43 protein-coding genes and 1 riboswitch (1 of these 44 running past the window's edge) are annotated in these 57,671 nt (G+C 43.0%); of the genes, 29 read left to right on the top strand and 14 right to left on the bottom strand.

Annotated features, from left to right (window positions below; genetic code table 11):
* Positions 1-512 carry the start of an energy-dependent translational throttle protein EttA gene (gene ettA / locus F8N35_RS00210; RefSeq protein WP_293049348.1) on the bottom strand. Its footprint begins 1,156 nt before the window's first position, so only the first 512 of its 1,668 coding nucleotides appear in the window; it begins with the start codon at positions 510-512; the stop codon falls past the left edge of the window.
* 238 nt (positions 513-750) lie between these two features.
* Between ettA and F8N35_RS00205 the strand changes: the two genes are divergently transcribed.
* Together F8N35_RS00205 and F8N35_RS00200 are read left to right on the top strand one after the other, a co-directional pair.
* Complete coding sequence (locus F8N35_RS00205; RefSeq protein WP_293049858.1) at positions 751-1,359, top strand: polysaccharide deacetylase family protein; 609 nt, start codon at positions 751-753, stop codon at positions 1,357-1,359.
* Positions 1,360-1,372: 13 nt separating this feature from the next.
* A complete protein-coding gene (locus F8N35_RS00200) occupies positions 1,373-1,975 on the top strand; it encodes a hypothetical protein (protein ID WP_068701775.1) in 603 nt (200 codons plus the stop codon).
* Here the strand turns inward: F8N35_RS00200 and F8N35_RS00195 are convergent.
* The 6 genes from F8N35_RS00195 to ileS all read right to left on the bottom strand — a co-directional run bounded on the left by F8N35_RS00195 (position 1,972) and on the right by ileS (position 8,649).
* Entirely contained in the window at positions 1,972-2,673 is a 702-nt protein-coding gene (locus F8N35_RS00195) for a 16S rRNA (uracil(1498)-N(3))-methyltransferase (RefSeq protein ID WP_293049347.1), read from the bottom strand. The genes F8N35_RS00200 and F8N35_RS00195 overlap by 4 nt on opposite strands.
* An 18-nt stretch (positions 2,674-2,691) precedes the next feature.
* Positions 2,692-2,916, bottom strand: coding sequence for a DUF5522 domain-containing protein (locus F8N35_RS00190; RefSeq protein ID WP_293049346.1), 225 nt, complete (start codon positions 2,914-2,916; stop codon positions 2,692-2,694).
* Between the two features lie 39 nt (positions 2,917-2,955).
* A complete protein-coding gene (gene hisF, locus F8N35_RS00185) occupies positions 2,956-3,714 on the bottom strand; it encodes an imidazole glycerol phosphate synthase subunit HisF (protein WP_293049345.1) in 759 nt (252 codons plus the stop codon).
* A 12-nt stretch (positions 3,715-3,726) separates the two neighbouring features.
* Positions 3,727-4,749 carry a PDDEXK nuclease domain-containing protein gene (locus F8N35_RS00180; protein ID WP_293049344.1) on the bottom strand — a complete coding sequence of 341 codons (1,023 nt, stop codon included), beginning with the start codon at positions 4,747-4,749 and terminating at the stop codon, positions 3,727-3,729.
* An 82-nt stretch (positions 4,750-4,831) separates the two neighbouring features.
* A complete protein-coding gene (locus F8N35_RS00175) occupies positions 4,832-5,206 on the bottom strand; it encodes a TraR/DksA C4-type zinc finger protein (RefSeq protein ID WP_293049343.1) in 375 nt (124 codons plus the stop codon).
* Positions 5,207-5,292: 86 nt separating this feature from the next.
* Complete coding sequence (ileS, locus tag F8N35_RS00170; protein ID WP_293049342.1) at positions 5,293-8,649, bottom strand: isoleucine--tRNA ligase; 3,357 nt, start codon at positions 8,647-8,649, stop codon at positions 5,293-5,295.
* Between the two features lie 213 nt (positions 8,650-8,862).
* Here ileS and crcB point away from each other — a divergent pair, with 213 nt between their 5' ends.
* The 16 genes from crcB to F8N35_RS00090 all read left to right on the top strand — a co-directional run bounded on the left by crcB (position 8,863) and on the right by F8N35_RS00090 (position 32,734).
* Positions 8,863-9,240 carry a fluoride efflux transporter CrcB gene (gene crcB, locus F8N35_RS00165; protein ID WP_293049341.1) on the top strand — a complete coding sequence of 126 codons (378 nt, stop codon included), beginning with the start codon at positions 8,863-8,865 and terminating at the stop codon, positions 9,238-9,240.
* Between the two features lie 2 nt (positions 9,241-9,242).
* Positions 9,243-9,587 (top strand): DUF190 domain-containing protein, encoded by a 345-nt coding sequence (locus F8N35_RS00160; RefSeq protein ID WP_293049340.1) that lies wholly within the window; start codon positions 9,243-9,245, stop codon positions 9,585-9,587.
* Positions 9,588-9,725: 138 nt separating this feature from the next.
* On the top strand, positions 9,726-10,307 hold the full coding sequence (locus tag F8N35_RS00155; RefSeq protein WP_293049339.1) for a hypothetical protein: 582 nt from the start codon (positions 9,726-9,728) through the stop codon (positions 10,305-10,307).
* A gap of 389 nt (positions 10,308-10,696) precedes the next feature.
* Positions 10,697-13,516: a DEAD/DEAH box helicase gene (locus tag F8N35_RS00150; protein WP_293049338.1), complete on the top strand. Its 2,820-nt coding sequence runs from the start codon at positions 10,697-10,699 to the stop codon at positions 13,514-13,516.
* Positions 13,517-13,611: 95 nt separating this feature from the next.
* Positions 13,612-13,705, top strand: a riboswitch (TPP riboswitch).
* A 53-nt stretch (positions 13,706-13,758) separates the two neighbouring features.
* Positions 13,759-16,200, top strand: coding sequence for a TonB-dependent receptor (locus F8N35_RS00145; RefSeq protein WP_293049337.1), 2,442 nt, complete (start codon positions 13,759-13,761; stop codon positions 16,198-16,200).
* Positions 16,201-16,954: 754 nt separating this feature from the next.
* Positions 16,955-20,170 carry a TonB-dependent receptor gene (locus F8N35_RS00140; RefSeq protein ID WP_293049336.1) on the top strand — a complete coding sequence of 1,072 codons (3,216 nt, stop codon included), beginning with the start codon at positions 16,955-16,957 and terminating at the stop codon, positions 20,168-20,170.
* A gap of 23 nt (positions 20,171-20,193) precedes the next feature.
* Positions 20,194-22,455 (top strand): RagB/SusD family nutrient uptake outer membrane protein, encoded by a 2,262-nt coding sequence (locus F8N35_RS00135; RefSeq protein ID WP_293049335.1) that lies wholly within the window; start codon positions 20,194-20,196, stop codon positions 22,453-22,455.
* Positions 22,456-22,576: 121 nt separating this feature from the next.
* A complete protein-coding gene (locus F8N35_RS00130) occupies positions 22,577-23,257 on the top strand; it encodes a LamG domain-containing protein (RefSeq protein WP_293049334.1) in 681 nt (226 codons plus the stop codon).
* 61 nt (positions 23,258-23,318) lie between these two features.
* Positions 23,319-24,950 carry a pectate lyase gene (locus F8N35_RS00125; RefSeq protein ID WP_293049333.1) on the top strand — a complete coding sequence of 544 codons (1,632 nt, stop codon included), beginning with the start codon at positions 23,319-23,321 and terminating at the stop codon, positions 24,948-24,950.
* A gap of 57 nt (positions 24,951-25,007) precedes the next feature.
* Positions 25,008-25,139: a hypothetical protein gene (locus F8N35_RS00120; RefSeq protein ID WP_293049332.1), complete on the top strand. Its 132-nt coding sequence runs from the start codon at positions 25,008-25,010 to the stop codon at positions 25,137-25,139.
* Positions 25,140-25,150: 11 nt separating this feature from the next.
* Positions 25,151-26,680: a family 43 glycosylhydrolase gene (locus F8N35_RS00115; protein ID WP_293049331.1), complete on the top strand. Its 1,530-nt coding sequence runs from the start codon at positions 25,151-25,153 to the stop codon at positions 26,678-26,680.
* 26 nt (positions 26,681-26,706) lie between these two features.
* Complete coding sequence (gene pelA / locus F8N35_RS00110) at positions 26,707-27,849, top strand: pectate lyase (protein ID WP_293049330.1); 1,143 nt, start codon at positions 26,707-26,709, stop codon at positions 27,847-27,849.
* 8 nt (positions 27,850-27,857) lie between these two features.
* Positions 27,858-28,883, top strand: coding sequence for a pectinesterase family protein (locus F8N35_RS00105; protein WP_293049329.1), 1,026 nt, complete (start codon positions 27,858-27,860; stop codon positions 28,881-28,883).
* Between the two features lie 13 nt (positions 28,884-28,896).
* Entirely contained in the window at positions 28,897-30,111 is a 1,215-nt protein-coding gene (locus F8N35_RS00100) for a glycoside hydrolase family 88 protein (RefSeq protein ID WP_293049328.1), read from the top strand.
* A 284-nt stretch (positions 30,112-30,395) separates the two neighbouring features.
* Positions 30,396-31,007, top strand: coding sequence for a GH25 family lysozyme (locus F8N35_RS00095; RefSeq protein ID WP_293049327.1), 612 nt, complete (start codon positions 30,396-30,398; stop codon positions 31,005-31,007).
* Positions 31,008-31,474: 467 nt separating this feature from the next.
* A complete protein-coding gene (locus F8N35_RS00090) occupies positions 31,475-32,734 on the top strand; it encodes a tetratricopeptide repeat protein (RefSeq protein WP_293049326.1) in 1,260 nt (419 codons plus the stop codon).
* A gap of 76 nt (positions 32,735-32,810) precedes the next feature.
* On the opposite strand, the gene F8N35_RS00085 is transcribed toward F8N35_RS00090, so the two are convergent.
* Complete coding sequence (locus tag F8N35_RS00085; protein WP_293049325.1) at positions 32,811-33,149, bottom strand: helix-turn-helix domain-containing protein; 339 nt, start codon at positions 33,147-33,149, stop codon at positions 32,811-32,813.
* A 377-nt stretch (positions 33,150-33,526) separates the two neighbouring features.
* Between F8N35_RS00085 and F8N35_RS00080 the strand changes: the two genes are divergently transcribed.
* Together F8N35_RS00080 and F8N35_RS00075 are read left to right on the top strand one after the other, a co-directional pair.
* Positions 33,527-33,967 (top strand): cupin domain-containing protein, encoded by a 441-nt coding sequence (locus F8N35_RS00080; RefSeq protein WP_293049324.1) that lies wholly within the window; start codon positions 33,527-33,529, stop codon positions 33,965-33,967.
* A gap of 27 nt (positions 33,968-33,994) precedes the next feature.
* Positions 33,995-34,849 (top strand): SDR family oxidoreductase, encoded by an 855-nt coding sequence (locus F8N35_RS00075; RefSeq protein ID WP_293049323.1) that lies wholly within the window; start codon positions 33,995-33,997, stop codon positions 34,847-34,849.
* A 72-nt stretch (positions 34,850-34,921) separates the two neighbouring features.
* Here the strand turns inward: F8N35_RS00075 and F8N35_RS00070 are convergent, their stop codons facing one another.
* A complete protein-coding gene (locus F8N35_RS00070; RefSeq protein ID WP_293049322.1) occupies positions 34,922-36,298 on the bottom strand; it encodes an MFS transporter in 1,377 nt (458 codons plus the stop codon).
* 140 nt (positions 36,299-36,438) lie between these two features.
* Positions 36,439-37,719: an O-acetylhomoserine aminocarboxypropyltransferase/cysteine synthase family protein gene (locus tag F8N35_RS00065; RefSeq protein ID WP_293049321.1), complete on the bottom strand. Its 1,281-nt coding sequence runs from the start codon at positions 37,717-37,719 to the stop codon at positions 36,439-36,441.
* A 552-nt stretch (positions 37,720-38,271) separates the two neighbouring features.
* Here F8N35_RS00065 and F8N35_RS00060 point away from each other — a divergent pair.
* The 8 genes from F8N35_RS00060 to F8N35_RS00025 all read left to right on the top strand — a co-directional run bounded on the left by F8N35_RS00060 (position 38,272) and on the right by F8N35_RS00025 (position 51,804).
* Positions 38,272-38,676, top strand: a complete 405-nt coding sequence (locus F8N35_RS00060; RefSeq protein WP_293049320.1) for a hypothetical protein — start codon at positions 38,272-38,274, stop codon at positions 38,674-38,676.
* 219 nt (positions 38,677-38,895) lie between these two features.
* Positions 38,896-39,843 (top strand): DUF535 family protein, encoded by a 948-nt coding sequence (locus tag F8N35_RS00055; protein ID WP_293049319.1) that lies wholly within the window; start codon positions 38,896-38,898, stop codon positions 39,841-39,843.
* Between the two features lie 302 nt (positions 39,844-40,145).
* Positions 40,146-40,478, top strand: a complete 333-nt coding sequence (locus F8N35_RS00050) for a hypothetical protein (protein WP_293049318.1) — start codon at positions 40,146-40,148, stop codon at positions 40,476-40,478.
* Positions 40,479-40,560: 82 nt separating this feature from the next.
* Positions 40,561-41,139 (top strand): GTP cyclohydrolase I FolE, encoded by a 579-nt coding sequence (folE, locus tag F8N35_RS00045; RefSeq protein ID WP_293049317.1) that lies wholly within the window; start codon positions 40,561-40,563, stop codon positions 41,137-41,139.
* Between the two features lie 110 nt (positions 41,140-41,249).
* Positions 41,250-42,515 (top strand): phosphoglycerate kinase, encoded by a 1,266-nt coding sequence (locus tag F8N35_RS00040; RefSeq protein ID WP_293049316.1) that lies wholly within the window; start codon positions 41,250-41,252, stop codon positions 42,513-42,515.
* Positions 42,516-43,189: 674 nt separating this feature from the next.
* Positions 43,190-45,391 carry a TlpA disulfide reductase family protein gene (locus F8N35_RS00035; RefSeq protein ID WP_293049315.1) on the top strand — a complete coding sequence of 734 codons (2,202 nt, stop codon included), beginning with the start codon at positions 43,190-43,192 and terminating at the stop codon, positions 45,389-45,391.
* Positions 45,392-47,041: 1,650 nt separating this feature from the next.
* On the top strand, positions 47,042-50,098 hold the full coding sequence (locus F8N35_RS00030) for a TonB-dependent receptor (RefSeq protein ID WP_293049314.1): 3,057 nt from the start codon (positions 47,042-47,044) through the stop codon (positions 50,096-50,098).
* A 17-nt stretch (positions 50,099-50,115) separates the two neighbouring features.
* The gene (locus F8N35_RS00025) at positions 50,116-51,804 is read left to right on the top strand and encodes a RagB/SusD family nutrient uptake outer membrane protein (RefSeq protein WP_293049313.1); all 1,689 of its coding nucleotides are present in this window, start codon (positions 50,116-50,118) and stop codon (positions 51,802-51,804) included.
* A gap of 278 nt (positions 51,805-52,082) precedes the next feature.
* Here the strand turns inward: F8N35_RS00025 and F8N35_RS00020 are convergent, their stop codons facing one another.
* The 3 genes from F8N35_RS00020 to F8N35_RS00010 all read right to left on the bottom strand — a co-directional run bounded on the left by F8N35_RS00020 (position 52,083) and on the right by F8N35_RS00010 (position 55,820).
* The gene (locus F8N35_RS00020; RefSeq protein WP_293049312.1) at positions 52,083-52,691 is read right to left on the bottom strand and encodes a hypothetical protein; all 609 of its coding nucleotides are present in this window, start codon (positions 52,689-52,691) and stop codon (positions 52,083-52,085) included.
* Positions 52,692-52,726: 35 nt separating this feature from the next.
* Positions 52,727-53,698, bottom strand: a complete 972-nt coding sequence (locus F8N35_RS00015) for a pectinesterase family protein (RefSeq protein WP_293049311.1) — start codon at positions 53,696-53,698, stop codon at positions 52,727-52,729.
* A gap of 151 nt (positions 53,699-53,849) precedes the next feature.
* Positions 53,850-55,820: an alpha-L-arabinofuranosidase C-terminal domain-containing protein gene (locus F8N35_RS00010; protein ID WP_293049310.1), complete on the bottom strand. Its 1,971-nt coding sequence runs from the start codon at positions 55,818-55,820 to the stop codon at positions 53,850-53,852.
* Between the two features lie 217 nt (positions 55,821-56,037).
* Between F8N35_RS00010 and F8N35_RS00005 the strand changes: the two genes are divergently transcribed.
* The gene (locus tag F8N35_RS00005) at positions 56,038-57,501 is read left to right on the top strand and encodes a sialate O-acetylesterase (protein WP_293049309.1); all 1,464 of its coding nucleotides are present in this window, start codon (positions 56,038-56,040) and stop codon (positions 57,499-57,501) included.
* 80 nt (positions 57,502-57,581) lie between these two features.
* On the opposite strand, the gene F8N35_RS14545 is transcribed toward F8N35_RS00005, so the two are convergent.
* The gene (locus F8N35_RS14545; protein ID WP_363928360.1) at positions 57,582-57,668 is read right to left on the bottom strand and encodes an IS3 family transposase; all 87 of its coding nucleotides are present in this window, start codon (positions 57,666-57,668) and stop codon (positions 57,582-57,584) included.
* Positions 57,669-57,671: the final 3 nt, after the last annotated feature.

Genomic DNA, 57,671 nt, shown 5'->3' with positions numbered 1-57,671 from the left:
CGTTCTCCTCCGGAGAGGTTTTTCACCGGTGCATCTTCGGGCGGGCAACGGAGTGCATCCATCGCACGTTCCAGTTTGTTGTCTATATTCCAGGCATCCAGATGATCGAGTTTTTCCTGCAGCTCGCCCTGACGGGCAATCAGTGCATCGAAATCGGCATCGGGATCAGCAAATTTTTCGTTGATCTCTTCAAATTCTTTGAGCAGATCCATCACTTCCTGTACACCTTCCTGAACCACTTCCTTCACGGTTTTGTTGTCGTCGAGATGCGGTTCCTGTTCGAGGTAACCCACTGAATAACCGGGAGAGAATACCACTTCGCCATTGTAGGAAGTTTCCACTCCGGCAATAATTTTGAGAAGAGTCGATTTACCGGAACCGTTCAAACCGATAATACCGATTTTGGCTCCATAGAAGAAAGAGAGATAGATGTCTTTTAAGACTTGCTTTTGAGGGGTAAACGATTTGCTCACGCCCACCATCGAGAAAATGATTTTTTTGTCGTCGCTCATAGATTTTTTATAGGGTTATTTGTTGATATTTTGATATTTATAATTTTGGAAGGACAAAGATAAGGAAAATTCTCTTTGCTCTTTAATTTCCACACCAACTACAATAAAAGCCGGCCGACAGTTCCGTGCTCTTCATTGCCGGAATATAAATTAAGTGTTATCTTTGCTTCTCATAAAACACTATTCGTGCGATCCCCGGCGGGTGAACGATCGAAATGGAAAAAGATACTATTGCATTATGCTGATAGAACGTCCTTTATGGATTTTGCGCAGACTCTTTCCCAATGCATTGTGGCGGATGGACAAAGCGCAAAAAACGGTTTATCTGACTTTTGATGATGGACCTGTACCGGGCACAACGCCACAAGTACTGGAAATACTGGCAAAAAACGATATAAAGGCAACTTTTTTTTGCGTGGCCGACAATGTAAGAAAGTATCCGGAGGTTTTCAAAATGGTAACGGATGCCGGACACCGTGTTGGAAACCACACTTTCAACCATGTGAGAGGATTTTCGATGCCGGAAAATGAATATCTGGCAAATGTGGAGAAGGCATCAGCGCTGATCGATTCCGATTTGTTGCGACCTCCTCATGGGCAGTTAACCCGGAATCTTTACAAAAAGCTGAAAGCAAAATACCGTATCGTAATGTGGGACTTGATTACCCGCGATTACAACCGTTCGCTGTCGCCCGAAAATATCGTTTCCATCGTCAAAAAATATAGCCGAAACGGCTCTATCATCGTTTTTCACGATTCGGAAAAATCGAACAAAAACGTATTGGCGGCATTGCCCGAATCTATTGAATTTCTGAAACAACAAGGATATCAGTTCAAAACGCTTTAATAATTAACATACCATGCGACTGGCAGCAAAAATCATATCTGTTATTTTCCACCCGTTGTTTATTCCAACCTACGGAATCCTTCTGCTCTTCACAACGGCACGTTTTGCAGCAGTGCCCTTTTTGCCGAAACTGATTGTTGCCACTACGGTTTTATGTTGTACGGCTATTATCCCCGCACTCATTATTTTCCTTTTTCTGAAACTGGGAAAAGTAACATCTCTCAATATCGATAAACGACAGGAACGAACCCGTCCCTATGTTTATTCGTTAGTTTCGTACATGCTTTGCGCTTATTACCTGTGGAATGTGAATATGCCGCGCTGGTTCGTGATGATGGTGGTGGGTAGCGCCGCCGCGTTGCTGGTATTGTTGCTGGTAAATTTGCGTTGGAAAATGAGCGCTCATCTTTCAGCCATGGGAGGCCTGCTGGCAGGTATTTTTGTGGTTGCCATGCACTACGTCATTAATCCTTACATGCTGATAATAGGAGCTTTATTCGCTTCTGCGGCAGTAGGTTCTTCGCGCGTTATTCTGGATGCTCATACCCCCGAACAAACTTTGGCAGGTTTCTTCAACGGGTTTATATTCGTAATGATAGCCGGGATGATCTTCTAAAGCGTCATCAACAGGTTCATCGTGTGACAGGCCACTACACCGGCCGTTTCGGTACGGAGGCGGCTCTCACCAAGCGAAACCGGTTGAAATCCGTTTTGCAGGGCCATTTCCACCTCTTCCGGACTAAAATCTCCTTCGGGGCCGATCATCACCAAAGCCGATTCGTTCTTATTGTAAAGCTGTTGCAACAATCGTTTTTCGCCTTCGTAACAGTGGGCAATAAATTTCTGCGATTCAGTGGCTTGCTTCAACAGTTGCTGCACCGGACATGCCGGATTTAGCTTCGGAAGATAGGCCTTTTGTGACTGCTTCATGGCCGAAACAAGAATCTTTTCAACACGTTCCAGATTGATGTTTTTTCGTTCGGAAAAACGGCAGAAAACAGGCGTAATCTCGTCGATCCCGATCTCGGTCACCTTTTCGGCAAACCATTCCAGACGATCCATGTTTTTCGTTGGTGCAATAGCAATATGAATCCGCGAAGCTCTTCCGGTCTCTGTTACTTGGCGATTGATGATTTCTACCGCTGTGTGCTTAGGATGCGGCACTACAATTTTTGCCCCGAACATTCCGCCTGTACCATCGACAATCAGTACCTCTTCACCGACTTTCATACGCAAGACTTTGGCACAATGGAGCGACTCTTCTTCGGAAAGAACAGAGGTTTCGAGAATATTTGGAGAGTAAAAAATAGTCATGTGTGGTATAATTGCAAACTATAGTCCGTATTTTTCTGCGATGCCAGACCGAAGGTTCCGGTTTCCCTTCACTGCTTTAGGAGAATAGGGGCAGTTGGGGCAACCGTTTGAACAGCAATAACCCCGTTTGGCAAGGTAATATTCTGTCATAATCCGATACCCCTGGGGAGCCATATAATAATCGGCTCCTTCCTGAAGATTGCTGCAAAATTCGGAGCTTGACGAGTCATCGAGTAAGGGCATCTGTAAAAAGGTTAATAGTTTCTTGAAGGCGGAGAATCATTATATTCTAACTTCCACGCCTTTGCTTCTCAAATACCCTTTCAGGTCGGGCAACTCAATTTCACCGTAGTGAAACAGGCTAGCTGCCAAAGCAGCATCGGCTTTCCCCTGTTCAAACACATCCACAAAGTGATCCATGTTTCCTGCACCGCCGCTGGCGATAACCGGTACCGATACGCTTTCCGAAACCATGCGGGTAAGTTCAACGGCAAAACCAGCTTTGGTTCCGTCGTGATCCATCGAAGTGAGCAATATTTCGCCGGCACCAAGGTCAACTGCACGTTTTACCCATTCGTAAGTACGCACTTCTGTCGGAATGCGACCACCGTTGAGAAACACAATCCATTCGCCGTTCACAAACTTAGTATCGACTGCCAGCACCACACATTGCGAACCGAATTGTTTGGCCAAATCATTTATCAGTTGCGGATTACGCACAGCCGCCGAGTTAACCGAAATTTTATCGGCTCCGGCATTAAGCAGTACCGACACGTCATCCACGCTGCTGATGCCACCTCCTACGGTAAACGGAATGTTGATATGGCGGGCAATGCGGGTAACCAGCTCGGCAAAGGTCTTACGCTTTTCGTGCGTAGCCGTAATGTCGAGAAATACCAGTTCGTCGGCACCCATCTGAGCATAGCGACTGCCCAGTTCAACAGGGTCACCAACTGCCTGTATATTCACAAAATTGATTCCTTTTACAGTTTGCCCGTCTTTGATGTCAAGACAGGGAATAATACGTTTTGTAAGTGGCATATTATTGATTTATTATTCGTTATCTGTTTTAGAAAGAAAATTATCCAACTCGCTTTGTAGTTCACGGAGCAGTTGATTTTCTGTGGGTAAATAGAGCTGATATGTGCTGGCCAATAAGGTCTTATTATCCTCTGGCAATGAATATTTGACTACGCTATCATTTTTATCTGCACACAATAGAAGACCAATAGTTTGATTTTCGTGAGGTAGTCGTTCTGTTCGGTCATAATAGTTGACATACATCTGTAATTGCCCCAGATCCTGATGCGTCAGCTTACCTATTTTGAGTTCAATTAGAACAAAACACTGTATGAGTCGGTTATAAAAGACCAAATCGATAAAGAAATCATCGCCGTCTATATGAATGCGTTTTTGTCGGGCAACAAAAGCAAACCCGTTACCAAGTTCCAGAATAAATTCCTGTAGATGATTGATAATAGACTGCTCCAGATCTTTTTCGTAATATGCTGCATTCGGCTTGAGTCCCAAAAATTCAAGAACCATCGGATCTTTGATGATTTCAGCAGGATGTGAAGGTTGTTTTTCTTTTTTGGCTATGGCGAGGATACTCTCCTTGTCATTACTAATCAACAGCCGTTCATACAAACTGCTGTTAATCTGTCTTTCTAACTGGCGCGAGGTCCAATTATTCTTAACAGCTTCGGCAATATAAAATTCCCGTTTATGTTCATCTTCAATTCGTATCAACAGCCTGTACTGAGTCCAGCTCAATTGCGTACGCAGTGCGTTCGCAATTGGGAAAACGCGATAAAACTGACGCATTAATTCTAACTGACGATATCCAAATCCGCTTCCGAATTCGGGCTGCAACTGCTCGGAAAGGTATTTAATAAGATAAGAACCATAGTCGGCACGCTCTTTTCCTTGCTGTTCTTCTTGAAAAATTCGTTTACCAATATGCCAGTACATAAGCGTCCGTTCCCAATTGACGGAACGAATAGCAGTTTCTCTTGCCTTCTGGATGATCTCCTTAACTTCGGATAAGAGAGAATTACCTGAAACAGATGGTAACATATTGATTATATATAGCTTAAAATAAAAAAACGGCAACCGGTACATTTTTCCCGATTGCCGTCGCAAAATGTACGGTTGTAAGTTACTTGCCTCCTTTGGCCTCGATACTCAGTGTGGCATGAGGAACGGCGCGAAGGCGTTCTTTCGGAATGAGCTTGCCGGTTTCGCGGCAAATTCCGTAAGTTTTATTTTCGATGCGAACCAAAGCGGCTTGCAAGTGTTGTATAAACTTCATCTGGCGCTGAGCAAGGCGTCCGGCTTCTTCTTTCGACAAAGTTGAAGCTCCTTCTTCCAACACCTTGAATGTAGGAGAAGTATCGGTGGTGTCATTGCCGTCCATATTGGTCAGACTCAGCTTCAGCAGTTCATAGTCATGTTCTGCTTTTGCAAGTTTTTCCATAATAATGGCACGGAATTCCTCCAGCTCTGCATCCGAATAGCGTGTTTTTTCTGCCATTGCAAATAAATTTTAGGTCGTTTTTAAGAGAGCGCTAAATTATAGATTCTATAAGAGATTACAATACGTTTTTTGTTTTTTTTAGATTACGCCTTGTTAACTCCTATTTTAACAATAAACTCTTCAAAATCCAGGTCTACAGCTTCTTCCACTTTGTCGTGCAAAGTAATCGAGTTTGCCAGTGTTTGAGTTGCAATATAAGCAGAAAAATCTGCAATTGCATCATTAATTTCGGCTTGTTTCTCAATTTTCACTACGATGCGGTCGGTAATTTCGTAACCACTTGACTTACGGACATTTTGAATACGGTTCACAAATTCGCGGGCAATACCTTCTTTGCGCAATTCGTCGGTTATGGTGATGTCGAGCGCCACGGTGAGACTGCCATCATTGGCAACCAACCAGCCCGGAATATCTTCCGAAATAACTTCTACATCAGCCAGTTCAATAGTTGCTTCCTGACCTTCAATGGTGAACGTAAACTTACCGTCCTGTTCCAGCGCGGCAATATCTTCCTGCGACATCGCTGTTGTTGCAACGGCCAGCAATTTCATGATCTTGCCGAATTTCGGACCAAGCTTTTTGAAATCTGGTTTAATACGTTTCACCAGAATGCCAGAGGTATTGTCGACAAAATTGATCTCTTTCACGTTGACTTCGTTCAGAATCAAGGCTTTTACCGCTTCGATATTTTCACGCACCGTCTGGTCTTTCACCGGCAACATGATTTTCGACAACGGCTGACGCACTTTGATATTTTCTTTCTTACGCAATGAAAGTACCATCGACGAAATTTCCTGTGCCAACTGCATCCGTTCTTCCAACGTCTTATCTACCAACTCAGCACGATAGGTGGGGAAGTCAGCTAAGTGAACAGACACTTCATTTCCTGTGCCGGTTACCTTGATCAGGTCATTGTACAGTTTATCCGCATAGAACGGAGAGATCGGTGCCATCAGGCGGGCAACCGTTTCAAGACAGGTATAGAGTGTTTGGTATGCCGAAATTTTGTCGGTATCGTATTCGCCGCCCCAGAAACGTTTACGGTTTAGACGTACGTACCAGTTGCTCAGGTGATCGTTCACAAAGTCGGAGATGGCACGACCGGCACGGGTCGGTTCGTAAGTATTGTAGTATTCGTCCACATCCTTCACCAGCGTGTTGAGCAGCGAAAGAATCCAGCGGTCGATTTCGGGACGCTGATCGGGGGCAACCTCCTCTTCGGTGTACGAAAATCCGTCGACGTTGGCATACAAAGCAAAGAACGAATAGGTGTTGTAAAGCGTTCCGAAGAATTTACGGCGCACCTCTTCGATACCTTCCACGTCAAATTTCAGATTGTCCCAGGGCGAAGCATTGGTCATCATATACCAGCGCAGCGGATCGGAACCATATTTTTCGATCGTCGAGAACGGATCGACAGCATTGCCAAGGCGTTTCGACATTTTATTGCCGTTTTTATCGAGTACCAACCCGGTGGAAACCACATTTTTGAAGGCCACCGAACCTTTCACCATCGTACTGATAGCGTGAAGGGTAAAGAACCATCCACGGGTCTGGTCGACACCTTCGGAGATAAAGTTGGCTGGGTAATTGGATCCCGATTCAACCAGCTCTTTGTTCTCGAACGGATAGTGTAGCTGGGCAAAAGGCATCGCACCCGAATCGAACCAAACGTCGATCAGGTCGCTTTCGCGCTTCATCGGCTTGCCGCTTTCGGAAACTAAGATAATTCCGTCGACATAGGGACGGTGCAAGTCGATATTTTCTACCGCATAGTTTTCGGCCGTGTAAACACCCGGTTTGAAATTCTTATACGGATTTTCGGTCATAAATCCGGCAGCAATCGATTTTTCAATCTCTTCGATCAATTCGGCAACCGAACCGATACATTTTTCTTCCGAACCATCTTCGGTGCGCCAGATCGGCAGCGGAGTTCCCCAGTAACGCGAACGCGAAAGGTTCCAGTCGTTGAGGTTTTCGAGCCATTTTCCGAAACGTCCCGAACCGGTAGAGGCCGGTTTCCAGTTGATCGTGTTGTTGAGTTCGATCATCTTTTCGCGGGCAGCCGTCGAGCGGATAAACCAACTATCGAGCGGATAGTAGAGCACCGGTTTGTCGGTACGCCAGCAGTGCGGATAGTTGTGCACATGCTTTTCTATTTTGAACGCTAGGCCTTGTTGTTTCAACATCACACAAAGGTCGATGTCCAGTGTCGCGTCAGCATCAGTCAGCGTGTCGTCGTACGCGTTTTTCACGTAACGTCCGGCATATTCGCCGTAAGCTTCTGCGTTGACATTTGCTGCCACAAAAGCAGGATCGAGATCTTCGATTTTATAGAATTTTCCGGTAAGGTCTACCATCGGGCGTTGATTGCCGTCTTTATCGATCAGCAACATCGGAGGAATTCCGTTGGCTTTCCCTACGCGGTCGTCATCCGCACCAAAAGTAGGAGCGATATGCACAATACCGGTACCGTCTTCAGTGGTCACGAAATCTCCGGTGATGACACGAAAAGCACCTTCACCCGGATTCATAAACGGAATTAATTGTTCATATTCCATGCCGGCCAAATCGCTGCCTTTCATTTTTGCCAACACTTCGTATTCGTTTTTGCCCATCACCGCACCAAGCAGGCTTTCGGCCAAAATATATTCGCACTCCTGTTTTGAATAAGGATTGGCAGCTTTTACTCTGACGTAATCAATATTCGGACCAACGCAAAGAGCAGTGTTTGAAGGCAGTGTCCACGGAGTAGTTGTCCATGCAAGGAAAAATCCGTTCGCTTCGCCTTTAATTTTGAATTGCGCCACACAGGTGGTATCCTTCACGTCGCGGTAGCAACCCGGTTGGTTCAACTCGTGAGTGCTCAATCCGGTACCGGCGGCAGGAGAATATGGCTGAATGGTGTAGCCTTTATAGAGGTAATTGTTGTTATACAATTCTTTCAGCAACCACCAAAGGGTTTCGATGTAGCGGTTGTCGTAGGTGATGTAAGGGTTGTTCATATCCACCCAGTAGCCCATTTTGCGGGTCAGATCTTCCCACTCTTTGGTGAATTTCATCACATCCTTACGGCAAGCTGCGTTGTATTCGTCGACGGTGATCTTTTTGCCAATATCTTCTTTGGTAATTCCCAGACGTTTTTCCACACCCAGTTCCACGGGAAGTCCGTGTGTATCCCATCCGGCCTTACGGTTCACGAGGAAACCTTTCATCGTTTTGTAGCGACAGAAAATATCCTTGATGGTACGCGCCATCACGTGGTGGATGCCCGGCATTCCGTTGGCAGAAGGAGGTCCTTCATAGAAAATAAAGCTCGGATGGCCTTTGCGGGTTTCGAGACTTTTGTGGAAAATATCCTGTTCATCCCACTTCTTCAGCACCTCTTTGTTGATATCGGAAAGATTAAAAGACGAATATTCGGCAAATTTCTTGCTCATAAACTGCTAATTATATTGCGATTAACGATTGTGATACTTGTTCTGAAAAAACGCCACAAAGTTAGTGATTTTTTGCGAGACTTATAACAGATTTTGATTGCTAATTTGAACTGAAAATCAGCCTCCTTCAATAATCAACGAAGGTCTTTTTCCTCTGATCTTGGTTCTTTATTCTGTTTTTACCGTACATTTGCAGAAAGAATTCAACATAAAATGTTCAAAACAATACTCATAGTCGGTTCGGGAGGTTTTATTGGCAGTGTGGCCCGTTTTTATGTCTCGAAACTGAATCTGCATGTCGATTTTCTCTCAATTCCGGTGGGAACTTTGCTGGTGAACGTACTGGGTTGTTTCATCATCGGTTTTCTGACAGGTATTGCCGATAAAAGTGCCATTCTGACCGTTGAATGGCGGATGTTTCTGATGGTGGGAATTTGCGGAGGATTCACCACTTTTTCGTCGTTTGCCAATGAAAACCTGATGTTGCTCCATAACGGATTGATCCTGTCAATCTTACTCTATACAGGTCTGAGTATATTTCTCGGATTCACTGCGGTCTATCTCGGTTACGTCACCTCAAATCTGCTTTAACTATGGAAAAGTCACACAGCATTCTGAAGTTTTACCTCAGCACTACCGACAAACTTAACAACAAGTTATTGTACGAATACATAGTGCAAGAAGCCCGCAAACAGGGTATTTCGGGGGTAACCGTCTATCGCGGCATTATGGGTTACGGACTGAGCAGTACCATCTACTCTTCCAAGTTTTGGGAACTGACCGAGAAATTGCCGGTAATGATTGAGATGATCGATGAAACCGACAAACTGGAGGCATTTTACGAATACCTCGAACCCGAATTGCTCGAAATGCCCAAAGGCTGCCTCATCACACTCGACCCAATCACCATCAAGCTGCATAAATCGGGGAAACATTAATTAGGCGTTTCTGTGAGAGCTCAACATCGGATTACAAATCCTTTTACTCGATGCCGTCGTCGGATTGCAAATCTGACGGGACAGGAATAAACTTGTTGATTGTCTTAAAAAAAATAAAATAAGAGCAGAATTATAAAAATGGAAATAAAGGACTATATAACAATTGGAATTGCTATTCTTGGTTGGACATGGGCAATTATTCAATTCATTATTTCGAGAAAACATCAAAAGTATGATAAGATTCTTGAAAAACGGTTCGAGGTTTATTCAAACTTCATGAATAAAATGGATGAAATGAATAATAAAATGCGAACTGACCCGAAAATGATTTTTGGAACAAGTTCTGAACTTATGGCAACTCTACTTTCAGGAGAAGAGGAAGATAGGAATAATGCTTTGGTTAAATTCAATACGGAATTAGTTAATATGACCAAGAAATCTGTTGAACCTTTATTGATTGTAAATCAAGAACTGAACAAATTAAAAATGGTTTGTAGCAATGAAATGCTCCCAAAAATTGAGGAATACAAAAAACTGACAACAGATTATAGCGACGAATTTCGAATTGTATTAAATAAGCTCTCATCAAACAAAGACATAGAGATTACAGCTAAGGAACTTGGAAATATTGGACATCAGGACAGAAATGTTCGATTAATGACACTCTGGAAAGAAATTGAAACAATGATGAGAGATGAATTAGGATATTATAGTAAATAATACTCCGTCCAGCCGGATATATAGAAGATAATCGTATCGGCGGATCTGCGCCGTAACGAAGATCATCTGAATAATTAGTGCCATACAAAGCTATCGGTAGAACATTGCCGGATTACAAATCCTTATCCTCGATTCCGTCTTCGGATTGCAAATCCGCCGGGACTGGCCTGCCGCAGGCAAAGAATAAATTAACTTCTGCAAAACACATTAGCATACTAAAATATAGGGGCTTTACATCTGAATAATGTGTTCGATTAATTCGTCCATCCCTTTTCGGAGCAGAAACAATTTCCTATTTTTGTATACTTCAATAATTGTTCGACCGAATGCTCCAACTCATTGTCTGTATCCGAAAGCATGTATTATTTGGTTATATTTTAATGCCTTACATGGCAGAATACAATAAAACCACCGCTCATTTTACGCTTTTCGAACAATTTACTCCCAAACGCGATTACTTCAAAAAATCCCCGAAAGAGATTCAGCAACTGGTCAAAGCCAGCGCCGAGTTGAGCGACCAGAATATCGCACACCAGTTTTTCAAAAACACCGGCAACCTTAAATCTGCCTGGGATGACGCCAATGAGCTGAAACAGAATTTCGTAAGAGAATATGTAGATAAGCGTATCGATCTTATTCTGAATGTGATGCAGGAGGGAAAACTGCCGCTTTTCTTCAAAGATGAAAAATATGCCAACGTCTATACCGACGATCGGATAGAGTTGTTGCCCCAGAAAAGCCGGGCGGTTTTCCATTTTCACCGCATGGAAGAGGAAACACGCTATTTTTTGTCGGTTCGATACAACGGAAAGAGTATCCGTTTGTTCGAGAAGGCGGCTTACGTGTTGCATCAATCGCCCTGCCGCATTATCATCGACAACCGCCTCTACTCGTTTCCCGATATTGATGCAAAAAAGCTATTGCCTTTCATCCTGAAAGAGTATGTTTCAGTGCCCAAAGCCATGGAGGAAAAATACTTCAAGACGTTCGTATTAAATGCAATACGCGATTTTGATGTAGAAGCGGAAGGTTTTACCATTGAAACGTATCGCGGAAATCCTGCGCTTGTGCTTTTGCTTGAGAAAGACCTGCAGGGCAATTATGCGTTCATGCTACAGTTCGATTATCCCGACAAAAGCTGGAAATATTTTGAAGAGCGTAAGGTCTCCGTAAAATTTCAGAATCAGGACGATGAATATTTCTTCCGAAAAACATTCCGCAATGAATTGTTTGAGAAAAAAGCGCTTGAGCGCATAAAAGAGCTGGGACTTGAATTTTGCAACGATCAGTTTGTGAGGGTAAGCGGACGCAATCCGGATCAGCATGCGATGCAACTTGAGGTCATAGAATGGTTGAAAAACAACAGGCAAAAGCTGGAAGATGCCGGCATCGGTTTCAGGCAACATCTCGACAAGATTTTTTCGCTGGAAACACCCGAATTGAAAGAAGAGTTCTCTGCAAAACGCGATTGGTTCGACCTCAACATCTGGGTGCATGTGGGGTCGCAAAAAATTCCATTTCCATCGCTGAAAGAGTACATTTTGTCCAAACAACGGGAAGTTGTACTTCCTAACGGTGAAATCGCGATTCTTCCCGAAGAGTGGCTGGCCCGTTTCGAAGGCGTTTTCCTGATGGCCGAGGGAAAGCACGACAAAATGCGGTTGTCGGTGCAACATGCCAATTTGCTGCGAGCAGATGAAGAACCGGAAGAAGTCTCAACAGAAAAGCAACCGACACTCGGATGGCAGGAAGCACCGGCAGGGTTGAATGCATCGCTTCGTCATTACCAGATGATTGGCTACAACTGGATGCTGGCGTTGCTTCAGCAAAACCGGGGTTTTTGTCTGGCCGACGATATGGGTTTGGGAAAAACCATTCAGGTGATAGCTGTCTTGTTGCACCAATTGCGAACGATTGACAACCAGAAAAATAGTGATATTCAGCCCAGTCTGTTTGAGGAACCGGCAAGAAAGACGTATCAACCTAATTTGATTGTAGTTCCTACCTCACTGATATTCAACTGGCAGCAAGAGATCCGAAAGTTTGCCCCGTCGCTCACGGTGTGGGTGCACCACGGCCCTGCCCGCGATCGCTCGCTGGAAAGGGCTGCAAAACGAGCCGTTATTCTTACCTCGTACAGTTTGGTGCGCAATGATATCGATCTGTTTAAAAATATTCATTTTCAGAATATTATTCTGGATGAAAGTCAGTACGTGAAGAATCCGGCCTCGAAAACCTATCAGGCATTGATGCAATTGTCAGCCGACCATAAGCTGCTACTGACCGGTACTCCGATCGAAAATTCGCTTGCCGACCTGTGGGCGCAAATGAATTTTGCCAATAAGGGTTTCCTCCATTCGTTTTCGTATTTCAACAGCAATTTCATCGATCCGATTGAGAAAGATAAGAATCCGCGTCGTGAAGAACTGTTGAAAAAGATGATCGCTCCGTTTATTTTGCGACGAACGAAAGAAGAGGTGGCTCCCGAGTTGCCGAAACTCTCGGTACAGGTGGTCTATTGCGAAATGGAAGAAGAGCAGGCCAAACTCTACGAAGAGGAAAAGTCGAAGGTGCGGAACGAAATTCTCGAAACCCGCGAACAAGCCAGCCGGTTGAAAATGTCCAATTATGTGCAACAAGCACTTACCCGCCTGCGACAGATTGCCAATCATCCGGCTTTGTGCGGATACAACGATTACCCGTCGGGAAAATACGACTCCATTATCGAAGCACTTGAAAACGTTCGTAACCGGAAGCATAAAGTATTGATATTCTCATCATTTGTGATGCATTTGAATCTTTTCAAAAGTTATTTTGAGGAGAATAATCTCGACTATTGCCTGTTGACGGGCGAAACCACCAATCGACAGGAAGTGGTGGAACGCTTCCAGAACAACCGGGACATCTCCTTCTTCCTGATTTCGATCAAAGCCGGTGGCGTGGGACTAAACCTGACGGCAGCCGATTATGTATTTATCGTCGATCCGTGGTGGAACCCCGCAGTGGAGATGCAGGCCGTCAGTCGAGCGCACCGCATCGGGCAACAGCAGAATGTATTTGTTTACCACTTTATTACGCGAGGAACCATTGAGGAAAAAATCCGTCTTTTGCAGGAGGAAAAAACAGGACTGGCCAAAACCTTCGTCAACTCCGAAAACAACATCCAACCCGCCGATCTGGACGCTTACTTAGAGTTGGTGATGGAATAACTTTTCGCCAAATTTTGTTTTTAACATTTCTTACGCTACCTTTGCAGCCTGAAAGCAGAATTGCGGTGTACAACGCAACACGCTGTTTTTCAATCTATCCACAATTGGGGTGCCTTATCATAACGGGCTGAGATTATACCCTTTGAACCTGTCCGGGTAATTCCGGAAAGGGAATGAGCATTTATCCTCATCGTTTTTTAAGCCCTCATCACATTTTGTTAAACTCTAAAAAACTGAATGTTATGAGAAAAATTTTGTTGGCTGCCTTGTTGCAGTTATTTGTGCTATCCCTTTCGGCACAGAGCGTTGTGAAAGGGCGAGTGGTGGACGAAAACGGGCTGCCGCTTCCGGGAGCTTCCGTTGTCATTGGAGCACAAGGCCAAAGTACCGATGCAAACGGTCTATTCAATTTCCATGCCGTGCCAGGCAAATCGGCAAAAATAAAAATTTCTTTCGTGGGATTTTCTGCTGTTGAACAAACTATTAAAGTTCCGTTCAACGGTGAAATAAAGTTGCAAAAAACCTCCCGTCAGATGGACGAAGTAACAGTCCTTTCGACCCGTGCTACCGATAAATCACCGGTGGCTTACACCAATATTGACAAAGAGACACTGGCTAAAAGTAACCTCGGTCAGGATGTTCCCTATTTATTATCACAAACACCTTCTTTTGTGGCAACTTCCGATGGCGGAACCGGTATCGGTTATACTTATTTCCGTATCCGTGGCACCGACGGTTCACGTATCAACGTAACTATCAACGGCATTCCCTACAACGATGCCGATGAACAGGGAACCTACTGGGTGGATGTACCTGACCTTACCTCGTCGCTCGAAGGGATGCAGATTCAGCGTGGGGTGGGAACTTCCACCAATGGTGCCGCCGCATTCGGTGCCAATATCAATTTACAAACTGAGAATTACGCTCCCAAAGCATCAGGCGAACTCAACATGGCCTATGGTTCGTTCAATACATTGAAAATGACAGCCAAGGCAAGTTCAGGCCTGCTAAATAATCATTGGGCAATCGACACACGGCTCTCTTCGGTAACATCCGACGGCTATATCGACCGGGCATCGGTAAACATGAAATCCTACTTCCTGCAAGCCGGTTATTATGGAGAAAAGACTACGGTTAAGTTTGTGACCTTTGGGGGAACAGAAAAAACCTATCACGCCTGGGATGGAGTTCCCAAAGACTCTTTGGCGACGCACCGTACTTACAATCCTTGCGGTTTTATGGGTTATGATGCTAATGGTCAGCCTCTTTATTATAAAAATCAGACTGACAATTATACGCAGACAAACTACCAATTACTTGGCATTCATAGTTTCTCGCCAGCGTTGACTCTCAATGCAGGTTTGCACTATACACGTGGTGATGGTTATTACGAGGAGTATAAACAAGATCAGTCATTGAACAAATACTCATTAATCCCCTTCACCGAAAACGGAACAACTTACAAGACAAGCGATTTGGTTCGTCAGAAAAAAATGGGTAACGACTTTGCCGGTGCCGTCTTTTCTTTGAATTATAACAAAGAAAAAATTTCTGCGCAGTTTGGCGGTGGAGTTAACCGCTACTGGGGGAATCACTGGGGCGAAGTGATTTGGGTAAAAAATTATATCGGCAGTCTGTTACCAAACTCGGAATATTACCGCAGCAAAGTAAGCAAATGGGATGCAAATATTTATCTGAAAGCCAATTACGAGTTGCTTCCCAAATTTAATGTTTACGGTGACCTTCAATACCGTCGTGTGACCTACTCATTGAACGGCACCAACGACGAATGGGACGATGCCGTCAACGGAATGCAACTTCTGGCTGTGGATAAGAAATTCAATTTCTTTAATCCGAAAGCAGGAGCACTCTACCGTCCTGATAATAACAATGAAGCGTTTGCATCGTTTGCAGTAGCACACCGTGAACCGACCCGTACCAATTACACCGACGGTTCTGCAGAAACATGGCCTACGAATGAGACATTGTATGATTACGAAGCCGGATACAAATTCCACAATTCGCTTTTAACGGCCGGAGTAAACCTCTATTATATGTACTATCATAACCAATTGATCTTGACCGGCAAACTCAATGATATCGGAGAAGCCTTAACGTCAAACATTCCTGTTAGTTATCGCTCAGGTATTGAATTAATAGGCGGGATCAAACCGCTGTCATGGTTGCGTTGGGATGCCAACCTGACGTTGAGCCGCAACCGGATTAAAAATTTTACCGAATATGTAGACACCTATTCGGGTGACAATTGGGACTGGGCAGAGCAAACGGTAAATCACCTTGGTAATACGCCGATTTCCTTCTCCCCTTCAGTAACAGCCAATAGTTTGCTCACTTTTACCAAAGGTAATTTTGAAGCCGGATTTCAATCACAGTATGTTGGCAAACAATACATTGACAACACAGGAAATGACGCACGCTCTTTAGCGGGCTATCTTGTAAATAATCTTCGACTGAGCTATTCGTTGCCGGTAAAAGGGGTGAAAGGAATTGACCTGACGCTGTTACTGAACAACCTGTTCAACAAGCAGTATATCAGCAATGCCTGGACCTATTCCTACTATTATCAGGCAAATCCTGCCAGCCAACCTGAACGCTATAATGACTTCGGGTATTATCCGCAGGCAGGATTCAATTGTCTTGCTGGAATAACAATACGGTTTTAAGTATAATTGCGTGAATTATCAGATATGAAAACGAAGGCCCGGGCTTAAAAAAGTCCGGGCCTTTATATTTCCTTTATCAAATCATTCACTTTTATTTTTATATGAGTTCCCATTGCATAATCTTTGTTATATTGAATAGATATATTATCTTTGTGCACAACTAATATGCATTGCCTCCATAAAGGAAGAACACAAACTGCCGTTAGCACAAGAAGACGGGCGAAACACAACACATAAAAAACTGATAAATAAAAATATACGATCTAATACTTTTATAACACATCATAAATAAAAAATAATATTGTAACCTGTTTTTGCATCCTTTGAAGAAAGGATTTATTGTTAGTAAATTTCGTGTTCGTGCACGAAATGGAGATAAGAGAGAGATTTTCAAATCAAATAAAAGGATATTTAAAAGTTAAATATCCTAAAAACAGAGACAATAATCCGACCTTTCAGCACGAAAAGAAACCAACAATAAGTATAACCTTAAAACAACCGTTAATATTCATGAAGCTAACATCGTAATCCCTACTCCACATTTCAGATTGCAGGAAGAACAGTACTGCATCCATCACAAGAATCACCTGTTTAAATATCGATTAAGGAAAAAGGTTTGAATTTTCTTTTTCCCGTTTGCACCTAAAGTATTTATAAAAAGTACTTTCTTCAATTAATCAAAATCACGTTTTCGTGTTCGGACACGGATAAAACCTTTTTGACCTTTAAACAACTCTCTATTTTCAAAGTGTTTATGAAAAAAATCAAGTGTTTATTTCTATTATTGATCTTATGCTCATTTACTGCTGCATTAGCTCAGCAGAGTGGCAATGTCACAGGGGTAATTACCGATGAGAAAGGCGAAGCCATCATCGGTGCTGCCGTCAAGCTCAAAGGCAGTACTGTCGGTACCGTTACAGATATCGATGGTAAGTTCTCGTTAAAAGCTCCTGCCAGTTCAGTTTTATCAATCAGTTATGTAGGTTATACTTCCCAGGAAGTACCTGTTAATGGACGCACCTCAATTAATGTTCAGTTAAAAGAGGACACCAAAAAACTGGACGAAGTAGTCGTAATTGGTTATGGAACGGTAAAAAAACGGGACTTAACAGGTTCTGTAGCTTCCGTAAGCGGTAAAGATTTGGCTGCCAATCCAGTTTCAAATGTAACAGAAGCGCTGCAAGGTCATTTACCCGGTGTAAATGTAATGTCGCAGGACGGTCGTCCCGGCGCAGCCGTTTCTATCAAAATCCGTGGTGGAGGTTCTATTACTCAAAGTAACGACCCAATCTATATCGTAGATGGTTTCCCTGTAAGCGATATTTCGGACATCCCCGCAGATAGAATTGAAAGCATCGACGTATTAAAAGATGCGTCTTCTACGGCAATCTATGGAGCCCGTGGAGCAAATGGTGTTATTCTTGTAACCACCAAAAATGCAAAAGGAGAAAAAACAACTATTTCATACAGCAGTTATATTCAATCAAAAACAGCTTCAAAAACGTTAGATATTGTAAATAGTGCACAAGACTACGTAGCTTACACGTGGGGATATGCTGGATTATTAGGTAGCTCATATGCTGGCATTGGGTCAACTTTCTTCGGGTTAGGAAGCGATGCTAATGCAGCAGCAAACTGGACAAAGTATGGCTCCATGCAAACACATAATTACACGAAGGACTTACTTCGTACTGCTTTGTCTCACAATCATAACCTGAGTATTGCTGGCGGTTCTGATAAAACAAAATACCTTTTCGAGGGAAGCTATCTGAACGACAATGGAATTCGTATCAACTCCGGATACGAACGCTGGAATGCTTCGTTGAAACTGACACACCAGCTTCAGAAAAATATGAAGTTCGGATTGAACTTAGCTTACATGCAATCTGTTACCAATGGTAAAAATGACTTAGGTAATTTAGCATCAGCATATCAATACCGTGCAATAGAACCACTTGGTGACGGAACCAATTATAGCGGCTGGGGTAATGGTGATGCCAACATTGATCTTGGCAAAAATGTAGTAAGTATCGTCAACAACTATACACAAAAAAATAAAGATCAATATATCAATGGACAGGGAACATTCAACTGGGAGATTATTAAAGGCCTTACCTTAAATGATGAACTGGGATTGAAACGATCTAATAGCGATGACAAATATTGGGATAATGGCTATAATACCGCCTATAAATATGCAAAATTGGACTTGTCTGATGGATGGAGTTCTCGCAATGCGGTTACATTGAATTACCAGGTTCAAGGATTAGGGAAAGCTCATTCTTTGAATGTATTAGCAGGTCAGGAAGTTGTAATGTCAAACAGCAACAGCACTGAAATAACCGGAGCCGGATATCCCTCTTCTTTTGGATTCAACGATGCATTTGGCATGATTACCATGACCAATAGTAGTTTAGGGAAAGATACTCGTAGTTATTCTATTGGTACACCTTCCAGAACACAGTCCTGGTTTGGCCGTGCGAACTACACTCTACTAGAACGTTATTTACTTACAGCAACATTCCGTGCTGATGGTTCTACAAAATTTGCACCCAACAATCGTTGGGGATATTTCCCTGCCGCTGCATTGGGATGGCGTGTTGTGGATGAACCCTTTATGGCCAAGACCAAAAGCTGGCTGGACAACCTGAAGCTGAGAATATCCTATGGTGAATCCGGAGCTGATAATATCAACTCCTCGCTGTGGAAGGATACCTGGAGCACAAGTACCGCACAGGTTAATGGAAATGTAGTGACCACTTATGTTCCGGGCAGTATGCTTCCTAATCCTGATCTGAAATGGGAAACCACAATTTCAAGAAATATCGGTATCGACTTCGGCTTTTTGAATCGCATTAACGGAACTATTGACTTGTATTACAATACTAACAAAGATTTGTTGTTAAGAGCTCCTGTTGATGTTACAACCGGTTATTCCTACCAATATCAAAACGTTGGTAAAACCTCTAATAAAGGGATTGAGCTTTCTTTGAATGCTGCTATTATAAAAAGTAAAGATTTCAATTTGAAAGCAAGTTTGAACTATAACTATAATCTCAATAAAATTGAGCAACTGGCTCCGGGTATGATCACACAATACGGTCAAATTTGGGGCTCTACGCTAAAGACTCCATTGTCATATGATTATCAGTTGATTGTTGGCAATTCAGTGGGAACTCTAATGGGTTGCCAGAATTTAGGTTACTATACCCTGAATGACTTCAATTATGATGCTGCAAGCAAAACTTATACACTGAAATCAGGCGTTGCAGATTTTCCGTTAAGTGTCAATTATCCGGGCAAAAGTACATTTGTTCTCCCTACAGGACAAAAAGCGTTTCCGGGATGCCTGAAAATAGCTACCAATGCTGATGGAACCGCGAAAGTAAATCAGTACGACATGAGAGCAAAACATACAGGTGGTTTCAACTTCAATGGAAACTTCAAAAACTTCGATTTCAGCGCGAACTTCACATGGCAAATTGGAGGAAAGGTTTACAATGCTCAAGCAATGGCTGATTTCTTCGGCAACAAGGATGGATCGCTCGGAGCTAATCACTATTCCTATTTCAGCAATACATTCAGACTTTGGGAAGTTAAAGACGGTCAAATAGCCTATTATACGGATCCTGACAATCTGGCGCGACTTAACTCAAATGCGACCTATGCTCTGCCTACATTCGAAAATGGGATCATCTTAGACAACTGGATTGAAGATGCGTCTTTCCTTCGTTTGAGTACTCTGACAATTGGCTATACACTACCAAAATCAATCCTCAAAAAAGCAGCCATTGAAAATGTACGTATTTATGCAACAGGAGGGAACCTTTTCTGTTTGAGTGGCTATTCCGGTCTTGATCCTGAAGTGAATTCAATTACTTCAAGTGGCAATTTCCCCACACCAGGTGTTGACTATAACTCTTATCCTCGTGCCCGTACATTTACTTTGGGTGTAAATGTAACATTTTAACAACCAATAAACTGACAATGATTATGAAAAAGAAATTAATATATTCGTTATTGGCTGTATGCGCTATGGCAACAACCATGACATCTTGTAAAGATTTCCTCCAGGTATCCTCTCCTTCGGTAGTAGATGCTAGTTTTGTATATAAGGATTTGAGCATTGCCGAAGCAGGTTTAGCGGGATTACGTGAATCCTGGCGTTCTTGTGCAGGATCTAATGTTTATGGTGCCGGCACTTTTTATGCACTGGATGTTCCAGGCTCAGATATTGAAAGACACCCGGAGGCTTATTCAGGACAATTGCAAAGACACTATCCTGAAGGCTTTTATGAAAATGGACAAGCAGTATCGGCTTTCAGCAGCACTTATACCATCGACCAATCTGATGGTAAAGGAACCTATACAGCCTTGTATTCGGTAATCATGTTGGCTAATAACGCCATTTCAGCTATTGAAAATCGTAGTGATTTCAATACTATTCTAAATGCAAAAACGCCGTCTGGTTGGGGCTTCCTATACGGACAAGCTGTTGCTGCACGTGCTCAATGTTATCTGGATTTGATCCGCTATTTTGGCGATGTACCTTACATCACACATATCGGACAAAGCATAGTGGGATTGACACCACGTGATGTTATTTTCGAGGGAGAACTTACTAAATTGCAACAGGTTGAGCCTTTAATGTATCGCCCCGGGGAAACGGATTATAATGGAAACAAGGTGAGCAAAGGCGTATTTACCAGAACCTTTGTTCAGGGTTTGATTGGCCGCATATGTGTTTATGCCGGAGGCTATGCAACCCGCCGGAATGACATTAAATATATTGATGCCGCCGGAAATGCCTTAACGTTTGACAAAATAGGTGCAGACAACAATGGAGCATTTTATGGTCGTCGTCAGGATTACAAAAAATTCTTTACGCTTGCTAAGACTTATTTGGATGCTGCAATTGCCAATCCAGGTTCAGTTGTATTCCGTACAAACGACCCACGTACTACAGATGCATTAGGAAGAACATATGGGAATCCCTATCAATATTTCTTCCAACAGTTGATGAACAATGTTGGTTCTACCAATTTTGCAGATGAATCTATCTACGAAGTACCGATGACAGTTGGAACTTCTAACGAACGGCCGTATTCTTCAGGACGTGTTTCTGATGGAGGTACTTCTAATCAATTCCCTTGTAAATCATATGGACAAGCACGCATCCAACCGGTTTATTACTACGGATGGTTTGATAATAACGATATGCGCCGTGATGTAACAGTTACTGTAACAGGTAGTACTGGAAAAGGGGTTGAAAAGTTGATCCCATTTACACCGGGTAGCAAAGCTTCTGGTGGAGGTTTGTGCATGAATAAGTTTGATGAAAACCGTCAACCTAATCCTTATACAAAATCACAACGAAGCTCAGGTATCAACGCTCCTTTTATGAGAATATCGGATATCATGTTACTTGATGCGGAAGTTAATGCCGTATTGGATCCTAACAGCACTGCTGCATACGGGTTACTCAAGCAGGTACACGAACGTGCTTTCGCTTCAGCAGCATTAGCAAATGTTGATGGCTTTATTTCAAATGCCGGATCATTATTTAATGCCATTATCAAGGAACGGGCTTTGGAATTTGGTGGCGAAGGAGATCGCCGTAATGTATTGATTCGCACAGGAATGATTGCAGATGCTGTTAAACAAACCCGTACGATAAATACGGCAATGGCAACAGCTTTAGCAGACAACAACCAGCTTGCTTACACATTTGCAAACGGAAATACCATCTCTGCATATATTTGGACAACTACCGGAGACCTTAAAACTTCAAAAGGCTATCGTTTGACCACTCAGTGTTCTGATGCAACTAATCCTTATTTATTTCCGGGATGGAGAGGTCAATTTGACAGCTGGGAAAACTTAGGTGCAGCTGCAGTTTCGGGCGGTAAAACCAATTTGGCAATAAAAGGATTGTTTACTCAATGGACTCCCACTAAAGTAAAAGTTACTACATCCTCTGGAACAACTACACAAACCGGATTGACATTCCTGCAAATGATGCAAATGCTGAAAACAGGACAAGCAACCAGTATTGTAGAACAAGATAGTGGTTTGAGCATGACTCTTACTGCATGGGGATCTCAAATTGCAAGCAATGGTACAGAGTTTTATCAAAATTTCTTCCCGAATTTTGATGGAACGAAAGCTCCGATTTATTTCTATCCGATCAACAGCAACACAGTAAATAGTTCAAACGGCACTATTACAAATGGTTATGGATTCCCTAACCAATAACAATAATTTTTGAACTTATGCCTGAATCGGTCGGTTTATCGAACGGCCGATTTATTTACTACAAATCAGATAAAGGGTCCGGCGCAAAACCGGACTCTTTGATTTGACAACCTTAACATCCATGGCACAAACCAGAATTTATTCACTCCTGTTGATCCTTCTGTGCCTGCCCTTATGCCTGCAAGCACAAAAAGGGAAAGCTAAATTCAACGGTAAGAACCATACCGAATGGATTATCTGCAAGTTTTTAGATAAAACAAAAGATAGTGTCCGCGTATTGGGGAATCCCCGAATAATTTCTTCTAAATTCGGTAAAGCCGTCTTGTTTGACGGAACAAAAGATGGCATTTTCATCAATCAAATGCCATTAGCAGGACTGGAACAATTTACCGTTGAAGCTATCTTCCGCCCTGACGATGGAGGGAAATTTGAACAACGGTTCTTCCATTGCGGTGAGATAAAAGGAAGTCGCGTAATGATGGAACTCCGATCCACTAACAAAGGTTGGTATTTCGATGCGTTTCTAAATGCGAACGATTCAAAGAAAACATTAGCCGACTCTACGTTGCTACATCCATCGAACCAGTGGTATCATGTAGCGTTTGTTGTTGACAAAGGCAGATTGACAACCTTCGTCAATGGTCAAAAAGAGTTGCAGGAAAATATTCCGATGACTCCGTTCTTCACGGGGAGGACTGCCCTCGGAGTCCGACAAAACGAACTGTCATGGTTCAAAGGAGCCATCTACAAAATCAGAATCACACCCAAAGCCTTAACACCCGACCTTTTCACCAGAAAATAACAACCTGCCGGCCGAACCATTCAACCTGAACTCATTTTACTAACCAATAAGTTTATTACCGATGAGAACAATGAAGGTATTCCTTCTTTCTGTTTTGTCTGTAGTTTTTTGCACTCAAATGAGCAAGGGACAGGACAATTCGAGATTGACACAGGACGTAGAACAAACCATGTTGAAAGCTACCCGCTTCATGGTTGAAAAAGTGAGTACAAACGGTGGCTATTTGTGGTACTACACTCCCGATTTCAGTCGCCGCTGGGGAGAAATGGAAGCCACTAAAACAATGATTTGGCTTCAGGATCCCGGAACAACACTTGTGGGGCACATGCTGCTCGATGCCTATCGTGCAACCGGCAACGAATATTATTATCAGGCAGCCACAAAAGCAGCTAATGCGATCATCTACGGACAACATCCCGAAGGCGGTTGGAACTATCTGATCGATTTTGCAGGCGATCGTTCGTTGAAACAGTGGTACAACACTGTTGGCAAAAACGGTTGGCGTCTCGAAGAATTCCAGCATTATTACGGCAACTGTACTTTCGACGACAACGTCACATCAGAGACAGCCCGTTTCTTGCTGCGCATGTATCTAACCAAGCTCGATCCTGCTTATAAACCGGCATTGGATAAAGCCATCGATTTCATCCTTAAAAGCCAATACCCTATCGGTGCATGGCCACAACGCTATCCGCTGATGTACGACTTCAACAAGCAAGGACATCCTGATTATACTTCTTATTACACCTACAATGACGACGTGATCTGGGAAAATATCCATTTCCTCATCCAATGTTATCTGACGCTGGGCGAACAACGTTTTCTCGATCCGATAAGACGGGCCATGAATTTCTATATCATTTCACAGGATGCCAGTGGCGGATGGGGTCAACAAATGGATCTGAATCTTCAGACTGCCGGTGCCCGCACCTACGAACCCAAAGCGCTGTTGCCCCGAAACACCGAAGCTATCATCAAACAATTGATGGACTTCTACCGCTATACCGGCGATCGCAAGTTCCTAAATCCGATTCCGTTAGCCCTGAAATGGTTAGAGCAAACACGTCTACCTCAAAATGAAACTGACAACGGACGCTACTCCCATCCAAAGTTTGTAGAAGTAGGAACTAACAAAGCAATTTATCCTCATCGCAAAGGGTCAAATGTTGTTTACGGCTACTATTACGTCGATTACAACGATACCAATCTGCTGAGCCATTACGGCGGTAAATCGTATGTCAATATTCAGGAATTACAGGATGAATACAACAAGTTGTGCGCTATGCCGGTTGAGGAAGCTACAAAAGATTCTCCGTTATTGGAACAAACCTATAACGGAAACGATACTCCTGTAACCTATTACGATTTGAGCCACGAACGTCCGACACGCATACCGGATGACGCTTTCGTAAAAAGGGCAGTACAGTCGCTCGATAAAGAAGGTCGTTGGTTAGTAAAACACGGAATGACCAGCCATCCGTATATTGGCGACGGGGTAAAAAAAGAACCGACAGAAGAGTACGTAAAGACATTTGTGGGTGACGAAACGGATACGTCTCCTTACCGTGATCCATCGGATGCCCTTTATATTTCAACAGGCGATTATATTCACAACATGCGGATGCTGATCAATTATATCGAAGCCCATAAAAACGGGCTAACCGAAGAGCAACTGCGGGCACGTCAGCGATAACATTGATAGTTATGAAAGAGAGACCGAAAACTTCGAACAAATAGACCATTTTGGGGAATGAACAACATGTCCCTCAGGGTTTTCACAATCACCAAAGCCGATACGAAAGGCATCTACGAAAGCGATAATCGGACGATTGCATTACCGGGAAAACCTTATATGGCAATCTTACTGAAACTGATAAAATAAAAACATCCGATATGAAGACATCGAAAAACATCAAACACATCCTTTGCGGATTATTGATTTCAATGTTTGTTATGCCTACTTTTGGAGCTAACAAGCTGGCAACCCATAAAAAAATTGATAATCAAACCTATACCAACCCCGTATTGGGTGGAGATTATCCCGATCCTTCCATTCTGCGGGTGGGCAATGATTTTTACATGACCCATTCTTCATTCAATTACTATCCCGGATTGTTGATCTGGCATTCTACCGACCTTATCCATTGGGAACGGGTGACTCACGCGCTCAACAAAAATGTCGGTTCGGTTTGGGCTCCCGATTTTGTAAAAGTGAACGACACTTACTATATCTACTTTCCGGCTGGAGGCACGCTTTGGGCAGTGTATGCCAAATCTCCTGCTGGCCCCTGGTCGGAGCCTGTCGACCTTAAGATTCACGGATTCATCGATCCCGGACACCTGGTTGCACAAGACGGAACGCGTTATCTTTATCTATCCAACGGTTATTATATCAAACTCACTGCCGACGGATTGGCAGCTGACGGGGAAGCGGTGAAATTTTACGACGGCTGGAAGTTCCCGCAAACATGGAGCACCGAATGTTTCTGCATGGAATCGCCCAAAGCTACTTATCACAACGGCTATTACTATCAAACGGTAGCCGAAGGTGGCACAGCCGGCCCGGCCACTTCGCACATGGTGGTGACGGCACGTTCTAAAAATCCGTTAGGACCTTGGGAAAACTCGCCTTATAATCCCATCATTCACACCGAAAACAGGGACGAGACCTGGTGGAGTCAGGGCCATGGTACGCTTGTGGATGATGCCACCGGCAAATGGTGGATTCTCTATCATGCTTACGAAAAAGGCTTTCATACATTGGGACGTCAAACGCTGATGTTGCCGGTGGAATGGACCAAAGACGGCTGGTTCCGCATTCCGCAAGGAGTAAAAAGCGGGGCTAAAATTCAAAAACCGCAGGCTAAACCTTCTAATGACGGGATCGGATTGTCCGACAATTTTTCGGGAAATACGTTAGGGTTGCAATGGCAATTTTATAAACTTTTCAAGCCCGAACGGGTGCAGGTAAGCGATGGTAAACTGACATTGACCGCCGAGGGTAATTCGTTTGCCGACAGTTCGCCTTTACTGGTAAATGCTGCCGATAAAAAGTACGAAGTGATCGTTGAATATGCAATCGAGGACGGTGTTACCGCCGGCCTGACTCTTTATTACAACGAAAAAGCCAATGTTCGTCTGGCGGTTGATAGTAAAGAGACTTCAGTTATTGTACAACAATCCCGAAAAGCGCATTCTCCTTCATTGGCAGGCAATCACGGTTTTCTTCGCATTCTGAACGACAATAACGAGGTGAGTTTTTATCAAAGCTCCGACGGAAAAAACTGGACAAAATTCGACCGAAGCATCGACATTTCAGGCTACAACCACAACGTTTTTGCCGAATTTCTTAGCCTGCGTGCCGGTCTTTTTGCCTTTGGCAATGGGAAAGCCGTCTTCCGAAATTTCATTTATAAAAAATAACTGTTGACTTTAACTCATAAAATCAGATGAAAAACAACTATTTAATCACAATACTATTGCTTTTCCCATTAACCTTGGGTTTTGCTCAAAATAAACCACAAGTTAAACCCGGAGACTATCTCAAAATGAGATGGGAAACGGTGGCAACCCGAATGCCATCAGAGTGGTATGGGACTGACGAAGCCAAATTGGTGGCAGAAAATGTGTTGATCAGTCAGAAAGAAATTGGAGGATGGGCGAAAAATGAACCTTATCATCATCCGTTTTCCGATTCGCTGAGAACACACTATCTACAAACCAAAGATGAAAAAGGCGGAACGTTTGACAATGGCTCGACCATCTCTGAATTGCGTTTTCTGGCGAAAGTATATGCTCACTTGAAAGACGAACGATACAAGCAGGCATTCGAAAAAGGAGTGAAGTATATCTTCATGGCACAATATGAAAATGGAGGATGGCCTCAGTATTTTCCGGTTAAAGATGCTCAGGATGAGATACTTTTGGATAAAACAGAACCCTATTCGATGCACATTACCTACAACGACAATGCCATGGTGAATGTAATGACACTGCTTAAAGATCTGTTTTCTGATAATAAGGAATTTACACCTTTAGAGTTGGGGAAAGACCTTAAAGAAAAAGCGAAGATGGCATTCAACAAAGGGGTTGAATGTATCCTCAAAACACAAATTCAGATTAACCACCACCCCACCGTTTGGTGTGCTCAACACAACGAAAAAACACTTGCTCCGGCTAATGCACGTGCCTACGAACTGGCTTCTTTCAGCGGAGCCGAATCTGTAGGTATCGCCTTGTTATTGATGGATATCGACCATCCGTCAAAAGCCATTATTTCGGCTGTAAACGGTGCAGAAAAATGGTTCGAAGATCATGAGATAAAAGGGATAAAAATCGGAAGCGAAACCAACCAAAATGGTCAAAGAGACCGTGTTGTCTTTGAAGATAAAGATGCACCGCCTATTTGGGCCCGATTTTACGATCTGACAACAGAGAAGCCTTTCTTCTGTAGTCGCGATGGTATTAAGAGAAGCTCTCTGGCAGAAATAAGTTACGAACGCCGAAACGGTTATGGCTGGTACACCTATGAACCGGCAAAAGTGTTAGCCAGATTTCCCGAATGGCAAAAGAAAAATCATCTTTCAAAATAACAGCAAACATGAAAAGCAAACTTGCTAGTTTTATAGCATGCTGCACAATCATGCTATGTAGTCCTTTACATGCCCAACGTTATCAGGCAATTGTTTCCCCTGGCGCAAGCATTCAGGCGGCTATCGAGGCTGCCCCTGAAAAACCGGACAAACCTTATGTCATCCTGGTAAAAAACGGCATTTACAAAGAAAAGGTGATTATTGACAAACCGAATATCGTATTGATCGGAGAAAATCGCGACAGCACACGGATAATATTCGCGGAGCTTTCGAGTAAACGGACAATGAAGGAGTACAAGGGCAAACCAGTCGGCAATGGTGTGATTGTATTGCAGGATGGAGCTGACAACTGTATTATCAGTGGCATGACCGTTTATAATAACTACGGCAGTACCATTGAGCCGACTACTGCCCATCAAATGGCGATATTTGGGACTGCAACGCGTACCATTATCATTAATTGCAACGTATGGGCCGATGGCAACGACGCATTGTCACTCTGGGCAAAAGAGGGAGGGATGTATTACCACGCGGATCTCAACCTGCGTTGTCCGGGAGTCGATTTTTTGTGCCCGAGAGGTTGGTGCTATGCGACCCGTTGCTCGTTTTATGGCGATGGACGGGCGTTAATCTGGCATGACGGACGGGGCGATTACGATAAAAAGCTGGTCATTACCGATTCTCATTTCGACTCGAAACGTCCGGTAACGCTGGGCCGCTACCACCACGACGCTCAGTTTTTCCTCATCAATTGCACGATGACCGACAAAATCATCGATCATCCGATTGGATATGCTTATACCGATCAGGTGCTCGATCCCTGCCCCTGGGGTCAACGGGTGTATATGTACAACGTGAAACGCGAAGGCGGGAATTTCGCCTGGATGGGAAACAATCTGGAAAAGGCGAAAGGATCACCCAAACCCAAACAAATCAACGCACTTTGGACATTCGGAGGAAAATGGGATCCCGAAGCTAAAATAAAAGCGCTTTGGAATGTTCTTTCCTATTCACCGGATAAAAGCGTCAAATAAAATTGCAAACACCATGAAAAAATTACTGCTTCTCCCTTTGCTATTTTCTGCCTTTAGCTTACAGGCTCAATCCAACGATTTGTCGGTGATCCGTTCGGTGGCCGACAATATCCTGAACGAACACTCCTACAACATTGTGGATAAGAAAACGGGAAAAGTTTATTCCGACTCGAAGAATTTACCTGCCGACGGTGATTTTGCGTTTCAGAGCAAATATCTGGAGTGGCGATATGTAGACGGGGTGCTCAACATGGCCATGCTCGACCTTTTCAAACAAACCGGCGATGAAAGGTACAAGGATTTCGTGCTGAAGAATTATCGGTTTATTTTCGATAACAGCCCATTTATCCGAAAAGAATACGAAAAAGGAATTCGCAATCCGGCCTATTATCGCTTTGCTGCGATGAAAAGTCTGGACGATTGTGGTGCCATGACCGCTGGTCTTATCTGCGCTGTTCAGTACGACAACCGATCTGACTACAAAGCTTATATAGACCGGGTTGGGGATTACGTCCTGCACAAAGAAGGACGCCTTGCAGACGGCACGCTCTCCCGCGGACCGGAAGGTCACAAGATTGTTTGGCTGGACGATCTTTACATGAGCATTTCCTTTCTTTCGAAAATGGGTGACTATTCCAAAAACAGCGAATACCTCGATTTTGCCGCCAAACAGGTAATTCTGTTCAGTAACCTGCTGTACGACCCCATCACCGGCCTCTATTTTCATTGCTACTACGACTACCTGAAAGAACCGGGTGTCGCTCACTGGGGGCGTGCAAATGGTTGGAGCATTTATGCGCAGGCTTATCTGCTCGATGTACTGCCCGAAAACCATCCGCTCCGACCGCAACTCTTACAGATTTTTCGGCGTCAGATTCTTGGCTTTTCGCGCTACCAAAGCCAGTCGGGACTTTGGCATCAGTTACTCGATAAAAACGATTCATACCCCGAAACTTCCTGCTCAGCCATGTTCGCCTATGCGGTTGCCAAAGGGGTCAATCGCGGATGGCTCGACAAAGAATTCGGGACGATTGCTCTACGTGCCTGGGAAGGAATTACCAAACAAGTGAATGAAAAAGGAGAAATTTCCGGTATCTGTATCGGCACAGGCATTTCGCACGATCTGGTTTTCTATTACACCCGCCCTACTCCGCTCAATGATGCTCATGGACTTGGCGCTTTTATTCAGGCCGGACTGGAAATCAATAAAATGAAGGACAGGAAATAAGCGAAATTACTACTATGAAGCAATTTGGTTCCTGGTTTTGTTTCTTTTTAAATAATTCAAGAGATTAATTCAACACTTAACATCGATTCAATTTCTCTGTTTGGTTTTTAAGCCGTAATTTTGCATCATATTTGAAGAAAGACTGAAGTATCATGTACAGGGTAGGATTTTTAGCGGTATTGCTTTTATTTATCGGCTCGTTTTGTGTCAACGGCAAGCATTCAAAAAAGCACAGACATATAAGGGCAAATCACAGAATGGTCGGTGTGGACATATCAAGATATATGACCAGTGACCAGATCGTGGGCATTGACGTATCGAAACATACAGGTATCATCAACTGGGACATTATCAAGCGACAGGGCATTGATTTTGCCTATATCAAATCCACCGAAGGTGCTGATTATCTTGATCCCCGTTATCTTTACAATATCAAAGAAGCCAAAGAAGCCGGCATACCGGTAGGCGCTTACCATTTTTTCCGTTTTCACCGCACCGGCAAAGAACAGGCAGACAATTTCCTTTCGCAGGTAAATGTTCGCGAGCTGGATCTTCCTCCGGTAGTTGACGTGGAAGATTGGGGCCAATACAATTTTTCGAAAAATACCGGTATTGTAAGCGCTGAAGTTCAATCTTTTATCAGCAATATCGAAAGCAGAACCAACCGTAAGGTGGTTATTTATGCCGATAAAAATTCTTACCGGAAATATATTGAAGGCAGATTCAGGAACAACCCGATTTGGATATGTTCCATCGGAACTCCTCCTCAAATAAGCCAAAAATGGACATTGTGGCAAAAGTCTCAACGCGGCAAATGTTCAGGCGCTTCCGGCATTGTGGATATTAACCTATTCAATGGTGACTCCAAAGACTGGAAAGAGTTTTTACAGAACTAATCATTTCATTATAAATCAAGAATCAAAGCGGGTTGAAGCTGAAAATTTCAGTTTCAACCCGCTTTTTTTTGGACATTCATCGTGACATATTAATTGGCTGCAAAAAGACAATTCGTACTACCTGATTGTATCTTTACTGCGATTTATCTGTTCGCTATCTTCTTGTCCGCACCAACTTCACTGCAATCTTCAGGAATACAGAATATCTCTGAAATATATTTCAATTATCCAATAATCAAACATATGGGAATTTACCTGAAAACCCTCAAAAAAGTAGGGAGCAAAAGCCGAAATGCTGAATTGTAGGCAACACACAAATTGAACTTACGTTGCAACAATCTTTGGGTTCAGTTACCGCAAAGAAGAAATGTGATCTTTTAGCCTGAAATGGTAATTGTAAGTTTGTCAGGCCAAAAAGATAAATAATCGAACAATGCGCTGATTGATTTACTTAGCAATTTCTATCTATGAGAAAAATTATGTTGGTTTCTTTGTTATTTATGTGTGTACTGGCAGTAAACGGACAAAAATCGACTGATCAACAGAGTTCTAACGAACCGAGCGTCAATACACTCAATAAAATGGTATTAGCCGCAAATGCTTCATCACCATCATTCTCAAAAGCACAGTCAATAGACACAGAGAAGCATGGATTCGCTTATGAAGAAGATTTCAAAGATGCATTTTCTGCTTCCCCACAAGCTATGGATAAATACTGGGAAGGAGTGCATCACATGATGGCAGATCAAAGTAATGACGCTCTTAAGGCTTTTACAGAAGCATTTAAAATTGATTCTACCTTTGCGATGGCAGCTTTTTACGCCACACTTTTGGCGAACAATCCTGAACATTACAAAGAGTCGGTACGGTGGGCACAAATGGCTTATGACAACAAAGATACTCTTCCAAAGGACCTTCAGGACTGGATCTCTCTTTGGCACGGATTGCTCATTACAAAAGATTGCAATGAGATACAACAATGTTGCGATGCCATGTTGACTTCAGACAGAAAATCCAGAATCTTCTGGGATGATTTAGGCGAGAATCTTTGTGCCATAGAACAATATGAAAAAGCAATAAAAGCGTTTTCTAAACTGGAAGCTTTATGTGTTGAATTGAGAAGTGGCTGGAAAAATTCAGGATACTATGAAAATTACGGTTCGGCTTGTCATGCTATGGGCATGCACGAGAAAGAAGCTGAGGTATTCAAGAAAGGGCTGACTGCTTCTCCTGACGATATGTCGTTATTATGGGATCAAACCCGGTGTGCATTGATAAATGGTAATGACGAAGAAGTCAATAACCTGCTGAATAAAATGCAAAAGATATCCAAGGAAAAGGGATACACCGTTTATACTCCTGAATTTACAAAAGGGATAATCTACACAATGGAAAACGAAGGAGCAAAAGCAGAAGAATCTTTACGAAAAGCTCTTCAGAATGATCGTGATAACAAAGACATTATGGGGACACTGGCATGGTGCCTTGCTAAATTCAATGTCAATCTCGATGAAGCAGAACAACTTCTGGCAAAATCGCAGTCAAAAGAAACTGATAATCTTGGTTCAAGTTATGTAAAAGGACTCATCAGTATGGATAGAGGCAATCTGGAAGAAGCTCTGGCAACTCTTCAACAGGTGAAAGACAAATCATCGATCTGGTACTATAAAATTTGTAGTACCATTTCAAAAATAGAGAGTTCGTTAGCCAATCAAAATGCTAAATAGCATTTAGCCAAGAGGCTGTTTCTGATTATTTTACCTGAGACAGCCTCTGTTTTTAAACTCTGTACCGCAACAGGATTTATTGCGTCACCTCCTGAAAGTGTTGCAAAGACCAATCGAGCAACATGCGCATGGCAAGCATAAGGCTTTCGCCGGTTTCACTTAAAGAATATTCAACACGGGGCGGGATTTCAGCATACGCTTCCCGCACCAGAAGGTTGTCTTCTTCCAAATGTTTCAATGTAGAAGAAAGCATCTTCTGGGAAATGTCGGGGATTGACCGACGAATTTCCGTGTACCTCATCTTCCCGTTTTGAAGAATACACACTAACACCAGCAACGACCATTTATCACTGAAACGGGCTAACACATTCCGAACCGGACAGGTGGGAAATTTCAAATCAAGTTCCTGCATCATTTTCAAATTTAATCGCCTCAAAATTACAAAATATCTCCAAAAGAGAGTAACACAATCGGAAGAAAGCCACTCTCTACTTAAATAAGGTTAAATCTTCAAGAACACCCAATACGTAAAACGTTGTATATCAATATTAGTAACCCAATAAGTGCGTTACTAACGATGTTGCATCTGGCTCCGTAGTGCTATACATTTGCAGAGTAATTACAACTCGATCCGATATTTATGCTGCGCGCAGCCTGAATTCAGAATTACCAAAAACGAAAAAATTATTATAGTATGAAACGAACATGTTGCTTCACAACATCCAAGGGTAATATGATAATTTCTAGCAACATGAAGTTCCATGCTACATTAGACAAAAAAATTATTATAGCATGAAAGAGATAACTGTAAAGAATTACCTTTCGGCCGAAGGAGAAAAAATTAACCGTAATGGCAACGAATTCACTATTAAACCGGTAATTCCTGCTGCCGACGTGACCAAATGTCGTGCCAACTTCATTGAAGTAGAACCGGGAAATTATGCTTTCGGGTATCATTATCACGAAGTGAGCGAAGAAGTTTTTTATATTATTAGCGGGATCGGAATAGTGCGTACTCCAAAAGGAGATATTACCGTAAAAGCCGGCGACGCCATCACATTTCCGACCGGAGCCGAAGGAGCTCACGTAATACGCAACGGATCCGACACCGAAAAACTCGTTTATATCGACTTTGATGCCGTCAGCATTCCTGAGATCGTTCATCTGCCCGATATAAACAAAATCATGGTGACAGGACCGTATTCAGACGGGATTTACGACGAAGTAAAATAAATAAATCATCATTCAAAATTAGCATTTATGAAAATAGGAATAACAGGCGCAACCGGACAATTAGGCGTTCTGGTTGTCAATAAACTAAAAGAAAAAGTGGCCGCTGAAAATATTGTGGCACTTGTACGCTCGCCACAAAAGGCGGCATCCCTTGGAGTAGAAGCCCGCGAAGCTGATTATAATCAGCCTGAAACGTTAGAAAAGGCTTTTCAAGGCATCGACAAATTGTTATTGATTTCGGGAAACGAAATCGGACAACGTTTGCCACAACACACCAATATTATTAATGCTGCAAAAAAAGCAGGGGTGAAGCTGATTGTTTATACAAGCCTACTGCACGCCGACACCTCTACACTGTCGCTGGCCGAGGAACATCTTGGTACTGAAGCTGCGCTAAAAGCCTCAGGAGTTCCCTATGTTTTGCTGCGTAACGGATGGTACACCGAAAATTATACCGGATCAATCGGTGGTGTTTTGGCAGGTGGAGCTTTACTCGGTAGTTCGGGAGAAGGAAAGGTAGCTTCCGCCGCACGCGCCGATTTTGCCGAAGCTGCTGTCGTCGTACTTACCAGCGAAGGACAGGAAGGCAAAGTGTATGAACTTGCCGGCGATGAGGTTTATACTATGAGCGATTTGGCAGCCGAAATTTCAAAACAGACCGGGAAGAATATTCCGTATACGAATTTACCAGTAGCAGAGTATGCGGCTGCTCTTATCAGCGCCGGTTTGCCCGAAGGCGTAGCTCACTTTTTAGCCGGTACCCAGGGTCCTACCGAAAAGGGAGACCTTTTTGACGACGGACATCAACTCTCAAAATTGATCGGTCGCCCTACAACTTCATTGGCAGATGCTGTGAAGGCGGCTCTTGCCGGTTTGGCATAATTAGACTGGTCAGAAACAAAAGGCTGCTTCGGCAGCCTTTTTTCGTTATAGACTCTCTCGGCTACTCCATAATCAACTGTTTTTCTTCCCTCTGGCCAAAGATGCAAACACGCCAATAAAACAAAGGATGGCAAAAATAACGAACAAAAGCCGCACGCAGGTTACAAAAGCCGGATGTTGTGCCGGAGTAATATGCGATTCGCCAATGAAAAGGTGAATCATGAGGGTTGCCAGTCCCAAACTCATCATTTGACCGGTGAGACGCATGGTGCCTATGGTTGCCGAAGCAATTCCCAGGTATTGTTTGGAAACCGACCCCATAACCGAATTCGTATTGGGAGACGAGAATAAACCAAATCCGGCACCAAGAATTATAAGACTAATTATCAGAAAAGTGCGGGAAGTATCTTCTGATATGAAGGAGAGCATCAGCAATCCTGCTACTATAATACTCATACCGGTGGAAGATAAGATCCGGGGATCATACTTGTCAGAAAGCCGACCTGCAATGGTTGCCACGATCATCATCACCACAGGCTGACTAATCAGCAAGAGACCGGTGTCCCGGGGTGTCATGCCCTTGATATACTGAAGATAGAGGCTTAGAATAAAAGCTACGGCAAACGTGGCAGCATAATTGATAAACGCGGATAGATTTGAAAAGGCAAAAATGCGGTTGTTGCGGAAAAGACCGATTTCCATAACCGGGATACTACAGTGTAGTTCGACGCGAATAAACCAAAGCAATAATGCAACACCTGCAACAGCCAAAATGATTGCGTTGGTGTCGGGCAATTTCGAAAAGCCATACATCAAAGCTGAAATTGCCAACATATAAATGGCTGAGCCCTTGAAATCGAAGGCATCCAGACTGTTTTTTGTTCCGTCCGGTTTAATAAAAACAGCAGATGCAATAGTAATCGCAATTTCAAACGGCACCAACACAAAAAAAATACTTCGCCATCCCCACAGTTGGGTAAGGAAACCGCCCGCCACCGGAGCAATGGAAAGCCCGAGATAAACTGCTGCAACATTGATGCCCAACACCTTCCCACGTTCATTGGGAGGGAAAATGTGAGTAATAATGGCCATCCCCGTTGCGTACATCATGGCACCTCCAATACCCTGAATGACGCGGACTCCAATAAGCATTCCTTCCGAAACGGAAAGCCCGCACAGCAGCGAAGTGATGCCCACAATAATATTGCCACAGATAAAGATTCTTTTCCGGCCCAACAGATCGGCGAGCTTACCGAATGGAACCAGAAAAACAGACGACGACAACAAAAACGACATGGCAATCCAGCTCAGTGTAACGGCATTGAGTGAGAACTGACGCGCAATATCAGGAAGAGCGACATTGATGGCTGCCGACAGAAACGGAATCACAAAAGAGGTGAATACCACTGCATACAGAACAATTGTTTTATTTTCCCGAATTGTTGCCATGAAACCTAATGTGGAATTGTTATTACGAACAAAAATAATCACAATTTTGACAGGATATATTTCCGTAAGTCACATTCTCTTAAATAAAAAGCCTGATCATCAAAAGACAATCAGGCTCTTTCATTACCGAATCAGATCGGTTAAGCATTGAGCGCTTGCTCTATATCGTCAATAATATCATTTGCGTTTTCGATCCCCACCGAGAAACGGATCAGATCGGGAGCCACACCGGCGGCAATCAACTGTTCGTCGGTAAGCTGACGGTGAGTATGGCTGGCAGGGTGAAGCACCGATGTACGGGCATCAGCCACGTGTGTAACGATGGCCGCCAGTTGCAGGTTGTCCATGAAGCGAATAGCCACTTCACGTCCGCCTTTCAGTCCGAACGAAATAACACCGCAAGAACCGTTGGGCAGGTATTTCTGTGCCAAATCATAATATTTATCGCCTTTCAGTCCGCAATAGTGCACCCAGGCCACTTTTTCGCTGGCTGCCAGGTATTCGGCCACCTTCTGGGCATTGGAACAATGGCGCTCCATACGCAGATGCAACGACTCCAGTCCGAGATTGATGATAAAAGCATTTTGTGGCGACTGGATCGCACCCAGGTCGCGCATCAGCTGAACGGTTGCTTTTGTAATAAAGGCCTTTTCTCCGAAAGCCTTGCTGTAGGTGAGTCCGTGATACGAAGGATCAGGTTCTGTAAGGCCGGGGAATTTATCGGCATGAGCATCCCAGTCGAATTTACCGCTGTCCACAATCACACCACCCACCGTGCTGGCGTGCCCGTCGATGTATTTGGTGGTAGAATGAATCACAATATCGGCTCCCCACTCAATCGGGCGACAATTGATAGGAGTGGCAAAGGTATTGTCCACAATCAAAGGAATGCCGTTGGAATGAGCAATTTTGGCGAATTTTTCAATATCGAGCACCGAAATGGATGGATTTCCGATGGTTTCACCGAAAAGTACCTTGGTGTTAGGTTGGATAGCCGCAGCAATCTCTTCTGCCGGAGCATCCTGATCGACGAACGTACATTCGATTCCCATTTTCTTCATGGTAACGGCCAGAAGGTTGAAAGTACCACCGTAAATGGTGGAAGAGCTTACAATATGGTCGCCGGCAGAGCAGAGGTTGAAAAACGAGAAGAACGAAGCCGCCTGTCCGCTGGAGGTAAGCATTGCCCCCACTCCACCTTCGAGTTGCGCGATTTTATCGGCCACCGCATCGTTGGTCGGGTTTTGCAAACGGGTATAAAAATAGCCGCTCTCTTCGAGGTCGAAAAGACGACCCATCTGTTCGCTGGTATCGTACTTGAAAGTTGTACTCTGATAGATAGGCAATACACGTGGTTCGCCCGTTTTGGGATTCCATCCTGCCTGCACGCAAAGAGTCTCCCGGCTCTGTTTCTTTTCCATGATTTAGTTGTGTTTATTTGTCGGTGCAAAGGTAGGAAAATATACTGCTCGAAAGGCAATTCCGGAACATTGCCACTGGAATTACGCATTTAAGATTTTTATCAATACTCCCCTATAAGTATCATCACCGCATGCTTTTTACATTTTGCAGGGTTTGCTCTTTTTCAGCGTGGAGTTTTGATTTAGCAGTCCTATGCAGCTTATTTTCAATATCCCAACGGGAACGGATAGAGGAGTTCTTCAAGAGATGAAATATAGTCACGTGTATTATTGGAGAGAGCACCTGTTTCTTTATCAGTTATTTGAGCCTTAATGCGGATAAAGGATTGTAAAGTTCCCCATTGGCTATATTGCTCCACTATTGATTCTTCTGAGGTCTTTAAGGGTGGGAAAAAGGCCTGACGGCTGTTTGCAATTTAAAATCTCTGCCATTTTTATTGGGTCAGACGACCCAATAAAATACTACTCTGTTATTATAGACAAATTTTAAATGCGTCATACCTGCAATCTTAAATACAGAAAAAGAGTTTTAGTATTATTTTTACAGTTGAAATGAAACTGAGTTTTAAAAATATTATCGGGCATGGATTGATCTTGCTTCTGGCAATACAAACCTTTAACCGGAGCATCAACTCTATTGAATTTTATAATACTCCGTCAAAAATAGTTGTTGATATTGATGACCTAGATTATATAGATTCAATGATCGAGTTTGTGTTTGAAAACATCATGGGTTGTTCCAAACATACATTTCACGACCGTGCTATTAGTGGCAATATCGCCAAACTACAACATATTGCCCATTTAGATCTAAAAACAGTTCAATATCTGAAATTACTATTTGATCTAAAAAAACAACAACTCAGCCATTTCAGGATTATTCCCGCTAATGAGAGCACCATCTGTCTTTGTTACAAAGAAGTACTGCCACAACCTCCCCAATCAACACACGCTTAGTTGCTGCAAGAACTAAGCTCCTTTTTTATCTGTCCGATCCAAGAAATGCCTATTTTCCCGCATTCAACATCTACATATCCGAATGTGAGAAAATGTTGAGCATTCAATCGGGTGATTTATCAAATATTGTGAGCAATTAATTTATTAATGAAGAAGTTGATTCGATTTATCAGGGTCAATTGTCACTTCATTTCATACTCAAACTAAATCAGCTCTCTCATGTTTTCTATATCTCAATTCTCATTTTTCCAAGTTATACACGATAGCTGGCAACTTGCATCACAAGCCTTTGCAGATGAAAGCAAAAGCTATCGGAGGAAACAAAAGTGGAAATGCCTTGTGCATGCTCTTGCTAATCCCGGATTTGCATCCGAATGGTTTGCATTCATAAAATCATCAGATTTTGAAGTTATATTTTCTAATCGTCCACAGCTTTATATAAAACCATTCCGGGTGTATATGTCAACACGGTGGTCGAAAAAACAGAAAGTAAAGGTTATTCTTGATACCTATCGTTACATCCGGAGCAAAGAAAAATTTCTGCAGGTAATTACCAAAAACCGTTTGGTCCTGGCGAAGTTTAACCTCAATGATGCTATTGAGGGAGAGTTAGCATTAGGGTACGATTACAAATACCGGAAAGAAGGAGAACTTATACTATCGTTTGCATGTGAACAATTAGGGGGAGTTATCGCTGCCGCAGCATTTTCATTTGAAGAAATAAACTCAGGCCAATGGGTTTGCAGAATCGGTTGTGTTCAGGGACATCAGAAGAAGGATTCATATCCGGCAAAAACAGCACAAAAATTACTACATGGACTTCGCCCGAAATCATTGTTAGTGTTCACAATCCAAGAATTTTCCCGACAGTTAGGCATGGTAGCTATTTATGGCACTGGCGATGCCATCCAGGCATATCGTTGTAAACATGCAATCTACATTCCCATATTACATAGCATTCAATTTAATTACAACGCATTATGGGAGGAATCAGGAGGACAACTGCTCGACGATGGCTGGTATGAACTTCCGTTAGTCGCCGTTCAGAAAGAACCAATAGAGATTAAAACCTCCAAACGGGCTCTGTATCAACGAAAATACAGTATGCTTGATAATCTTTCGTTAAAGATCACCGACACTGTAAAGACAATAGATAGCGAAATATAATACTTGTTATCGTACTTTTGTAGCCGGACAAAGAACAATTACACTCTAAAATTCAAATTTAATGACAGCTAATCATATTGTCATTTTAAGTACTTTGCAATTGTCATCATTAATACAGCATCAACCCTTTTGTGGCTGGCATTATATTATGATGCCCAATCAGGTTGTGAAAAAACGCTGAAAGCAAATCCATAACGTGAAACTTCACTAAAAAAGAGCCTCCGCTTTTCTCCGGTTCATCTATTGACACTACTTTTGCACAAAGAATCGTCTTAACACTTTACCAATAATAGATTTGGCTTATGAGAAAGTTAATATTCCTAACTGTTTGTGTGTCGCTGTTTCTGCTAACCGCTTGTTCTAAAACAGACTCGGCACCCACCTCGCTCATCAACACAAGCTGGAAATGCTCAACATCGGGTAACATACAGGTATTGAAATTCACCTCGGCAACAGCCGGTACATACACCGTTAATAGTAGTTCTGTGGCATTCACCTATACCTACTCCAGTCCCAATATCTCGATCAAAGAATCGAATGGAGACAAACTGGACGGGGATTTTACCTCCACTACCACGCTTGAGATAGTACAGAGTAATTCGCCGACGGCTGCATTGACATTCACCAAACAATAATCTTTATTTGAACTGATAAACAAAAACCTGTCCGTAATATGGGCAGGTTTTCGTATTTTTGCAGCTTCAAAAACATTCCGCGATGGAAATAGTAAAACAAGACAACGAACAGCTCGAAAAGCTGAAGTACCATTACGGTGAAATTCTCAAATTACTTGGAGAAGACACTGAACGTGACGGCCTTATCAAAACTCCCGAACGTGTGGCAAAAGCAGTCCAGTTTATGACTCAGGGCTATGAGATGGATGCCCGCGAAGTACTGCTTTCGGCAAAATTCCGCGAAGATTACCGCCAAATGGTCATCGTGAAAGACATTGAATTCTACTCCACCTGCGAACACCACATGCTCCCGTTCTTTGGAAAAGCACATGTGGCCTACATCCCCAACAAATACATTACCGGACTGAGCAAGATTGCCCGTGTGGTCGACATCTTTGCCCACCGCCTTCAGGTTCAGGAACGTATGACGACCCAAATCAAAGAGTGCATCCAGCAAACGCTCAATCCGCTGGGAGTAATGGTGGTAATAGAAGCACAACATACCTGCATGCAGATGCGGGGTGTACAGAAATACGGAGCGGTCACAACAACTTCCGACTTTACGGGAGTTTTTGAGGTAGCTAAAACCCGCGAAGAGTTTATCAGCCTGATTAAAAACTAATAAGATACTGTTACAGACTCACAATTGAGCTGGTTCCGGTTTTCGGGAATCAGTAAAAAATCGTATTTTTGTAACTGATTCAGAACAATCATCTTCAAACAAAAATAACTATGCAAACACTTGACAGCATTAATTTTGCCGGCAAAAAGGCATTCGTTCGCGTTGACTTCAACGTTCCTTTGAACGAAAATTTTGAAATTACAGACGACACACGTATTCGTGCGGCTCTGCCTACGTTGAAAAAAATCTTAGCCGATGGCGGTAGCGTAATTATCGGTTCTCACCTGGGCCGTCCTAAAAAGAACCCGGAACCTAAGTATTCATTGAAATACATCCTGGCTCACGTTTCAAAATTATTGGGTGTTGAAGTTCAGTTTGCCGACGACTGTGTAGGCGCTGATGCAGTTGCTAAAGCTGCTGCCCTGAAACCAGGCGAAGTTCTTTTGCTCGAAAACCTCCGCTTCTATGCTGAAGAAGAAGGCAAAGCACGCGGTTTGGCAGAAGATGCTACCGACGAAGAAAAAGCTGCTGCTAAAAAAGCCGTTAAAGCTTCTCAGAAAGAATTCACAAAAAAACTGGCTGACCTGGCTGACATCTATGTAAACGATGCTTTCGGTACTGCCCACCGTGCACACGCTTCTACAGCATTGATCGCTTCTTACTTCGATGCTGACAAGAAAACTTTCGGCTACCTGATGCAAAAAGAAGTTGATTCAGTTGAAAAAGTATTGAAAGAAGCAGTTAAACCGGTAACTGCCATCATCGGCGGTTCTAAGGTTTCTACAAAAATCACTATCATCGAAACCCTCTTGTCGAAAGTTGACAACCTGATTATCGTAGGTGGTATGGCATTTACTTTTGCAAAAGCTCAGGGCGGTAAAATCGGTACTTCACTATGCGAAGACGATATGCTGGAACTGGCTAACACTATTGTTGCCAAAGCAAAAGAACTGGGCGTTAACCTCGTTCTTCCTACCGATTGCGTTGCTGCCGACAAATTTGCACCCGATGCTGCTACTCAGGTAACAGCCAATACAGCTATCCCTGACGGCTGGATGGGTCTTGACCTCGGTCCTGCTTCTGCTGTTGTGGTTTCCGATGTTATCAAATCATCCAAAACCATCTTGTGGAACGGTCCTGCCGGAGTATTCGAATTCGATGCATTTACCGTAGGTTCTAAAGCTATTGCAGTTGCCATTGCAGAAGCTACATCAAACGGTGCTTTCTCATTGATTGGTGGTGGTGACTCTGTTGCTTGTATCAACAAATTCGGTTTGGCCGACAAAGTAAGCTACGTATCAACCGGTGGTGGTGCTCTCCTCGAAATGATCGAAGGCAAAGTACTTCCGGGTATCGAAGCTATCCGCGGTTTCTAAGCGAAACACGATATTTCAAAACAGAAAAGGTTGTTCCAAACGGGACAACCTTTTTTTGTATCTGCTGTTCTCTTCATAATGTCATTTCACCACAAGTTAATCATTTTGAGCCATGTTTGCATATACATATATTGATAAAACAGTATGTTTAATTACCATTTTTATCTAAAATATCGAATTAAATATCTAAAATCTCTATTCACTCACAATTCCCCGACTTATCTTTATCGACAAAATTTGAGCCATTTTTAATCTGCTTTTTGCTTTTCATCGCAATTGGAGGATGGCATAAAATAGTGCAGAATTTTGTTGCGGTATTAAGTGTATTGGTCTTTCTGTTTTACAAGCACTACATTTCAAAAGCAAGAATACATTCGTCAGAAACGACACTAAAAAAGAAACGACTGAAAATTATCCTCCTCCTGATCGTAACCATGTGGGGCATTTTAGCCGCGTCATATGTAGTCATCCATAAGCTCGTTTTTGAGAATTTGGCATGGGATAGCTTACTACTTAGTTTGGGAAGTGCAATACTCTTTGTTTCAATTCCTGTAATCATTGCAGAATATGTATCGACGAAAGGGCAAAAAACAGACTAGAATAGAATATTCTTCCATATAATCAACAAATTATCTATATCCTCTTAATCATTAAACCTACAAATCACTTCAAACATGAAACACGCAACACTTGTTCTGGCCTTTTTCGTCCTTTTTGTTCTTGTCGCAATAGCACAAAAGAGAACGATTGTAAATCCTACATACGAGGTAAAAAATTCGGGAATCGATAATGTGGCTAAAATTGAACTGACCGACACTGCCACCCTGCTTTCGATGCACATTACTTTTGTGCCTCACTGGTGGGTTACATACGACAGCGCCGATGTAATACGCGACTGCGCTACCGGCTCCGAATACAAGGTAAAAGAGCTCAGAGGTGGTGTTTTTAACAAATACATCTGGATGCCGGACTCGGGCGACAGCACCATCGTGCTGGTGTTTCCCCCACTCCCGGCATCGGTAAAAAAGATCGACTATAACAAACAGATTTTCGGTATCTCGCTCGATCGAACCGCAACCGGAACTCGTAAACCCGCCGTGGTATCACCCTCCATCAACAAATGGATACAGGAACAATTGTCAAAAGCTCCTAAAGCAACATTGGAAAACTATGAGCTCCCCACGTTTTTCAATGACAAACAGAGTCGGTTGATTGGCTGTATAAAAGGATACGACCCCCGGCTGGGTTTTTCCACCGGAATTATTTATGTCGCCAACGAGCTTACACGCGAAGATTACCCTGTTGTGATTAAGATTGAACCCGATGGTCGTTTCGAGGCAGAGATTCCTATGAATATGCCGAAATACACTCATGCAATATTCAACGAACGTTATGGCATACCGTTTTACATCGAACCGGGCCAAACCCTGTGCATGATTCTCGATTGGGACGAATTCCTTACCGCCAACCGGAAAGCCAATATCCGTTACCCTTTCAAAAATATCGAGTACAGAGGAGCACTTGCATCACTCAACAAGGAACTTCTGACTTACCCTACCAGCCAGTTTAGCTACGAAGTATTCGATAAAAAAAGAAAGACCATGGCTCCGCTCGACTTCAAAGCCGACCAGTTGAAAGGATATGACAACAATATGACTCAATATAGTGAGTACGTGAAACAACACTCGTTGTCGCAGAAAGCAAAGACTCTGCTCTGCAATAGAATTATGCTGGAAAATGCCAATATTCTTTTCAATTATGCGATGGACCGCAATTATTACGCTAAGCAAGACAGTACGAACAAAATGCTCAAAATTCCGGTCCCAGTTTCATATTACGATTTCTTAAAACAATTGCCGCTCAACGATCCAAGCCTGTTGGTATGCAATGAATTCAGCGAGTTTATCAACCGCTTCGAATACAACGAATTGTTTATGAAAACACAGGCGCAATTTTACGCTAGCCAAAATGCACCCCAACTCAAACCAGAAAAGAATTTTCTGGAATATCTTGATGAAGAAAAAATACAAATTACCCCTGAAGGGCGGAAATTTTTATCAATCGTAGTAAAAGAACATCCTACCGACGATGAACGGAAACAACTGGAACAGATGCGTGAGGTATCGAAAAATATCAATGAAAAGTATAAGGAACTTCTTTTTAAATATTCACAAAAATACGTTCTTCCACTTGCCCAATCTAACAACATCAAAAGAGAGATTGAGATTTGGAAACTAAAAGATTGTACCCTGAACAACGAAATGGGGCTTGAGCCGAATATGATCTACGAAATAGCCAAAGTCCGTTCGCTTAATTTTTCGTTTAAAAACGCAGCGTCGAAAGAAAATGCTTCTGCCTTGTGGAATTTCTTAAAACAAGGCATTAAGACTCCTTATTTGACCACAACAGGCCAGGAACTGCTATCCAAAGCCTTCCCCGAGAAACAAGTTGCTTCAAAACCATTGCCCCAAAGCGCATACGCTGATGTTTTCCGAAAAATCATCGATCCGTTCAAGGGGAAAGTGTTGTTCATCGATTTTTGGGCTACTACCTGCGGCCCGTGTGTAGGTGGAATTAAAGAGATGAAAGCGACCCGTGCAAAATATGTAAACAACCCCGACTTCGACTTTATCTTCATTACCGACCAAAAAAGTTCGCCCGAAAAAGATTACAATAATTTTGTGAAGGAGCAGGAGATGAAGAACACCTACCGCCTTTCTACCGATGACTTCAACATGCTGCGCCAGTTATTCAAGTTCAACGGAATACCACGTTATGTCGTTATCGACCAGAAAGGCGATGTGCTGAACGACAAATTTGAAATGTGGAATTTCGAAACCGAGTTGGGGAAAATATTGCCGGCATACAACAAATAAAACTGCAAGTTAGCCCAATTTATGAGGCCCTGATTTCACTTAAATGACAACTATAATCATGAAGAAAAAGTTGGAATGGAATAACCCGAAATACCTGTTATCAATATTGGGTGTTACACTATTCTTAGCATATATCTGTGAAGACAATGGGGAATCATTTCCTCATTCTTTTATGCGCACATTAATTATCACATCGGGAACATATTATTTTCTACCGTTGGGAGAATTGAGAAAACAATTATCTTTTGACCGGTTTTTAGCAGCGTATAAAAAGATGACGCTCTGGACATTTTGTTGTATTTGGATAACAGCAAGTTTAGCAAACATATATGACCTGTATGCACACCATAAAATATCAGAAATAGCAACCTCAATAGGAATAGGACTCTTAGTCGCAACTTTTTTCATCTCTTTCAACGTTATCGCCTCTACTATCATTTTCAAGCCTCCCACTGAGGAGGCTCATAACTAACAAATCAAAGAAGGATACCGACTAATCATCTGCTTCTAAGCGATACTCGTAACACTGAAAAGGTTGTCCCGTTTGGAACAACCTTTTCTGTTTGTCTTTCCACCTATTTGGAGTGAATTACGCCGGAACGGCACATGTTGATCCATCTATTTCACATTGGCATTGCGTAATTTCCTTCACCGATTTCCACAAATTAACATTTCACGCCATTAGTCACCCCCTCTAAAACGGTCTGTTAATCAACAAATGGAGGTGAAACTCTTTTTGTACTCGTTAATTTATCATAATAATATCATGCTCCCTTATTGTATCCTTTAAGAATTGTAAATTTGACATAAAACTCTGTTTATTAGTATTATAAAAAATTTAAGTGTCAAAATAACGCTTATAAATACTCCGTTTTCAATTTTCATATCCGATTAGACTTGTTGTTACATTCCACAGATATACTAACTTTGCAACAATAATCTTGATGAATACGTGACCTTGAAGACAGATCAGCCTTTCAATTATCGTCTGAAATAATAAGATTCTGACGTTTGAACCACTATTTTATAGAAACGTCAAGAAATGCTTTGCAGGAATACTTCCCTTTTTTAGTCAGACTGATAATACTGGTTTTATTCGACAGTTTCCTCTTCTACAATGAAGAGGTTTCACGTTGTATAAAATTCTTATCACCTACTTATTTAACCATTAGCTTCAAATAAGGAGCTGATTACAGTTGTACACACCTATACAAATATATAGGTGTGTTAAGAGATTGTATTGGCATTGAAGTAGATGCGCTGACAGTTGAGATGCCTTTTTGTATAGCTCAATAGTAAATATTTTAACCTAAAATTTATACGCCAATGAAAGAGACTCCCCGGTAATCAACCCCACCCAAAAGAAAAGCGGAACAATGTTGCGACCATTGCTCCGCCCGTATCAAGCAACACCCCCTTTGTTTACGAATACTGACAGTTTAGGCAGTATAATAGCGGTGTATCGTTTTGATAGTGCAAAGATAATCATATTTTTACTGAATTGATTTGATGTAAAAATAACTCTCCTTCATTCTTTTTGAATGATTCTGAACAATATCATTATTTCAATTGATCAAATTATAAATACTCATGAATCACATAAAAACACATTTCTTACGGCTGTTTTTGTGCTCCCTATTTATGTCTTTTATGACAGTAGGGTTTGCACAACAAGGAAGCGCTCATAAAGTAACTGGAACCGTAGTTGATTCTAGCACAGGAGAATCACTCCCAGGTGTAAATATTATTATTTTGGGCTCAAAAATTAAGACCGGAGTTATTTCTGACATTGACGGTCGATTTACTATCAACGTATCTCCGGATGCTACCTTAGAATTTTCGTATGTTGGATACCAAAAAAAGAATGTTGCAATAGCCAACAAATCTGTTTTGAACGTAACTCTCGAATCTGATGTAAAAAAACTTGATGAAGTTGTAGTTGTCGGTTACGGAACCATGAAGAAGAGTGACCTGTCGGGTGCTGTATCTTCGGTTCGTTCCGATGCTCTTAAAAACTTAGCAACCAGTGATGCTGCCGCTGCTATTCAGGGTAAGGTTTCCGGTGTTCAGGTTTTGAGTAATTCGGGAGCTCCCGGTCAGGGGGCATCGATCCGTGTACGTGGTTACTCTTCAAACTCGGGTAGTATCGGGCCGCTTCTTATTGTAGATGGTCTTAAGGTTGACAACATTCAGTATCTTGATCCGTCTATGATTGAATCTATGGAGATATTGAAAGATGCTGCTTCTGCTGCTATTTATGGTGCAGAGGCCGGTAACGGTGTTGTTTTGATCACTACTAAATCAGGAGCTAAAGGTACTTCAAGCATTTCATATGATGTCAATTTAATCAGTCAGAGCCTTGGTAGGCATGCAAAACTTTTCAACGCACAGGATTTTATTGCTTACAAAACATTGTCGGGTCTTCCTATCCAAAATCAGTTAACACAAAATAAGTACGATGGAACAGATACCGACTGGTTCAAAGTAGTATTTGGTCCCGCTTTCAGCCAACAACATACAGTTACGTTTCAGGGTGGAAATAACCAGGGACACTTTTTCACCTCACTGAACGTAACCAACAACAATGGTATTGTAAGAGGTGACAAAGATGTTTATAAACGTATTACAGGCCAGGTTAATGCTGATTACAACATCAAACCGTGGTTACAGATAGGAGGCAACAACTCTTTCGAATATTGGAATACGAAATCAGTTAGCCAGATGTCTCAGTATGGTTCATTGATGAACTGCGTGATGCAAATGGATCCGTTAACTCCTGTTTACTATTCTTCTCCGGATCAATTTGCTTCAGGAACGCTTCAGGCTTATAATGCAGGAAAGAATGTTCTCAAAGACCCAACCAATGGGCTCTACTATGCGACTTCGAAGTATGTGATCGATAATAATGGTAATCCATTGCTTCAAAGAGATCGTACGGACGCTTCAAGTGGCGGTATTAACCTCCGTGGTATACTTTACGGAAATTTCAAACCTGTTAAGGGACTTGTAGTTACTTCTCGCTTTGGTTACCGTGTGTCACAAAGTACTTCTCACAGTTATAGCACCCCGTATTATGCCACATCTCAGGCAAATAGTAATGACTATAGCATCTCGGCAAATGCAAATACCAGCTACTACTATCAATGGGAAAACTTCGCCAATTACAATCTTACCATAGATAAGCATAACATTACGGCAATGGGTGGTATGTCTTATATCGAAAATAACTGGGATAATGTTAGCGCCAGCGCTTCGGGTCCGGATATCTTGAAAGGATACGATGCCAATTTCCGTTTTCTCGACTATGTGAATAGTAATGACAAAACCGTTAAGAGCTTTGGTAATACTCCCGGTAAATCGTCTCAGATGGGATATTATGGACGGTTAAGTTATTCTTATGATAACAAATATATGATTCAGTCTAACTTCCGTGCCGATGCATTCGACTCTTCTAAGTTGTCCAAAACAAACCGTTGGGGTTATTTTCCATCATTCTCTGGAGCCTGGACCGTCAGCAACGAAAAATTCTTCCAGAATCTTATTGATGACAAAATTCTCTCTTTCCTGAAAGTTCGTGGATCGTGGGGACAGAATGGTAATATCAATGTACTCAGCGGTTATCAGTATAGTACTACCGTCAATTACAATGGTTCATGGTATCAGTATGGTGTAGATAATCCATCTCCATCATATGGTTCGTCTCCTTCGGGTTTGCCTAACCCCAACTTGAAATGGGAAACTTCAGAACAGTTAGACTTTGGTGTTGAGATGAGATTTTTGAAAGACAAACTCTCTGTGAATGCTGGCTACTATAACAAAAAGACGAAAGACCTTCTCGTATCCATTGCTCCGGTTGCGGAAGTCGGCATAGGTAGTACTACTATTAATGGAGGTAATGTTCTTAACCGCGGTTTTGAATTCGATGCAACATGGAAAGATAATATCGGTAAAGATTTTACCTACTCTGTAAAGGCCAACTTGACAACCCTACACAATGAGGTTACTTACCTCGATCCTTCGATTTCCCGTATTTCCGGTACTTCAGCGGGTAATAACGATATTTACACAGCATTTGAGGTTGGTCAACCAATCTGGTATTTAAGAGGTTATAAGTATTTGGGCGTTAACCAAAAAACAGGTGCACCTATCTACCAGACTAAAAATGCAGATGGGGTGCCTACTAGTAATGATATGACCAAAATTGGTAGCGGAATTCCTAATATCACATACGGTATTAACATTAATCTTGCTTATAAAGGATTCGATATGAATATGTTTGGCACAGGAGTAAGTGGCAATAGCATCTTGAATATGGCTTATCGTGCTGATTCTCCAATGACTAATTCATTGAAGTACTACTATGACCATGCCTGGACAACAACCAACACAAATGGTTCTATGCCTGATCCGGCAAAAGTAGTTAACTCTAGGATATTCTGGAGTTCTTCAGCTTCGATATTCAACGGTGCTTATTTCAAAATCAAACAGATACAGTTAGGTTATACCCTTCCTGCATCGGTTACCAAGAAGTTACTCATCAGCAAACTGAGATGCTATGTATCTTTGGATGACTTCTTTACTTTTGCAAGTTACCCTGGAGGCGATCCTGAAACTGCTACTACTACCACCGCTTCCTCAGCAGGCTTTGATATGGGTACATATCCTGTGTCTAAGAAGGTTACATTTGGTTTAAACATGACATTTTAATCTAAATACTTAAGAATATGAAAAAATATAATATACTGTTCTTGCTATGCGTGCTTCTGTTTACTGCATGTAGTGAGGATAAACTTGATATTGCACAGAATGGTGTTATTGATATCAAAAATTTTTATATAACGGATGCCGATGCGCAGTCGGCACTTGTTGCTACGTACGCCGATTTTGCTCAAAATATCGGTGGTAACGATGGTATTTATGTTCCGTACAATGTAATGTTCAACTACCCTGCAGATAATATTCTTGCAGCTGGTGCATATTATACAGACAACGACGGGCAAGCCTGTATCAATGAATTCCGTCATACTACACAGACCGCGGTAGTTAGCACAATGTACAAACGTTTCTACTGGGTTATCTATCATTGTAACCTCGTTATTAATAATTTCAAATATGGGGTTAGTCCTATAAAAGACCGTTGTATTTCTGAAGCAAGGGTAATGCGTGCATGGTGTCAAATGATGCTTGCTATGGGATGGAATAATCCTCCACTTGTTGAAACGGTGCTGGGAGGCTCTGACAAACCGGGGAACTATGAGAAAGGGCATGATGCCATGCTTCAATGGTGTGCCGATGAGTGTGCCGATGCATCAAAATATCTTGACGAGCGTAAAGCTACAACAGATAAAGATGGTGCTGTAAAAGTTACCAAAGGTTTTGCCTGGACGGTTCAGGGAAAAGCTCTCCTCTACAAAGGGGATTATGCCGGTGCAAAAACAGCTCTTAAAAAAGTAATTGATTCTGGTAAATATGCGCTTGTTTCCGGTGATCGTTGGGCGAGTCTTTTCCACATCGCCGGTGACGGTTGTGAAGAAAAAATATTCGAGACCAACCTTATTAACAATAGCAGTATTGGTGACTGGGGTGGAAAAATTCAACGTTCTACCTGGATGGAATCGAACTATTGGGGCTGGAGAACCGATCGTTTGGCAAGTAAGCCGGTGTGTCAGGATGACGCAGGATGGGGCGGTTTGGCTGTTGAAGAAAATTTTGCCAAGGAGTTTGCTGCAAACGATGGAGCTTCTTATCGTCGCATAGGCACAATGGTCTCTTATGATGAGTTCCTTTACGACTCGTCTGTCGGTTGGGTTACAGATACTGTTGGAATGACCCCTGCTATGAAAACAGTAGATAAGAAGAGAGGTATCAAAGACAATAATGGTCTTTACGGAAATAACTTATATCTTCAGAAAAAAAATATCGTTGCTCCGGGTGACCGTACAACCAATTGGTACAGATTCAACAACTTCATCATTGAAAGATATGCCGATGTACTGCTTATGTATGCTGAGGCTTGTGCCAATACCTCGGATGACGGTAGCGGTCTTAAAGCTCTGACAGATGTTCAAAAACGTGCAGGTTCTGCACATGTCAGCACTACATTGACTTTGGCTGATGTGAAGAAAGAAAGAAATTACGAATTGTGGAATGAGGGTGCACGTTGGATTGACATGAAACGTTGGAATGAGTTTGACAAGGCCAAAACTGCCGGCGAACATATTCCAACGCTGAGAGATCATTTCTTCGATGCAGATCCAGCTACAAAGACTGCCACTCACGTGGGATATGTGACTTATTCAGAGCCTAATGCAGCTATAACTCATGGATTCAAGGCCGGAAAGCACGAATGGTTCCCATATCCGTTCAGTGAAACCTCAATCAATCCTAACATTAAGCAAAATCCGGGTTGGTAATAATGATGTAGTCCTGAAAAAGCATTACAGTTATTATTAGGACAAAATCACTATAATTTAAGAAATAGTTGTCGGGCTAGCCCGACAACTATTTTTGTTTTATAAGTACTGTAAAGATGATTTAAGCCGTCCTTACAGGACTTAAATCCGTTCGTTTCTAACTCTATTTCAGTACTAGACAATATTCAAAACAAAAAGGTTGTCCCGAAATTCCATGAACAACCTTTTTGTTTTTCAAGCGATAGGGATGTCGATTGTCCCTTTCTCTATAGTTAAGCTTACTTCTTCCGCGGATCCTGATTAAGTAAACTATACATAAGCGTAGATATTTTCGATATCTTGTAAGTCGCCATATCAGGTCCGAAATAGAAACGAAACATCATATCTTTTCCTGTGCGAATGGCTGCCAACATCTCCGGCGTAGCACGAACAACAAAGTTTGTCACTATCCAGTTTTGATGGGTAGTCGATATGGTTTTCCGCTGCTTTCCGGTCGCCGTAGAGTCTTTAGTAATGGTTGTTCTCTCTCTACTCCGTTCTTCATCAAAGATATCGGACAATTGAATTTCAAACTGTTTACCATTGGCCTTCATAAAGCCCTTAGGTTCGAGGCCAAAACTATTAGTTTCTCTCTCTATTGAAAAATAGAAAGTAACAGAGTCACTTTTGGCAGTTACAAGCCTACTGCATTTAATGTCTGCATCTCCAATATCACTTCCGTACTCAGCATTACTTTCCGATTCCGTCAGCGTATATCGATGCGTATTTGTAAATTCATCATAAACATGATAGCCCGGCACTAAGCTCAGACAACCGGACAGCCCGATTGCCAACAAAATAAAAACAGAAGCAACGGCCGGTTTTACACTCACATTAAATTTCCTCATTAAATTATATCAATTAGCTAATTAACAAATTCTTATCATTTCGCCCACTCACCAACCCCAGGTTCCGGCGACGGCAATGCCGCAGCAAGTACTTTTTCTTTGGTATAATTAGCGGCTTCTTTTTTGGTGAGTTGATGGCTCCAGGCTACCCGTTGTGATGTGGAAGCTCCTTCTCCGTTGTTTTCAAATTCGGCATAATAGGCCGTCTTGTCGCGGGTGGTTTTGTCCCAGTTTACCCAGCCTGCAGGAGCAATGTGTTTACCGATGGCGCAATGGATATACACCACACGGGCATAATCGCGCCAGGGACGCCCCAAATAGGCTTTATTGACTCCTTCGGCGGCAGTCAGTTTACACTCGTTGAACACAAATCCATATTTCTTGCCTTGGTTGGTACTGGCAGCAGTCACATACGAGTTGGTTTTGCTGTGGAGCGTGCACTTTTCAAAATAGGCAGTGGCTGCTCCGAATATAAAGTCGGTAGTACCTTCTATGTAGCAATTGCCAAAATAGTCGCGACTGGTTTGTCCGGCCAGATAAAGAGTATCCTGATTGCCCAACAAACGGCAGTTTACAAATGCACAACGGTCGCCCTCCACGTGCAATGCCACGGCCTGCCCTACCGGTCCGGCAGAATTTTCAATCGTCATGTTTTCGGCATGGAAATCATCGGCTTCCACCAGCAGGGTGTAAGTATAGAACGTACTATTGCGTCCACGATTGATCTTATCGAAATGATCGCCATAGGTGAGAATAGTTTTTTCGGCACTCTCTCCTATCAGGCGTAAATGAGGATTGCAAGCCGGCACTTTTACTTTTTCGTTATACACCCCGTTTTTAATAAAAATGGTGATCGGGGAATCGGGGAATGCCTTACTGGCATCAACTGCTGCCTGAATGGTCGTAAAATTACCACTACCATCCTTGGCCACTACAAAGTCATACTTCTGAGCCCATGCCGTAATACCAGACATCGTTATCAGAAACAAAATGAAGATCCGTCTCATATTTTCGTTAAAATTAAAGGCAGGCAAAGATAAAGATTATTTGTCAGCGCCTGTTTAAAAAATTAAGGCTGACAAAAATCACTTTCTGCCAGCCTCCTCAAGTGTTAACTAAAGCTCAATCTTATTTCATTTATTTTTTACGTTTAAATACCTATAAACCAATCCGGTAAACGGCAAACGAATAGGGAGCCAGTTCCGCCTTAATGGTTTTTCCTTTCGGTGAGAACGACTGTACTTTGGGAGACAGTGCAGCAGGGTTTTCAATCGAGTTGACCTGCTTCATATCACCGCTCTGCATCACGGTAAGCGTACCGGTTTTTGCCAGTTTGGCCGCTCCTTCCAGTTGAATATCCTTCACAGCTTTATTACCTGAAGCATTGACAATTTTCACGATCAACTCTTTGGTTTTGGTATCGATCACGGCGGAGGCATAAATGCTGTCCTGACCGGCAACCACATCCTTTCCTAAAGTTATTGGAACCACCTTGTTTCCCTTGTTGGTGGAATAGAGTTTTTGCACGTAGTAACTCGGCGTTCCGTACGAATGAAGATTGTCGTACCAAATCAGATCGGGAGCCCATTGCCACCCTTCCAGATGTGCAAACAATGGTGCATACGAAGCCATACTCACCACTGCGGCATTACGTTCCAGACCTGTCATAAACGCGGCTTCGGAAAGAGCTGCTTTCCAGTTATTGCGCGCTGCCCCCACAAACGAGTTGTCACAATGCGACGCATATTCACCGGCAAAAACCTTGCTGCCTGTGCGTGGATAGTTGTCGTAACGACGGGCATTGGAGAGGAACCATTCGGGGGAACGATAGTAGTGTTCGTCGATCAGGTCGGCATTCATTTTGCGCAATTCTCCGTTCAGGTAATCGAAACGATCGCCGCTGGGATCGGTACCCGAACTATTCACCAGCTTAAAGTCAGGATATTTGTCTTTGATCGCTTTGGTGAATATTTTGAGTCGTTCGACATACTGCGGACCCCAGTTTTCGTTACCCACGCCCATCATCTTGAGGTTGAACGGAGCGGGATGCCCCATCTCGGCACGCAGTTTTCCCCATTTGGTATCGGTGGAACCATTTGCGAATTCAATCAGGTCGAGTGCATCCTGCACATACGGATCTATTTGTCCGGTCAGAACCAACTCTGCCGAGTTGAACTGGCAAGCCATACCGCAATTGAGGATCGGTAGCGGTTCTGCACCAATATCTTCGGCCAGTTGGAAATACTCAAAGAAACCAAGACCGTAGCTCTGAAAGTAATCGGGTGTAGAGCGGTACGAAAATTCGGTGTTCCAGCGGTTGATAATCAGATGACGATCCTCAACGGCACCAACTGTCTTTTTCCACTGGTAACGTTGCGCCAAATCGAAACCCTCAACAATGCATCCACCCGGGAAACGGATAAAGCCTGGTTTCAGGTCGGCAAGCAGTTGCACCAAATCGGCACGCAAGCCTCCGGGACGATTTTTCCATGTATCGGACGGAAAGAGAGAAATCATATCCAGATCGATCTTACCGTCACCTTCAAACCAGATATTCAGTTTGGCTTTAGGATCGGTAGCATTCGACTTAAAAGAAACTGCTTGTTTGTGCCATTGATTGTCGGCCATTTCAGGTGTAAGAGACGTGCTTCCTAAAACTTCGTTTTGGGCATTTACCAACTCGATGTTCAGTTTACCTGTTGGTGACGACTGGCGATAAAGCACCGAAAACGTATAGGTGATATCTTTCTTAACTCCCATTCCGCGGAAGCCTTCATTTGTGAGACCGAGGTCGTGTCCGCTTGCTTTTTGCAGCAGCACCTGAAGATAACGTGGATTTGTATCCTCTTTTTCGGGACGGTTCACCACCTGCACGGCTCCTTCAACAAAGTTTTTCTGCTGCACTTTCCATCCCATCAGGGGCTTGGTAAACTCAAAAGAACGGTTTTTTACCAGTTCTGCATAGATGCCACCATCGGCAGCAAGGTTGATGTCTTCAAAGAAAATGCCCCACATGGTGGGCTGAATGTGGGCAATCGGCTTGTTGACCTGAACGGTCAGCCTGTTTTGTGCAGTCACCGAAAACAATGCAAAAAAGGCCAGCAATAGAAAGGTTGTTTTTCTGATCATGATAGGAATTTGTATGGCTAAAATAATGTGTGTAAAAATAACACTTATCAGGAAATAAACAAAGAGGGATAAAAATGTTTTAGGACACATTCGGGATATAGTTTTACTAAAGAATAACGCATTGTTCTTTAATTGGTATCAAAATCTATTGTATTATGCAAACAGGAGACAGATTAAGGTAATGTATTGGTACATTTGCAAATAAATTATTCTGATGATGAGAAAAACGTTTATTCTGTCTGTTGCTGTGCTGGCAATATTCCTGTCGGGAAGCCGGCTCCAGGCAAAAATTGTGCTGCCGAAAGTGATCGGACACAACATGGTGTTGCAACGTCATAAAGAAGTAGCTATCTGGGGCACTGCCGTCAAAGGAGAAACAGTGACAGTGTCGTTTGCAGGACAGCAAAAGCAAACCGTGGCGGGCGCCGATGGCAAATGGGAGGTAAAACTCAATCCGATGGAGGCTTCCGAACAGCCCCGCGATATGGTAATTGCGGCATCGGATACCGTTCGTCTGCACAACATTCTGGTGGGCGAAGTATGGCTCTGCTCGGGCCAGTCGAACATGGAATATGCCATGCGTAAAAACAGCAAGCTGTTCGACAAGGTGAAAGGTGCTCATCCCGCCGAAGACGATCTCCAGACTGCAAAGAATCCCAATATCCGTATCTTTTTGGTACGCCGTAAATACATGGCTCCCGACTCTACCCACCAAGGATGGGATGTGGCTGCCGGCAATCCATTGCGTGACTTTTCGGCAGCAGGCTATTTCTGTGCCAAAGAGTTGTATGCCAATCTCCACGTGCCTGTCGGCATGATTTCATCCGCCGTGCCCGGGAGCCGCATCGAACCGTGGATCGAGAAGAAACAACTGGAAGTTTCTCCAAAACTGCAAGACGGCACCACCTTAAAGCCTTTGATAAACGACGGCGGCGACCCCGGAAAATTTTACGACACGATGATCAGTCCGGTGATTCCATACACCCTGAGCGGATTCTTTTGGTATCAGGGCGAATCTGCCTGTTTCCTCAACGAAACCATACGTTATGCTTATAAGTTCAAAACGCTGGTCAACAGCTGGCGTGCCGACTGGAAGGATGCTGCCCTGCCCTTCTATTTCGTGCAGATAGCGCCTTACGCCTATTCCGCTGCCAAAGATGTACGCCCGCATACCACCGAAAACCTGCCCGAATTCTGGGAATCGCAGGCACTGGCTCTCAAATTGCCGAACACGGGCATGGCTGTTATCACTGACCTGGTGGACAGCGTGGCCGACCTGCATCCGGGCTATAAATGGGAAGTGGGTCGCCGACTGGCTTTGCTGGCGCTGAACAAAACCTACGGTATGACGGATATTGTGTGCAACGGACCGATATACAACGGCATAAAGATTGTACGCGATAAAATAGAGGTAGGTTTCACCAACACTGGCAGCGGGTTGGCAAGCCGCGATGGCAAACCACTCACCTGGTTCGCCATTGCCGGTGCCGACGGAAAATTTTACCCTGCCGATGCGGTAATCAAAAACAACAAAGTGGTGGTGGCCTCTCCCTTGGTAAAACATCCCGTCAAAGTACGTTTTGCATGGAACGAAGCAGCCCAATCCAACTTCATCAACAAAGAAGGATTGCCCGCGGCGCCTTTCCGCAGCGACAATCCCTGGGAGAATTTGTTTGAGTAACTCAGCTTAAAGATCTGAGTCAAAGCGAGGGCTTCGCTTGGAGCGAAGCCCTCGCTATAGGAACAAAGACAGATTAATACTTATATTCCTTGTAAAAGAGCTCGGTATTGCACTCGGCTCTTTCCTTTTAATCTAGATTTAATTCTTCTATTATTGTAATAATTAATGTA

The sequence above is a fragment of the Paludibacter sp. genome, from assembly GCF_009712605.1.
Taxonomy (GTDB): Bacteria; Bacteroidota; Bacteroidia; order Bacteroidales; family Paludibacteraceae; genus Microbacter.
This window is presented reverse-complemented; position numbering and strand designations above follow the sequence as displayed.

Coding starts and splice junctions, on each gene's coding strand:
- F8N35_RS00205 (WP_293049858.1), top strand. CDS start 751: ATGCTGATAGAACGTCCTTTATGGATTTTGCGCAGACTCTTTCCCAAT.
- F8N35_RS00200 (WP_068701775.1), top strand. CDS start 1,373: ATGCGACTGGCAGCAAAAATCATATCTGTTATTTTCCACCCGTTGTTT.
- F8N35_RS00195 (WP_293049347.1), bottom strand. CDS start 2,673: ATGACTATTTTTTACTCTCCAAATATTCTCGAAACCTCTGTTCTTTCC.
- F8N35_RS00190 (WP_293049346.1), bottom strand. CDS start 2,916: ATGCCCTTACTCGATGACTCGTCAAGCTCCGAATTTTGCAGCAATCTT.
- hisF (WP_293049345.1), bottom strand. CDS start 3,714: ATGCCACTTACAAAACGTATTATTCCCTGTCTTGACATCAAAGACGGG.
- F8N35_RS00180 (WP_293049344.1), bottom strand. CDS start 4,749: ATGTTACCATCTGTTTCAGGTAATTCTCTCTTATCCGAAGTTAAGGAG.
- F8N35_RS00175 (WP_293049343.1), bottom strand. CDS start 5,206: ATGGCAGAAAAAACACGCTATTCGGATGCAGAGCTGGAGGAATTCCGT.
- ileS (WP_293049342.1), bottom strand. CDS start 8,649: ATGAGCAAGAAATTTGCCGAATATTCGTCTTTTAATCTTTCCGATATC.
- crcB (WP_293049341.1), top strand. CDS start 8,863: ATGTTCAAAACAATACTCATAGTCGGTTCGGGAGGTTTTATTGGCAGT.
- F8N35_RS00160 (WP_293049340.1), top strand. CDS start 9,243: ATGGAAAAGTCACACAGCATTCTGAAGTTTTACCTCAGCACTACCGAC.
- F8N35_RS00155 (WP_293049339.1), top strand. CDS start 9,726: ATGGAAATAAAGGACTATATAACAATTGGAATTGCTATTCTTGGTTGG.
- F8N35_RS00150 (WP_293049338.1), top strand. CDS start 10,697: ATGGCAGAATACAATAAAACCACCGCTCATTTTACGCTTTTCGAACAA.
- F8N35_RS00145 (WP_293049337.1), top strand. CDS start 13,759: ATGAGAAAAATTTTGTTGGCTGCCTTGTTGCAGTTATTTGTGCTATCC.
- F8N35_RS00140 (WP_293049336.1), top strand. CDS start 16,955: ATGAAAAAAATCAAGTGTTTATTTCTATTATTGATCTTATGCTCATTT.
- F8N35_RS00135 (WP_293049335.1), top strand. CDS start 20,194: ATGAAAAAGAAATTAATATATTCGTTATTGGCTGTATGCGCTATGGCA.
- F8N35_RS00130 (WP_293049334.1), top strand. CDS start 22,577: ATGGCACAAACCAGAATTTATTCACTCCTGTTGATCCTTCTGTGCCTG.
- F8N35_RS00125 (WP_293049333.1), top strand. CDS start 23,319: ATGAGAACAATGAAGGTATTCCTTCTTTCTGTTTTGTCTGTAGTTTTT.
- F8N35_RS00120 (WP_293049332.1), top strand. CDS start 25,008: ATGAACAACATGTCCCTCAGGGTTTTCACAATCACCAAAGCCGATACG.
- F8N35_RS00115 (WP_293049331.1), top strand. CDS start 25,151: ATGAAGACATCGAAAAACATCAAACACATCCTTTGCGGATTATTGATT.
- pelA (WP_293049330.1), top strand. CDS start 26,707: ATGAAAAACAACTATTTAATCACAATACTATTGCTTTTCCCATTAACC.
- F8N35_RS00105 (WP_293049329.1), top strand. CDS start 27,858: ATGAAAAGCAAACTTGCTAGTTTTATAGCATGCTGCACAATCATGCTA.
- F8N35_RS00100 (WP_293049328.1), top strand. CDS start 28,897: ATGAAAAAATTACTGCTTCTCCCTTTGCTATTTTCTGCCTTTAGCTTA.
- F8N35_RS00095 (WP_293049327.1), top strand. CDS start 30,396: ATGACCAGTGACCAGATCGTGGGCATTGACGTATCGAAACATACAGGT.
- F8N35_RS00090 (WP_293049326.1), top strand. CDS start 31,475: ATGAGAAAAATTATGTTGGTTTCTTTGTTATTTATGTGTGTACTGGCA.
- F8N35_RS00085 (WP_293049325.1), bottom strand. CDS start 33,149: ATGATGCAGGAACTTGATTTGAAATTTCCCACCTGTCCGGTTCGGAAT.
- F8N35_RS00080 (WP_293049324.1), top strand. CDS start 33,527: ATGAAAGAGATAACTGTAAAGAATTACCTTTCGGCCGAAGGAGAAAAA.
- F8N35_RS00075 (WP_293049323.1), top strand. CDS start 33,995: ATGAAAATAGGAATAACAGGCGCAACCGGACAATTAGGCGTTCTGGTT.
- F8N35_RS00070 (WP_293049322.1), bottom strand. CDS start 36,298: ATGGCAACAATTCGGGAAAATAAAACAATTGTTCTGTATGCAGTGGTA.
- F8N35_RS00065 (WP_293049321.1), bottom strand. CDS start 37,719: ATGGAAAAGAAACAGAGCCGGGAGACTCTTTGCGTGCAGGCAGGATGG.
- F8N35_RS00060 (WP_293049320.1), top strand. CDS start 38,272: ATGAAACTGAGTTTTAAAAATATTATCGGGCATGGATTGATCTTGCTT.
- F8N35_RS00055 (WP_293049319.1), top strand. CDS start 38,896: ATGTTTTCTATATCTCAATTCTCATTTTTCCAAGTTATACACGATAGC.
- F8N35_RS00050 (WP_293049318.1), top strand. CDS start 40,146: ATGAGAAAGTTAATATTCCTAACTGTTTGTGTGTCGCTGTTTCTGCTA.
- folE (WP_293049317.1), top strand. CDS start 40,561: ATGGAAATAGTAAAACAAGACAACGAACAGCTCGAAAAGCTGAAGTAC.
- F8N35_RS00040 (WP_293049316.1), top strand. CDS start 41,250: ATGCAAACACTTGACAGCATTAATTTTGCCGGCAAAAAGGCATTCGTT.
- F8N35_RS00035 (WP_293049315.1), top strand. CDS start 43,190: ATGAAACACGCAACACTTGTTCTGGCCTTTTTCGTCCTTTTTGTTCTT.
- F8N35_RS00030 (WP_293049314.1), top strand. CDS start 47,042: ATGACAGTAGGGTTTGCACAACAAGGAAGCGCTCATAAAGTAACTGGA.
- F8N35_RS00025 (WP_293049313.1), top strand. CDS start 50,116: ATGAAAAAATATAATATACTGTTCTTGCTATGCGTGCTTCTGTTTACT.
- F8N35_RS00020 (WP_293049312.1), bottom strand. CDS start 52,691: ATGAGGAAATTTAATGTGAGTGTAAAACCGGCCGTTGCTTCTGTTTTT.
- F8N35_RS00015 (WP_293049311.1), bottom strand. CDS start 53,698: ATGAGACGGATCTTCATTTTGTTTCTGATAACGATGTCTGGTATTACG.
- F8N35_RS00010 (WP_293049310.1), bottom strand. CDS start 55,820: ATGATCAGAAAAACAACCTTTCTATTGCTGGCCTTTTTTGCATTGTTT.
- F8N35_RS00005 (WP_293049309.1), top strand. CDS start 56,038: ATGAGAAAAACGTTTATTCTGTCTGTTGCTGTGCTGGCAATATTCCTG.